Genomic DNA, 57671 nt, shown 5'->3' with positions numbered 1-57671 from the left:
TACTCTGGCTCTGTCTTGTGCCCCCAATTCTATAGGTGAGCCCCAGGCGACAATTTCTTTATCGCCAATATCGACACCCCACCAGCGGGTAGCGCGCCATTTGGCGGCAACATCGTGCGATACCCGTTCATTGCCGAGTAAAAATATTAATGGCTGGCCACTGGAGCCGCCGGTATTAAACCGCTTTAGGTTACCAGCATTGGCGGCTTTTAGCGCGTCGAAGTGCTCTGCGATCAGGGGCTTGGTTAAAAAAGGCAGTTTGGCTAAGTCGGCAACGGTTTTAATATCATCTGCTGTTAGCTGCAGCTCTGCCAACAGGTTACGGTAATACGGCACTTGTTGATAAGCGCCGGCGATAAACTGCTGTAAGCGGCTGTTTTGCTGTTGTTGCAGGGCAGGCAGGGCTAGCCATTGGCTGCGTTCCAGCTCTCGACGGCGGCGCACGGTATCGTGTTTTTTCAGCCATTCCTGTAGCGGAAACACAACGGTGGCTATAAAACGGGTATACAAGCTTGTCATTTGCCAGATTCCTGCTGTTGCATCGCGGCGTGATACTGCTGTGCCAGGCGCTGTTTTACTTCAGGCCAGTAAAAACGCTGGCTGTTACTCAGGCCATTGCTAATAAGCTGCTGGCGCAGGCTGGCATTTTGCAACACTTCGCTGGCCAGCTGGTACATGGCCTGGCTGTCGCCGGCATTAAACAGTAGCGCATCGTGGCGGTGGCGCACTAAATGGCTGATGCCACCAACATTGCTGCTGACCACTGGCACAGCGCAGGCCAGCGCTTCAATAATAGAATTGGGGCTGTTATCTACCAGGCTGCTGTTTAACATGATGTCGGCACTACGATAGAGTTGAGCCATTTGCTCTGCGCTAAGGCGACCGGCAAATTTTACTGCATTTTCTAGTTTAAGCTGCTGCACCTGCTGCTGCAATTGGCTAAGTAACGGGCCGCTGCCCGCAATGGTCAGGGTGGCGTCGGGGTGATCCTGTTTTAGCTGCGCAAAGGCGGTAATACTGGTGGCAACATCGTAGATGGTTTCAAGATTACGGGTAACGATGCAGTGCGGTGAGACAGTAATATCCTGGCTGTTATTGGATTGTGCCGCTGGCGGGCGCGGATAAAATAATTGCTGGTCGAGAATGTTCGGCACTATCGCCAAAGGTACGGCATTGTCAGCCTGTTGATAGCGGTTAAATACTTGCTGTAAGAATACCGATGGCACCACTATCGCGCTGGCGTGGCGCAGCGAAAAGTTAACACTACGCCAACTGCGGGCAAAAAAACTGTCGGCATGACCGCCGCGGTAATTGACGATGACCGGCGTACAGCGTAAATGTGCTAACCAAAGTGCCGGCGCGGCAAATAAGTGCCAGGACCAACCGGAATTGGCCATAATATGCACCACTTGAGCACGGCCACAGGCGCGAAACAAACGGTAGAGATAAGGCACTAAGCGAAACAGTGCGCGCAGGCCCGGTATTTTGCCAACAAACGCTGGTTGGTAGGGCGCATTAACGGCCACCAGTTCTACCTCGGCGCCATCCTGGCGCAGTAGCTCAAGCAATTGCCGGGTTTGGTTTGCCATGCCACCGGCGGGCGGGGCTATTGGGCCTACCAGGCAAATACGCAACTTATGCAGACTAATGCTCATGCTGCAGCCGTTGATATAACGCCACATAGTGGCCAACTGATGCGGCCCAGTTGCGTTCAGTGCGGATAAACTGCAGACCATTGGCGATAATTTTGTCATGGTTGCTGAAATTTTTCAGGATCCTGACGGCTTGTTCAGCCAGGTCGTCAATATTGTCGCGTTGAAACAGCCAGCCGGTTTTGCCGTGTTCAATCAGCTCCAGGTGACCGCCGACGTCGGATGCTAATAACCGCATACCTTGCGCCATGGCCTCTAACGGTTTTAGCGGGGTTACCAGCTCGGTTAGGCGCATGGCTTTGCGCGGATACACCAGTAAGTCGACCAGGCTGTAATACTGCATCACATCGCTGTGTGGCACCCGGCCCGGCATAATAACGGCATCCTTTAAGCCCAGCTGGCTCACCAACTGTTTTAACGCCGCCTCCTGCGGGCCACCGCCAACTAGTAACAGGGTGGCGCTGGGTACTTTTTGCCGGATAAGCGGTAAGGCTTTAATCAGTAAGTCCAGACCTTCGTAAGCGTAAAATGAGCCGAGAAAACCCAGCACCAGTTTGTTTTTTAACTGGTATTGCAGTTCAAGCGGGCTATTTCTCTCACTGATAAGCTGGAATTGCTCCGGGTCAACGGCGTTGGCTACTACGGTAATTTTATCGGCGCTGATCCCGCGGCTAATAAGATCGCGGCGCAGGCCTTCACAAATAGTGGTAATGGCGTTGGCTTTTTTGGCGACATAGGTTTCCAGCGCGCGTGTCAGGCGGTAGCGCACGTCGCCTTCTTCACAGCTGCCGTGATCTACGGCGGCGTCTTCCCAGAAAGCGCGGATTTCATACACGAGTGGAATGCCGGCTTTTTTGGCCGCCCATAGCGCAGCCAAACCGTTAAGCGCCGGAGAATGCGCATGCAGGATATCGGGCTGTTCCAGCTTAATAAGTTGTAGCAGGCGCTTTTTTAGCGCCAGCACCACGGCTAGCTCTTTTAGTACCGGCAAACGCCAAAACCAGCTTTGGTAGGCTTTGGTGCGATAAAAACTAAAGCCCTCAGCCGTTTGACTGTCATTTTCGCTATTGGGGTGCTTGGGGCTGGTAACATGGCAGGTGTGGTAGCCAAGCACGCGCTGCTGTTGCAAAATAGCACGGGAGCGGAAGGTATAGCCGCTGTGTAAGGGCAATGAATGATCGAAAATATGTAGAATCTTCATTGGCTGTTGCGTTCCAAAAAGGCGGCAAACATCAGTAAGGTCCATAGCGGAGCGCTGTTGTCTTTTAAGCCGCGCTTATGATCGTCAATCAGTTGTTTTACTTCGGCCATATTAAAAAAGCCGCTATTTACCATCACCTCTGACAATAACTTGTCCTGAAGTTTCTGCTGTAGTGGGCCGCGAAACCACTGTGCCAACGGCACGGCAAAACCCATTTTTTTGCGGTACAACACATCATCCGGCAAATGGGGTTGCAGTACTTTTTTCAGGGTAAATTTACCAATACCGTTTTGCAGGTTGGCAAACGAATGCGCCGGGAAGGCCCACTCGACTAATTTATGGTCTAGAAATGGTACCCGCACTTCCAGCGAGTGCGCCATCGACGCGCGGTCAACCTTGGTTAGAATGTCGCCCACGAGATAGGTTTTCATATCCAGATATTGGGCAATTTTCATTGGATCCAGGTGCATGACCTTGTCACCGTGACGACGAAATACCTGCAGCGAGTTATAGCCGTTTAAGCGCTGTTTAAAGGTGTTGGAAAACAAGCGCTGACGCTGATCGCTACGTAATATGGCAATAGAGTTATGGTATGCCGCTACGGTATCCAGTGCCAGTGACTGAAAAGTAGTTTTGGCACGCAAAAACCGTGGTGCCCAGTCTAACTTGGGGTATAGCCGGCCCAGTATGCCGAATATGGGCTTACGTATGGCCAGTGGCAGTAAATTGCGAAAACGCTCTTCTTGTTGGTGCAACTTGTAACGGCGATAACCGGCGAATAACTCGTCTGCTCCGTCGCCACTGAGCGCAACAGTAACGTGCTGACGCGCCATCTGACAGACGCGGTAGGTTGGAATAGCCGAGCTGTCGGCATAGGGCTCGTCGTATAAGTCAGCCAGTTTGTCCAGCAGTTCAAAATCGTTTTGACTAACGATGTTTTCATGATGGTTGGTTTGATAACGTGCGGCGACTTCGCGGGCGAAGTCGGTTTCGTTAAACTCCGGGCTGTCAAACCCAATAGAGCAGGTGTTAACAGGGTCGCTTTGCAAACCTGCCATCATGGCGACTACTGCGCTGGAGTCGACACCACCAGATAAGAATGCCCCCAGTGGTACTTCGGCCACCAGACGAATATCGACGGCTTCACGCAGCCGGCTGATAAGCTCATCGCTTAGCTGTTGCTCTGACAAATCTTGTTGCCATTGGGTAGGTAGATCCCAATATTGTTTGGGCTGCGCTAAGCTAGCCTGGCCGTGTTGCAACAATAAGCTGTGGCCGGGCGACAACTTGTAGCTGTGTTGGTAAATAGTATGTGGTTCGGGTATATAACCAAAGCTGAAGTAATCTTCAATGGTGCTGTCGCGCAGTTGTTTATCAAATTGTGGATGATTGCGCAGTACCTTCAGCTCTGAACCAAAAATAAACTCGCCGTTGTCTAGCAAGGAGTAAAATAACGGTTTGATACCTAGCCGGTCGCGTGCGAGAAATAGACACTGACGCTGCTTATCCCAAATGGCAAAGGCAAACATACCCCGCAGGTGGTGCACGCAGTCTTCACCCCACTCCAACCAGGCATTGAGAATGGTTTCAGTGTCTCCATTGGTATTGAACTGATAGCCTTTGTCCAGCAGTTGCTGACGCAGCTGACGGTAATTATAAATTTCACCATTAAATACTATGCAGGCTTGCTGATTGGCACTTTGCATCGGTTGTGGGCTGCCGGCGATATCGATAATGGACAAACGCCGGTGGGCCAGGCCAACGCTGGGCTGGAAGAAATAATCTCCGGCGTCAGGCCCGCGGTGTAATTGGCTGTCATTCATCAATGACAAAATTTGCTGATCAGGTGTCGCCTGACTGTTTAACTGGTAAATTCCTGCAATACCGCACATGGTTAAGTTTGCGTCCTTGTCATTTCATAAAGCTTCCGGTAACGGTTTACCATCGTATCTATACTAAAGTGTTGGTGGCAATGGTTTTTTACTAATTCAGCGTCGGCGCGCAGTAAATCAGGCTGTAACAGATAGTTTTGCATTGCCAGCATTAGTTGTTGGCTATCGTCTGATGGCACCAGATTACGTGACAGTAACACCTGGGGCATTAAATCGCGGTTGCCGCCAACGTCGGTAGCGATAATGGGCGTGCCGGCTGCCATGGCTTCGAGCAAGGTGTTGGAAATGCCTTCAGCTAGTGACGGCAAAACAAAAACACTAAAACGCTGCATAAGTTGCGCAATGTCGTCACGGTTGCCGGTAAATAATACCTGCTGCTCTATGCTAAGTTCGGCAGATAATTGCAGTAATGCCTGACGGCAGGGGCCATCACCCACTATTACCAACGTGCAGCGCTGACGTTGTTGCGGGTGTTGCTGAAGTAATAGCGCAAAAGACCGCAACAATAATGCCTGATTTTTCACCGTGGCCAAGCGGCCAACAGTCGCAAAAATTAACGGTGCCGGTTGTGTAATGGCAGCTGGCAGGCTTAATACCGCCGGGCTGGCTTGGCTAAATTTTTCTATTTGTACACCGTTGCAAATCCGTTCGACCCGGCTGCTGCTAATACCAATAATATTGGTCAGATAGCGCTCAGACTCGGTTGATAAACAAATAAATCGCTGCACAAAATTCTTTAACAGTTGGCGCAATAAGCGGTTTTTTTTATTGCAGCCACCAATATCGTTACTGTCCCAGCCATGTTCGCCGTGTAAGCGCAGTGGTACTTTGCGCCACCAGCCAATAATTTGCAGCTCTAACGTCGCCAGGTTACGGCTGTGTAGCACATCTGGCTGTAGCGTTTTTAACAAGCGGTTTAACCGGCTAAATGTACCCCAGTCATGGCCGGCTTGTTTTTCTAAGCTGTACAAGCTGACATTGTCGGTTTGAATGCGGCGGGCGAATTGTGGATCGTGCCCGGTAAGGCTAACAATACTATGACGAAACTGCTGGGAGGGTAAGTGGTTAATTAAATTAACTACACCATTCTCTAGCCCGCCGGTACTAAAGTGCCATAGCAGGTGCACGATATGTATTGGCGGGTTGTCAGTCTCAGTCATGTTGCGCACTCGAAATGTCGGCATACTGGGTGCTAACGGCGGTTAGTTTTTTTGCGGCTGTCTGCAACAGGCTAATATTTTGCTCGCTGGCGGCACCTTCTAACGACACGGCGAAAACATAAGCGCCAGATTGATCGTCGGTAAGAAAATGCAGTGCCTGACGAACTTTAGTTGCCAGGTTACTGACAGATTTATGCTCGCCAACCTGGTACCAATACATTAGGCTACGCTGCTGATTGGGCAGGCTTTTAAGTTGCAGTATGACACCGTCTTCTACGGCAATGCGTTGTTGAATTTGCCAAAGCTGCTTATCAAACAATAGGTTATCCCAGTTTATTAGTTCGCCCTGTTGCTGTTTGTTGCGATAATAGGCGGCAAAATACTCGATACCGCTGCTGTCTTGCAGGTGGTTTTTAGCCAGACTGTGTTGATAGCTTATACCCCAGTTGCTTTGCTCGACGGCATGGCCGTTAACGGGCAAGGCTAAGGTATTGGCATTGGTTGGCGGAGCGATAATATCTAACGAGAAGCGCACACTCAACGTGGCCACAACCACAACTGCCGCAGCCAGTATTACCCGGGTGTGGCGTGGCAAAACGAAATGCTGGCGCAGATTTTGGCTGAGTTGCAGCGCCGGATCTGAAAAACGGGCGCCAAGCCAGAAGCCCGCCAGTAGCACCACACCAAAAAACAGCCAGCCATACAAATAATGGTCTGCGCCAAAACCAAAGCGCATAGCGGTTTTTTCACCAATGTACACCAGCATAAATGCCCGTACACCGTTGGCAAGAATTGACAACACCGCCATAAAGGCGACAAAACCAATTTGTTTGTACAGTTTATTGAAATGCAAATAAGCAAACAGAGCCGAAATAGCCAGCGAGGCAATTAAGAATCGCAAACCAGAGCAGGCTTCTGCTACTTCAAATAAACCTACTGGCGTAGCCAGATACAACCCCTCGCGGTAAACCGGTACATTGACTAATTGCAGCATGATAACGGTGAGATCGGCTGTAATATTTTGCAACATGGGCGATAATTCATCACCAAAGGGCACCAGGAAAATGAGGTAGGCGATAGCAAATAGATGTTTGCGGCTGTTGTCGTTTCCTAACAGTAGCCAGAGTATGGCTTGTAGTGTCATTACGGCAGCAAGATGCATAAACAGGGCGATATCTGCAGCAAAACCGGCCAGCCACAATAGCTGTAATAGCAATATTGCCACTACCGCCAGCCACAACCAGTTGTCAGATACCGTTGCACATTTTGGCTGATGTTTGCCACGCACAAAAAAGTACAGACTGATAGGAATAATCAGAAAACAATGATTGTAAGTAGCAGAGCTGCTCCAGACCCGTTGCATGTCAAGCCAGGTGGTGCCATACAACCAAACGTAGGCCAGACTAACCAGCAATAACAGTACGGCACTACTGATAGAGCGAAATGGTGTCATATGGCGCTGTCTCCGGAAATAAATTGCGGCAGAGCGGTCAACGTTTGTTGCCAGGTAAAGTTGTCGATTATCCATTGCCGGTTGTCGCAATGTTGCAGCGGCTGTTGCAACAAGGTGATACAGGCCTGGATAAAGTGTTCTGTGCCATCGGCGACTATGGCACCAGGGCTGAGCGGGGCATTTATGCCCTCCATTGCCATAGCACTGCATACTACCGCTTTGTTCATTGACATGGCTTCAAGTACTTTATTCTGAATACCGCGGGCAATAAGCATTGGCGCAACCGCAAAGCGCGCCTTGGCAATATAAGGCCGGATATCGTTAACGCGGCCGCTTACTACCACACCGAGTTGCTGCGCCAGTGCACGTACTTCCGAACTGGGTTTACCGCCGACAATCAAAAAATGCAACTCAGGATAGCGTTGTTTAAGAGATGGCCAGATGTTCTGACAAAACCAACATACCGCGTCCACATTGGCCCAGTAATCCATTGCGCCGGTAAATACGATGTAGTGCGACGGCAGGTTTACGGCGTCGAAGCTGGCAGTTGGACTGAAGAAATCAGTATCAACGCCATTTAACACACTGTGCACACGGTTGTGTAAAGCAGGGCTGACTAAGCAACGAAATGCGCTTGCTTCATCGTCAGAAACAAATAAGCTGGCGTTAAAACGCTGGCACACGCGGGTTTCATATTGTTGCAAAAGCCTGGCTTCACGCTGGTAAAACCAACGTTTAATACCAGTGGATTTGTCGGCATACTGGCGCCATTTATCCGAATCAATATCGACAAAGTCGATAACCCGGATCAGTTGTTGGTAGGTTGTAGTGTCAACATATTGCGCCATCGAAGATGAGTACACCAAGACGTGCTGAATATGCTGCGCCTGCACTGTTTGTTTAACCCAGGAGGCTAATGCCGCATGGTAATAATACGGTAATGTAATGGCGTTGTTGCTGATGAAGCCGCTAAGACCAGCGAGCTTGGCGCGCCATTTGTTTAAATTAATGCAGAAAACCGTCTTACACCATTGACTCAGCGTAGGGATGTATTGTTGATCAAAGGGATCGTCAATAAAGCAACCCAGATGAATATCATACTGCGCACTAAGGGCCTTCATCAGGTTAAACGAGCGGATTTTATCACCCTTATTTGGCGGGTACGGGATGCGGTGCACCAACAATAGCAAGGCCGGTTTAGCGTGGCTCATCCTAAATACCTCGACAGCATTGGCCCTAACCACTGGCTGATGCGAAGCGGCAGTTTTTGCCATAAGCGGATAAACAGCTGGTATTTAGGGTTGTTGGGGCTAAGGTTAGGCAGCTGCTGTGCACGGATTAACGCGTACTGATATGGCAGCTCAACCGATGTCATGCCCCAGTGTTTTTTGTAATTGTAGGCACCAGAATCCAGTTTACTGCGGCCGAAATCATAACGGGTACAGCCTTTATCTGTACTGGCATGGCACATTAGCTGATAGTACATAAAATCGTTACTTTTCAGTGCTTTTGCATCCAGTGTGCCACCGCCGTAGTAGGGCAGTACTTCATTGTTATAATAAAAACTTAACACCGAGGATACCGCTTTGCTGTCTTTGCGTACGGTAAGTATTTCACTGTGCTGTGGAAACACTTGGCGTATTTTACGGAAAAACGCCCGGCTGAACACAGGTGTGCCAAGGTTACGCACGCTTTGTGAATAAGTGTGATAGAAATCGTCGTCGTGCTGGTCCAGGGTGTAATTAAGCGGTTCGTTCAGCGCATGGCGGATAACAGCACGTTGCTTCTTTTTTACATTAGCAAGAATTTGCTCGGCAGTGTTGGCTAGTTCACAGGCAAAATACGCATGCTGCACCCGCGTAATGAGCGAATTGTCCTGCGCAGTTTTATATCGTAGTTCAAGATGCTGAACCTGTAAGCGGGTAGCTAATTTTACGGCTTCTTGTTCTAAAAAACGTCGGACGTCGGTTGCACCAACCGCGCCACCGTAGACACAAAAGGGGGTAGAAACCAGCGCATCGCCAAATAGCCGGCTGCGCACCCGGGCTAACGGCAATACGCCAACGATAATATTGTCTTCTGTAGCATAGAGGTAGTAACACTGATGCCCGGCATCAGCAATAATGTGCTGCCAGCCAGAGAGATGAAAGAAACTGGCGTCGTCATTCGACGTTACAAAGTTATCCCAAGCCACTGCGTGCTCGTCCGTGAGCGACAATGTATTCAGTTGATACATTAAATTCCCTTAACTGTTAGACAAAATACGGCTGATAGACTTCTCTGATACTACGCCATTGGTAGTCTTTTAAAAGACGAACCAACTTAGCTTCCATCTTGTTTAAATTGGTGTAGTGCCTGAACCTGGATTTCAATGGCGCTTGAGCAAAGCGGGGTTGCTGGGGATCTATTTCCCAAGGATGAAAATAAAACATATAGGGTGCATCGCTTTGTTGTAAATAACTGTCGATACACTTTTTGCTTAACCAGTACGGCAGTAAACGAAAGTAACCGCCACCGGCAATTGGCCACTGCTTGCTAGCTTTATTCAGCACAGGCATTGGACATTCAATGATGCCTTCTTTACGCCTATAGGGTTGTTGTGGCCAATCTGGCGTACCGTAAAGATCATGCACCACTGGATAGGTACTGGAACTGTATAGATAACCGGCCTGATGCAAGGCGTCAAAAGCCCATTCGTTTGTTTTACCAATTGAAAAACTCGGAGCCCGGTAACCGGTTACTTCGGCGCCAATAATGTCTTCAAGTAGGGTTTTGGCTTTACGTACATCGCTGGAGAATTCTGCTGCAGTTTGCACCGAGGCTTTAGCATGGGCATAGCCATGACTGGCCACTTCATGTCCTGCGGCGTGAATTTTTCGCACCAATTCCGGGTTACGTTCTGCTACCCAGCCCAGAATAAAAAACGTGGCTTTGGCCTGATGAGTCGCAAACTGTTGTAATATAATTTCAGTATTGCGCGCCACACGCTGTGGTAAATCTTCCCACTGCTGTGGCGAAACCGTAGCATCAAACGCTGCTACGTGAAAATAATCCTCAACATCGACAGTAAGCGCATTGCTTCTGACTGGGGATAACTGCATTGTATTTAACGCCCCTTACCAAACAGCACTATTTCAACAGTACGTACTAATATCATTAAATCCAGCATCAGGCTGCGGTGCTTGATGTAATACAGGTCAAATTTTAGTTTTTCCTGTGCATCTTCAGCAGTAGAGCCGTACGGGTATTTTAGTTGCGCCCAACCAGTTAAACCCGGTTTCACATTGTGGCGTTGATTATAGTATGGAATGTCTTTTGCCAGCTGGTTAACAAATTCTGGCCGTTCTGGCCGGGGGCCAACAAAACCCATTTCACCTGACAACACGTTCATAATTTGCGGTAATTCATCAATGCGATATTTACGAATAATACGGCCAACACGGGTAACACGGTCATCATCGGTAACGGCCCAGCGGGCGCCATTTTTTTCGGCATCTGGCTTCATACTGCGAAATTTTAAGATATAAAACGGCTTACCATCAAAACCAACACGAATTTGGCGGTAGAACACCGAGGTACCGGTTTTTTTGCCGTCTTCGAAATAAATACACAGTGCAGTAACCAGCATGATGGGCCAGGTGACGGCAAGCATTAGCACCGCTAGCACCAAGTTTAGCTTGTAATCGAGACTGGTTTTAAAGCGTTGATTTAAATCCAGACCATTGCCATAAATCACCCAACTTGGGTAAATAAGGTTTACTGCAATTTGTCCGGTCTCACGCTCGATAAAATCTAAAATCTCAATAACATCAATACCGCGCGTTTTACACTTAAATAAGTGTTCTACCGGCAGCATATTGCGCCTTTCATCGCAGGCAATGACCAGTTGGTCAATTTTATTGTCGACAACAAACTGATACAGCTCTGTTTTGTAGTCGAAGTTCTGCAGCTTGTGTTCAGGGATGCCGGCATTTTTATCGCCGTCGATCGTCGTAAAGCCAACGATTTCAAAATTTCGCTTGTCAACATTACGTCGCATTCGGCGTTCAATGATCGATGCGCGCTCACCGGATCCCAGCACTAATACACGTCGCCGGCTAATGCTGGTGATATCGTTGTAATGAAAAAGTGCGCGGAACGACGATACCGATATGGCAGCGATGGCTGAAGCCGCCGCCAAATATAAAGTGCCAATGTGTAATGATGGAAACAGCTGAAATATGACTAGTTCCAGCAAAATAGCGTTAAATAGTAAAGTGATTACTACACGCTTGAGAATACCCTTATGGCATTCACGCAGCTTGCTATCATATAGGCCAACGGATAATGCGCATAGCATTACCGACGCAGCAAACAACGCTGCATTAATTAAGCGGTGTTCGATAGCAACAATGTATAGATAGTGATGAATTGCAAAACTGGCCAGTAAACTGGAGCCTATTAGCAGGCTTAACTCGCCGAGCAATAAGAGCTTGTCTGCAATCGTATTACGTCCGTAACGACTTGCTTTACTCATAACTACGTCCTTGTGCATCTATTGCTTTAACGCTACTGCCGCATCTGAACAGTTCAGATGTACAAACATTAGCCTGCTAATTATACTATTTCTTCAGCAAAACAAAAATTAAATTTTCATTTTTTGCATCACAAGGGTAAATTTTTAAGTTATATTACTAGGGCGTCAGTAAAAGGATAAGCATTATGATGGCAACACCAGCGAAGGGATATTGCGGTTTAACGTTGATTTTAAGCCTGTTTTTTGTCGGTTGCAGCACACCAAAACTGCCTGTTGCAACAGTGCAAAACTCCCTAACCACCTCGGTTGATAATTATCAATATCTGATTGGCCCCAACGACACCGTCGGTATTTTTGTCTGGCGCAACCCTGAGCTATCCGGCAGCTTTATCGTGCGCCCGGATGGCAAAATTTCTACCTCGTTGGTTGAAGACGTGCCGGTAAGTGGCAAAACACCTACCCAGGTTGCGCGGGATATGGAAACCATACTGAGCAAATATATTCGTGATCCGGTGGTTACAATATCGGTAACCAGTTTTGTTGGCTCTTACAGTGAACAGGTTCGGGTTATTGGCGCGGCCACGAATCCTCAGGCCGTTAGCTATCGTCAGTATATGACCTTACTGGACCTGATGATCGCCGTTGGTGGATTAACCGAATTTGCTGACGGAAACGATGCAAAACTGGTGCGTACCAAAGATGGTCAACAAATAACCTATAAAATACGTTTGGATGATTTAATCCGTGAAGGCGAGATATCTGCCAATGTCGATATGTTGCCGGGTGACGTTGTAATTATACCCGAAGCTTGGTTTTAAGCAGCGAAGGTACGCTGATTCAGGTTCATGGAGTGATTGATGAAAGAACTGCAACAAGCGATTGAGCAGGTACAAACCTATATTCAAGGGGTGTGGCTGCGCAGACGCTATATCGTTATTACGGCATGGCTACTTTGCCCATTGGGCTGGGTTTATGTTTACAACATGCCGCCGACCTTTGAAGCTGAAGCTAAATTATACGTTGAAACCAGTACTGTGCTAGAGCCTTTGCTTCGGGGACTTGCGTTAAGAACCAATGCTGACGATGAAATTAAACTCATGGCCAGAACGTTGCTTAGCCGGCCAAATTTGGAAAAAATTGCCCGCGCGACGGATTTAGATTTACAAGCTAAGGATGAAAAATCTTTTGAAACGTTAATTGACTCGCTGCAAAGCGAGGTGAAAATCTCCGCATCAGGCCGTGAAAATATTTACGTGATTGCGTACAGTAATCCGCAACCGCAAATGGCATTAAAGGTAGTTCAGGAGACGCTGAACAGCTTTGTCGAGGGGCGAATAGGCTCTAATCGAACAGATTCACAAACGGCAGAACGTTTTTTAAATGAACAAATTGCCGATTACGAGCGCCGTTTGATAGATGCTGAAATACGCTTATCAGATTTTAAGAAGCACCGTATGAATATGCTGCCGGGAAATCAAAGCGATTATTACAGCCAAATTGGTGATGAGAAACGACGTCTGGAAGAGGCTCAGTTGGTGTTGCGAGAGTTGGAAACACGACTCTCATCTGCCAGAAGCCAGCTTGAAGGTGAAGAACCGGTATTTGGCGTTATGCCATACTCAGGCAGTGTAAACCGCCCCAGTACGCAGTTTGATGGACGCATAAGCAGTATGCAATCACAGTTGGATAACTTACTTATCCGTTACACTGAATTCCACCCCGACGTGTTAGAAACGAAACGGCTTATTGAGCTGTTAGAAAAGCAGCGCGATGATGAATTAAGCGCAATGGCAGCGATGACAGCTGAAAACCCCTCCCAAAGCGCCAATCTTAATCAGAATGCGGTTTATCAGGAACTGCGTATTAGCGTATCGAGGTTGGAGTCTGAAGTGGCATCAACTAAAGTCAGGGTAAATGCGTACCAGCAAAAAGTGACAGAGCTGGAAAGTAAATTGAATTTGATCCCCGAAATTGAAGCAGAATTTACCGGTTTAAACCGCGATTACGATATTACCAAGTCGAAATATGAGGCTTTACTGGCCCGTCGGGAATCAGTAGACCTGTCACGCAAAGCCGATGCGTCTGAACAAGATGTGCAATTTAAAGTGATAGAACCTCCTCGTGTCCCGCTAACGCCATCAGGGCCGAATCGCGGACTATTTTACACGCTGGTGTTGCTGGTAGGTGTAGGGGCCGGTATTTTTATGGCTTTTGGCAGAAGCTTGATATCACCGGTATTAACCAGCGCCTCACAATTGAAAAACCTTACCGAGTTCCCGGTCTTTGGCGTGGTTTCGCATACTGAGAAGCAGGTTATTTTAAAACAAGTAAGATTGCATTTTCTGTATTTTACCTTGTTAAGCGGTGCATTATTGTTGTGCTACGCCGCCTTGTTAAGCAATGAAGTGCTGTTTGGTCGCTCTGCTGAGCTGTTGTTGAGGGTGATCCGGTGAGTATTATTGAAAAAGCCATTAACAAACAAGCAGATACCCAGAGTAGTGCAATGAAAACTTCACTGGAGCGGGCTGCAGAAAAAGATGCGGCGTTGCATGACGCCACGATAGCGGTGTCGCAACCGTCACCAGTTGCAGAGGTAGAGCCTGAGGTTAGAGCGGTGCCGGCGGATGATGTGGAAAATGACACTGAAGTTCCAACCTCTGGGCGCAATAGTGTTACGCTGGATTTGCGGGCGCTGGAGAAAAAGAATTTTGTGTCTCTGTCCAGTGAACGCCGATTAATAAATGAAGAGTATCGGGTGATAAAGCGCAAGCTTATCAACAATGCGTTTGGCGCCTTGGGCGATACGTTAAAACATGGCAATCTAATTTTGGTTAGTAGCTCAAGGCCTGGCGAGGGCAAGACGTTTTCGGCTGTTAACCTGGCACTGAGTATTGCGTTGGAACAAGATAAAACGGTGCTGTTAGTAGACAGTGATGTACTGCGGCCGAATGTCTCTAAAACGCTGAATATACGCCATGATATTGGTTTGACAGATTATTTGCTCTCCAGCGATATTAAGGTATCAGACATTATTCTTAGTACCAATGTTGAGCGGCTGAAAATTATTACCGCTGGTAGGCCACACCATTTGTCTACGGAGTTGCTAGCCAGTGAGCGTATGCTCATGTTGGTAAATGAGTTCGCATCACGCTATCCAGATCGGATTGTTATTTTTGATGCGCCGCCCTTACTTGGCGTAAACGAAACCGCAGTAATGGCATCTATGTGTGGTCAGGCTGTGGTAGTGGTAGAAGAAAATCGTACCAAGCTGGCAGAAATTGAACAAGCTGTAGCGTTATTGCCAAAAGACTTAGCGGTAGGTTTTTTAATTAATAAAGCCCATCGTAATCAGGACAAAGGTTATGGCTATGGTTATTACTATGGCGCCAGCTAATCTTTTTGCTGCACATTGCCGACAATGGCCGTGGGCTAAACTATCGGCGTTACGCCTTATATGGCTGGTCGTAGCGCTGCCAACGTCAATATCAGCCGCTGACATAGAGGTAAAGCCGGTAATTGAAACATCGACTTATGGCTTTTGGTTAAGAGAAGAGCAAACCGGCGGCGGCCTTGATAAGGGAGTTGCCGCATTAGTGTCGCCTTCGCTGGCGGTGAATGTGACAGGAAAAAATCTGTCTTCGGTGTTGTTTTATAAAAATGAGGCTATTTGGTACGACGACTCGCAACGCTCCCATAAGAGCTTAGCCCAGTACAGCTTGAGTAATGTCTTCACCGGCTATGATGGCCGTGTCAGGTTTGGCCTGACAGCTGATTCGCAACACCAGATACGTAATTCCCAGCAAGGGGTGTTTTCCGACATTGTCACCGGCGGCGAAAACCTGGCAAAAACCCGCACGCACGGTGCTACACTTGATTTTGCAACCCGCCGCAATGCCACCGTTAATGCCAGAATTGGTTTAGCTTATTCCGACCTGACATCAGAAGCACCAGAGGCCGATGATGGTTTGGCCGATTTTAATAATAAATTTAAATCGGCGGATATTTTGCTTGGTACCGCTGAACGTCAGTCACCGCTGTTCTGGCAGATAAATGGCAATTATGCAAAAACAGACCGTGATGAGCAGCAAGATTTTGTTAAAAAACGGCTGGATGCCATTGCTGGACTGCCGTTATTGCCGCATTTATCCGTGATCGGTAAGGCCAGCTATGAGCAAACCAATAATTTACAGCAATATGCCAGTGAATTTAGCTCTTACGGTACTGGCTTGGAGTTGCAGTTTGGCCGTAAGTCTCGTATTAATGTGACGCGTAATCGTTCTGAGAGAACAATAGACGGGCCGATTAGGGAAGAGATAATTGAGGAAGAGTATACCGCTACCGAGGTTGTGTTGGCACCAACCCGGCGTACCTCTTTATCTTATGCGTCAGATAAACGCTATTACGGCCGAAGTACAGAGATGAGTGGTGAATATAACCTGCGCTTTTTGACCATGCGCTTGTCGGTAACTGACAGGGTAGAAACGCAATCATTTTTTCAACAAACTACTGAAGATCTAGGTATTTTTGTTTGTCCGGCCGGGGCAGGTGAATTTTCTGATTGCTTTAGACCGCCAACAAATAACTATGAATTAGAAGCAGGGGAGTCATTTCAGCAATGGTTTAACAATGATGTTGAACTGAGTGATGAAATTGTGAAACGTCGGTCTGAAAATTTTAGCATTGGCTATAGTAAAAACCGACTGACGTTAAATTTTCAACTGAGTAACAGCGACGACGAATATGTTGAGTCTGAGCGGTTTAGTGAAAGGAAGACACAATCCTTGCAATCAGTTTGGCGTTTGTCAGAGCAATCTGATTTACTGCTAACGCTAAGAAATTATGAGATAAATTACCGCACAGAGCAGCGTAAAGATCGGAATAAATCATTAGAGATTGGTGTGATAACCCAGCTAAATGAACATTCAGATGTTAGCGCTTCAGTACGTCGTACAAGCCGCAACTCTTCAATCAACAGTTTTGATATAGAAGAAAACCGCGTGTGGTTAACTTATCGCTATAACTTGTAAGTTAACCCGCTAACCCCGGTGCTGGCAGACAACAGCTAATTGTCATCTTTATCGCGGCTCTGTAACAACTGCTGCTGCCGTTTTAATAGCGCGTCCAATTCTTTCGCCATCTTAATTTTTTGCTCCAAAGCACTGTCGAGCACCGCAGATAGCTCATTCAACGTTGCCTGAGACGGCGCTGTGTTTGAATGTTGTTTCGGCACTACGTCCGCTACTGGTGCCTGATTTGCAATTTCTTGCGATAACTCATCTCGTACCGTACGCACATGCTCTGCGGTTATAACAGGGCATTCCTCTAGATAGCCGAACAACAGTACCCGGTCCATGAAGGTATTGATTTTGCGCGGAATACCGCGGCTGTACTGCTGTATAATGCTGTAGCAGTCGTCTTGTAATAGCTCTGCCTGGCCGCCAGCTTGCTGCAAGCGGTATTGTACATAAGCCTTAGTGTCGTCAATTTGAAAGGCGCTTAGGTTGGATGATGCTATAATGCGCTGTCGAAACTGCTCCATGTTTTCTGCCTGTATTATGGCGTTGAGCTCGTTTTGTCCCAATAGGAAACTTTGTAGCAGTGGTTTGCCGTTAAGTTGAAAGTTTGACAACATACGCAGTTCTTCAATCGAATCTAATGGCAGGTTTTGTGCTTCATCTACTAGCAATAGCGCTCTGCGATGCTGGGCGTGTAGCCGCTTAAGATAACTATAAATAGCATCGAGATAACTGGCTTTGGTATATTCTGTTACCACCAGATTAAAACAAGAAGCGATCATTCGAATCAGGTCATCGGGTTCAAGTTTGGACGTGACTATTTGCTTGGCAATAATCTCATCTTGATTAAGTTGACTTAGTAACTGATTGGCAATGGTAGTTTTACCGGTGCCAACATCGCCGGTAATAACAATAAAACCTTCGCCCTGGCTAAGCCCATATTGCAGATACGCTAATGCACGCTTGTGCAACTTACTGGCATAAAACAAGTTCAAGCTAGGCGTTAGCTGAAAAGGCCTTTCCTTTAAGCCGTAGTACTTCTCGTACATGGTATAAATCCTTTTATTTTATGCTAGAGCGAACTACCCAACAGCGGGTATATCAATAATGGGCTAGTTTATACAAAAAATGACTGCAACACGATGTTAGCGTTAAAAAGTGAGCGGTTTTTTTCCACCCCCAAGACGCACTTGGTTGTAAAGGATAAGGTTGTGCTAGCTAAGCTGTTATAAAAGCACTAATTTAACGATTATTGCCTGCAAAATAACCATGCCGTTTAAAAAATGTCCGAACGAGAAAGGCCGTAGAAAAAACTGTTGACACATTTTCAGTGGCACCCTAGAATGCGCCCCGTGTTCAGCGCTAATGAATGTTAGTTAAGAGCATACTGTGTGGGGCTATAGCTCAGCTGGGAGAGCGCTTGCATGGCATGCAAGAGGTCAGCGGTTCGATCCCGCTTAGCTCCACCAAGATTTTACCGTGCGTCCCCTTCGTCTAGAGGCCTAGGACACCGCCCTTTCACGGCGGTAACAGGGGTTCGAATCCCCTAGGGGACGCCAATAAATCTGAATGTTTGATTGAATGAATGTCTTTGCGTCCCCTTCGTCTAGAGGCCTAGGACACCGCCCTTTCACGGCGGTAACAGGGGTTCGAATCCCCTAGGGGACGCCACTTCATCATTCAATGTCTACTGTTACTGTGTCCCCTTCGTCTAGAGGCCTAGGACACCGCCCTTTCACGGCGGTAACAGGGGTTCGAATCCCCTAGGGGACGCCACTTCGCGTCACACACAATATAATCCCAAATCATATATATATCGCACTTCGCTAGCGACGTATGCTGTTACCCGGCATCTAACGCGTCTAACAGCCCGCCGACAAAATCGCTGATCATCGGCTGCGCTTTACTATTCGGATGAATGCCATCTGGCAGCATCAACTCTGCGTTAACTGCGATACTATCCATGAAAAACGGCCATAACGGCACCTGATACTGCTCTGCAAGCTGCGGGTATATTTCTGTAAATTGCTTACTGTAACGTGGTCCATAATTCGGTGGAATGCGTATTTGCATTAACACAGGCACAGCATTATGCTGTTGAATCAGTTTGATAATATCAGCCAGGTTTGATTTTACCATTTCGGTATTAAAGCCGCGCAAACCGTCGTTGCCGCCCAGCTCAATTAATATGGCGTCCGGTTGATGTTGTTGTATTAGTGCTGGTAAGCGGGCTAATCCACCTGCAGTGGTTTCACCACTAATACTGGCGTTGATTAACTGCCACTCTGTCTGTTGTTGCTGTAGCAGGTAGGGCCAGCCTTGGTGCTGTTGCATGCCATAGGCGGCACTGAGACTATCGCCAAGAATGAGTAGTTTTTGGCCATAGCAGGCCTGACTGAAAAATCCGATTAACAGAAATAAGAAAATACGCATAATGAAAACACCTGAAGTTCATATAAAAGCGACCAACCTGGCTAAGAGCGTTAAAGTCAGTGATGGTTCCCTGACTATCTTGCATGACATTAGCCTGACTATCAATCGCGCTGAGACAGTGGCTATTGTAGGCGCGTCTGGTTCAGGAAAATCAACTTTACTAAGTTTGTTGGCGGGCCTTGATACACCAAGTGCAGGCGAAGTATACCTGGCAGGGCATCCGCTGCATGCCTTGTCGGAAGATCAACGCGCAGCCATTCGTGCGGCTGATGTGGGCTTTGTGTTTCAATCATTTTTGTTGTTACCAAGTTTAACCGCGCTGGAAAATGTCACTTTGCCTGCTGAACTGGCGGGCGATAAACAAGCCCGGCAGCGTGGCCTGACACTACTGCAACAAGTAGGCCTGGCCGACAGGGCTGATTTTTATCCGGCGCAATTGTCTGGCGGGGAACAACAACGTGTTGCTATAGCGCGTGCATTCATTACCAACCCCGCAGTTCTGTTTGCTGACGAACCGTCTGCCAATCTGGATGCTGCGACCGGACAAAAAATTGAAGATTTATTGTTTTGCCTGAATGCAGACAAGGGCACCACACTGGTTTTGGTTACACACAATGATGAGCTGGCTCAACGTTGCCAACGGCAGTGTCGTATGCAGGCTGGGCGTTTTGTTGGCGCTGAGGGAGTAATTGCTGATGTGGGCTAGCATTGCCTGGCGTCTGTTTTGGCGTGAACTTAAACGTGGCGAGTTATGGGTTATTGCTTTTGCTTTGTTTCTAGCCGTGGCGTCGGTAATCAGTTTAAGTGGCATTACGCAGGGCGTTAAAAGTGCCTTGATGCAACGCAGTGCTCAGTTTAATGCGGCAGATATAGTGCTGCGTTCTTCTCAGCCGTTTGATGACAGTGTACTTAGCTTGGCGCAGCAATATAATTTGACGACTGCCAGGCAAATGCAGTTTGATTCAATGTTGTTTGCTGCAGACAATATGCAGTTGTCCACTATTAAAGCGGTAAGTGACAGCTATCCGCTGCGCGGAGAATTGATACTAAGAAATTCATCGGATGTTACCAATGGCAATTTAGCAAGCCTGACACGCGGGCATGTTTTTATTGAGGCGCGCTTATTCGATTTGCTCGGTGTTGTGCCAGGGCAACAAATCGAGTTGGGTATGAGCCAGCTTATTGTTGCAGGGGTAATAGTGAATGAACCCGATGCGCCACTTAGTGTATTTGGCGGGGCGCCTCGCGTCATTATGCACCTGGATGATGTGCCAGCCACCCAGATAGTGCAGCCAGGTAGCCGTATTGGTTATCGCTATTTATTTGCTGGCGATAGCGCGCAGTTGAGCCGCTTTGAAACAGATATGACGGCTAGAATGACGCCGCACCAGCGTTGGCAAAAAATGGACGCTGAGTCTGCTATTGGCAGTGCGTTGGAGCGGGCAGAGCGCTTTTTGCTGCTGGCAGGCTTGTTAGGTATTGTGTTGGCCGCCTGTGCTGCTGCAGTGGCTGCTGGGCGCTATAGCCAAAGACATACTCAGTCTGTTGCAGTAATAAAAGCATTGGGGGCAACTACGGCGCAGATCCGGCTGCTTTATGGCAGCCATTTGTTTTTGGTAGTGCTGTTCAGTTTATTGATTGGCGCAGTAGCAGGGCAAGTAGCCATCGAGGCGGCAAATTGGGGAATAGCGCAGTTTTTACCAGACTACCGCGCGCAATTTAGCTGGCGGCCGCTGGGGCTTGGCATACTAACGTGCCTGATCTGTGCCTTATTGTTTGCAGCCAGACCGATGTGGCGCTTGTCTAAAACCGCTGCCATTGACGTTTTAAAGCAACCGGCGCTGTCATTAGGTTTGGATAAACTGCAGTTGATTGCCGGGGCCGCAGCAATATGGAGCCTGATGTGGTTGTTTAGCGGTGAGTTCACTCTCAGCTTAGGCTTGTTTGTGTTGTGTGCACTGTTTGCTGGTTTGCTGATGGCTGTAGCCGCGTTGCTGGTGCGGATGGCAAAGCCTGTAGCGGCAGGCCAAAGCAGTGCCAGACGTTTGGCTCTGGCGAATTTACGTCGTCGATTGTGGGCGAATAGCTTTCAATTGATCACCTTTAGCCTGGCTATTTTTCTGGCGTTGCTACTGTACTTTTTGCGCGCCGAATTAATTGGGCAGTGGCAAAGACAAATACCTGTCGGAGCACCGAATCAATTTTTGGTCAATATTACCGAGCAACAGCGACTCCAATTAGATCAATTTGCCCTGACCCATCAGTTGCAACTGGACAATTACTACCCGGTTGTACGGGGCAGACTAATGTCAATTAACGATGAGCAACTGTTGCAAGAGGCGAGCAAGGAAGATCGCAGCGATCAGCGGGTTGGGGTAGGCCGCGAGCTTAATTTAACGTGGTTGTCTGCGCTGCCGGATAATAATCAGGTTGTCAGTGGTAACTGGTTTGGCGCCGAGGCAACTGGCCAGGTGTCCGTAGAGGCTGAATTAGCTGAGAGGCTGGCACTAATGCTGGGTGATGAGTTGGCTTTCTCCATTGGAGGCCAACAGCTAAGTGCTACGATTAGCAGTATTCGTAAAGTAGATTGGAACAGTCTGCAGCCCAATTTTTACATGATATTGAGCCCAGACTTGCTAGCGAGTTTTCCGGCAACATACATCACGGCATTTTATCTTGATGCCGAGCGCGGTATTGTGCTGAACCAACTGGCACGCTTAATGCCAACGGTAACGGTGATAAGCGTTGATAACATTATTAAGCAGGTTAATGACATTATCGAACAGGTTACTGTCGCATTAAGCTTTATTCTACTGATTATTTGTCTTGCCGCTGTGCTGGTTTTGGTAGCTCAGGTGCAGGCTACATTGGAGCAGCGTGAACAGGAGTTGGCGATATTGCGAACCTTGGGGGCTCAGTATGCATTTTTGCGCAATGCTCTGGTATTGGAGTTTGCGTTATTGGGGCTGATGGCGGGCTCCTTCGCTACCATACTGGCCGAGTTGATGCTGCTTATCGTACAGCAACGCGTATTTAATCTGCCGTTTCAGTTACATTACAACTTATGGTTGTTAGGGCCATTGCTAGGTGTGTTGGTGGTAACTGTATTAGGCTGGTGGCAGTTGAAGCGCTTACTGCGCATCCCTGGCGCAGAGTTGATGCGAAAGGTATTACAAGGGTAGGCAATGCTTTTGTAATAGCGCTAACAGCACTGTGCGGCTAATCAAGCAGTGCAGTTAGCGCCTGCGGAAGTGCTGCATAGTTAAAATGAAAACCTGCCGCCAGCAGTTTCGCTGGCATAACCCGCTGTCCGGTGATCAACAAGTCGGCCATTTCCCCTAACAGTATTTTTAACAGCCATGCCGGCATAGGTAAGATAGCGGGACGATGCAGTACTTTAGCTAACTGTTGCGCAAAAGCGGCATTAGTTACCGGCTCAGGCGCCGTTGCATTTATGGCACCCTGCAAGTCTGATTGATGTAACAACATATCGATGATACGCACCATATCATCGATATGGATCCATGACATATATTGCTTACCATCACCAATAGGGCCGCCCAATCCTGCCTTGAAAGCGGGCAACATTTTTTTCAGCGCGCCGGCCTGTTTGGCCAGCACTATACCGGTGCGTAATAAGCATACGCGTGTTTGTGCGGATTGCGCAGCAAGAGCGTCCTGCTCCCAAATCTGACAAAGTTCTGAGGCAAACTCAGGATAATACTGGTCGAAATGCTCATCAATCACTTGTTGCTGCTGGCGGCCATAAACGCCTATGGCTGAACCGCTGATAAGTACTTTGGGCGGTGTAGCCGCAGCACTTATGGCACTAACTACTTGTTGTGTTAATAGCCAGCGGCTATCACAAAGCTGTCGTTTTTGTGGTGCACTCCAGCGTTTGCCTACTATTGGCTCACCAGCGAGGTTGATAACTGCATCAAGCTGGTTAAAATCAACCTGCTTTAACGATGCCACCAGTTGCACTTTTTGTGCAAGATGTGTGGCTTTGGCAACGCTGCGTGTTAGCACAATAAGTTGATGCTGCAGGTGCCAACGATCAATTAATGCGCTGCCGATTAAACCTGTGCCGCCGGTTATTAGGATATTCATGGGTTAATTCACTTTGACTGGCATCGAACGACAGATAGCACGCTTGTCGTTAAACAAGCGTAAAGTATAGCGCTATTTATTCACCGACAGCGTCAGTGATACCGAGTCAGCAAAACGTAATGCGTAAGGTTTATCAATTTCGACTTCGGCATAGTGCACCGAGGGATGCTCTGCGGCCAAAGCCAGTACATCTGCCGTTAACTTTTCCAGTAGTGAAAAGCGCTGTTGTTCAACAAGTGCAATTATTTTTTTAGTAATAGTGCGGTAGTTCAGTGCTTTATCCATGTCATCACTGTTAGCTGCATCATTGGCGCTGTAATGAATTTTGGCGTTAATCACCACGTCTTGCTTGTTGTTTATTTCGTCATCTTTTATGCCAATATAGGTACGAAGACGCAGGTTTTTTATTTTTATCACTGCAGGGTTGTTTAATTGCATCAGCAAGCTTCCAACTTAAGTTAATGAGTATGACGTTAGTTTACGTTATGGCAGCGCCAGGGGATCAGCCTGTATCTGAGAATACTATTGGACAAATTGCACGGCAAATCGTGCGCCACCGAGCTCGCTGTCATCTAAATGCAGTTCGCCGGAGTAGGACTCTACCAGCTCTGCAACAATGGCTAGTCCAACGCCGTGGCCTTCTTTATAGGTGTCGAGTCGGGTACCACGCTCAAATAGTTGCCGACGCTGTGCTGTGGGCACCCCCGGACCATCATCTTCGATACATAAGCCAAGCGGCCGCTCAGTGACATTCACTTGCACGTGTTGTTTGCAAGCTTTGCAGGCGTTGTCGAGCAGGTTACCCAGAATTTCCATTAAGTCGGTTTCGTCACCACGAAACATGGCGTTTTCGGCACAGTTTACGCTGATTATAATCGTTTTATCGCGATAAATTTTCTGCAGTGCGCTTGTTAGCTTGTCTAATAATGGTCTAATCGCAATTTGCTTTTTCCAGATATCCTGGCCTGAGCTGCTGGCTCGCTTCAACTGATGCTCGATCATGCCGGTAATGCGGTCTAGCTGCTCTTTTAACTCGGGTTGCTGGCTTAATGCTGACGTTTGTAATACCGCAACCGGTGTTTTTAATGCATGAGCTAAATCACTCAGATGATGACGGTAGCGTTGTTTCTGCCGGTTTTGGTTTTGTAATAACAAATTAAGATCTTCTTTTATAATGCTAAGCTCCGCCGGATAACGGCCTACCAATTGATCCTGGCTGCCATCTTCTACCCGACGAATTTCATTATCCAGGCGTGAAAGTGGTTTTGTTGTCCAGTAATACGCCAATAGCATTAACAACAACAGCATAAAGCTAATACCAACAAACCATCTTAGCAGGGTAGCTCGGAAACTCTGTTGCGGCGCAATAAGCCGCTGATCGGTCTGCACCACATGCACACTTAGTGGTCGGGTGTAGTCTTCGGCATCGAACAGCAAAGAAATAGACAGCACCCAGTACTGGGTGCCGTGTTGTTCTACGGCCCGAAATAAATGCTCGCCAGGTGGCAAAATATCGTTTGGTGGAACAAAGTTTTGGTTTAATGAAGAGTCTGATTGCCAAACCAGCTGTTGTTCATGCGTTACATAGGCGCTTAGGCCGGAGTCTGGACGGTAAAAATCTGGTGCCAATGTATTGGATGAGAGTTCAACTTTGTCTTCTGTAACACGGAGTTCGGATAGCATGGCGTACATATGTACTTCAAGCTTCTGCTCGGTACTGGTTAATAGCTGCGTGTAAAATGCACGCTCTATGGCAAAAAATGAACTCGGCAACAGCAACAACATTAAGAACACGCTAATAAGCAGTTGCCGCAGTTTTAATGACAGTGCCATATCAGGCAACAATCATGGTGAAGCGGTAACCACGGCCTCGCAATGTTTCAATCGGTTTAATATCACCGGCAGGGTCAAGCTTTTTCCGCAGCCGTAATACAAACACTTCAATCACGTTGCTGTCCAAATCAAAATCCTGATCATAGATATGCTCAGTCAACTCTGTTTTTGAGATGACTTTGTTTGGGTTGAGCATAAAATATTCCAGCACTTTGTACTCATATGCGGTTAGGCTAATTTCATCTTCACGTACCCAAACTTGCTGGGTACGGCTATTCAGTGCAATAGGGCCGGCAGATAATGTAGGTTCTGGCTGGCCAGCAGCCCTGCGGATTAGCGCATTGCAACGCGCCAGCAACTCTTCAGTATGAAACGGCTTTGTCAGATAGTCGTCGGCGCCGGCATCAAGCCCTTCGACTTTTTCTTGCCAGCTACCTCGCGCGGTGAGCACAATTATTGGTGTTTTTAGTGCTTTTTGCCGCGCTTTACGGATTAAAGATAAACCATCCATTTTCGGCAGACCAATATCAATAATCGCGAGATCATACGGATATTCTGACAACTTAAACCAGCCGTCATCGCCATCTGTTGCCACATCAACACTGAACTGCTGCTGTTGTAATTGTTCTTTAATTTGTTGTGCCAGCAAGTTTTCATCTTCAACAACGAGTAAGCGCATTAATTTCCTTCCCTTTGTACGCGGCCGGTGCGACCGTCAACTAACACTGTAATAACGCGACCATCGGATTGTAGTAACCTGATACGGTAAAACTGTTGTTCTGTCTGAACCTTAACGATTTTACCCGGGTAGCGCTGTTGGGCTAACTGTGCAGCCTGCTCTTTGGTTACCGCAGGTCTTTTCGGTGATGTCATCGCCAGTGCAGCGCTGCTTAATGTTGATGTTAACAACATTACAGTAAGTAACACGAGTACCTTGTGTCGTAGCATGGTTCTCTCCAAAAAATATCAGCAGTACTGTACCGAACTATTAATACAGCGGCAATAAACAAAATTGGTCTATAACCTTAATAGAAAAATCAGATACTTGGCATACATTATTATAGGTATGTTCAGTAGCTTAGTGGCTGTTGTCTTAATTAGCGCTGAATGTTAACGCTAATTAAATTGAGTGAAAAAGTTAATTTAAATTTGCATATGTGAATTAATTGGCTAACTTGATAAGTATTGGCGATATGATATCTCCGATGCTGATTGAGTAGCTTAACTAACGGTGTAATTGCCAATCGCCGATAAGTAGGCTGGAGTATGAGGAGTCTTCAGGGAGCGGAGAATTTTAAAAGGATGATATTATGAAACAATTCGTTATAGCAGCCGGGATCACGTTATTAACATTAACGGCTAACCAATGTTTAGCACAAGCTAAACCGAAAAATGAAATTACTACTGCAAGTGCAGCAGCGCATAGCGTGCAAAAAATAAACATTAACAGTGCCACGCTAGAGCAACTTGATGCAATCCCTGGTTTGGGCCAGAAAAAAGCCCAGGCAGTTTTGGACTATATTGCACAAAACGGCCCAATATCAGATCAGTCTCAGTTAACGCAGGTAAAAGGAATCGGCGATAAACTTGCCGCTAAAATTGGGCCTTATCTTAGCTTCAACTAATTAGACATACCCTTGGCGTTAATCGCCAAGGGCATTCATTTGCTCGTTAGCCCATTGTACAGCCGTATGATAGGCGTCTGGTACTTTATCGCTGGGAAGCTTTAGCTGCTCTATGCTGGTGCTCGCTTCTTGCCATTGGCCTTTTTCGTAATGTTCGATCAATTGCACGTAGTCAGCCAGTACACCTGTACGCTCTACCAACGCATCTTTAATTTCTTTTGCCAGTGGTAATTTGTTCATTACGCTTTCTATCGGCTCATCCAAGATAGCATCCATCAGTGACATCATGCCGGTTAGGAATGCCTTAGCGATATCAACTTTGCCGTGCAGCTGGGCAATCCCTTCAGCAAAACGCGCCCGGGTCATCGACATACGCATTAGCTCGGCTGGTTTGTCACTACTAATTTGTGCGGTGAATAACAATGATAGAAATTTTTTCAGTTCAACTTGGCCTAATACCACCAGGGCCTGTTTGATCGTCTCGATCTCCGCACGTCGTTTAAATACAGCCGAGTTGCTGTAACGCAATAATTTGTAGGATAAATGCACATCTCTTTGAAAAACTTCGGTTATTTTACCTAAGTCAAGATCAGACTTTGATGTTTCATACAGCAGCTCAGCCAACGTCATTTGCGCCGGTGACAAGGCCTTACTTTGCATCATTTCCGGTTTAGAGAAAAAGTAACCCTGGAAATAACTAAAGCCTAAATCCAGTGCCAACTGAAACTCTTCATTGGTTTCAACTTTTTCTGCCAATAATTGGATATGGGGAAACGCGGCAATAGCGGTTTTTATCTCGTTAATGGTATCGGTAGAGGTGGACCGAAAATCAACTTTGATAATATCGATTACCGGATAAAAATGACGCCATACCGGCTGATGAATATAGTCATCAAGAGCTAATATATAGCCTTTTTCTTTTAAATGCTGACATTCAGCCAGTAAGCGTTTGCCAGGTTGTACTGTTTCTAGTATTTCCACCACCACCTGTTCTTTGGGCAGCATGCTGGGATACTTTTTTATCAGTGTATCCAGGGTGAAGTTAATAAAACCGGGTTTGTCGCCGAGAAAATCTTCCAGGCCGAAACTGAATTGGCTGCCTTCAACCATCCGTGATGTTGCTTCGTCACCATCAATATCTGGAAAAGCATTTTCAAGGCCATCCCTGAACAACAGTTCATAAGCATACAAATTTTTGTCACGGTCTAATATAGGTTGGCGAGCTGCATAGAAATACATATCAGGTCGGTCTCAAAATGAAATCTCAAAACAATAATTTAGCAAATAACTACGGCCGGGGGATACAAGTTTCTGCTCTTCCCCCGGCTAAACTGCAAAAAGTATAAAGTGGTCAGCTTTGTTGCAGTTTATTTAGCATTTGCCGGAACAGCTGTTTAACAGGTTCTGCTGGTGCTGTTGATAGATTACTAACAATAATAATACTCAGCGTGCTAACAATTACGCCTGGTACTATTTCGTATACCAGGCTGCTAAGCGCTGCGCCATCGGCTAAAACCGGTGCGTATATCCAGAACAATACTGTGGCAGCACCCGTTATAATACCGCTGAGCGCGCCGGCAAAGGTCATGCGTTGCCAATACAGGCTCAATACCACCAGTGGACCAAATGCTGCGCCAAATCCAGCCCAAGCATTACTTACCAGCGAAAGAATGGAACTGTTGCGGTCATATGCCAGCCCAATCGCCACTAAAGCGACTAATAGCACCGATAACCGACCAATAAATACCAGTTCACGCTGGCTGGCATCACGCTTAACAAAGGCTTTGTAAAAGTCTTCAGTCAATGAGCTGGATGTCACCAGCAATTGTGACGAAATGGTACTCATGATAGCGGCCAAAATTGCTGCCAATAAGAAGCCTGAAATTAATGGATGAAACAGAAATTGTGAAAAGACAATAAAGATGGTTTCCGGATCAGTTAAGGTCATTTTGGTATTGGCAACATAGGCTATACCCACCAGGCCTGTCATAACGGCGCCAATAATGGTAATTAGCATCCAGCTCATGCCGATACGCCGCGCAGCTTTTATATCTTTTACCGAGCGAATAGCCATAAAGCGCACTATGATATGTGGCTGGCCGAAATAGCCAAAACCCCAGGACAATAGCGAAATTATTCCTAGCACTGTAAGTGTCTGGCCGCTACTGGCATCGACAAAGGGGGCAAAAAAATCACTGTTTACTGCGCTCACCTGCGAGTAAACAGAGCTAAATCCTCCCAGATGATCAATAGCCACCAACGGTACCAATATCAAGGCAATAAACATAATACAGCCCTGAACGAAGTCAGTAATGCTGACAGCAGTAAAACCACCAAATAGTGTATAGGCGACGACAACGCCGGCGGTAACATATAACCCCAGCTCGTAGCTTAAGCCGAAAGAACTTTCAAATAACTTACCGCCACCCACCACGCCAGAAGAGGTATAAAGGGTAAAGAAAATAACGATTACCACCGAAGATACCACCCGTAACAAGCGGGTTTTGTCAGCGAAGCGATTTTCAAAGTAATCGGGTAGGGTAATGGAATCATTTGCCACTTCGGTGTACACCCGCAGCCTGGGCGCAACAATTAAGTAGTTAAGCAGAGCACCGACAAGCAAGCCTACCGCTATCCAGGCACTGCTTAAGCCTGAGATATACATCGCTCCTGGCACGCCCAATAGCATCCAGCCGCTCATGTCTGATGCACCGGCGGATAGCGCGGTAACCCAGGGACCCAGTTTGCGGCCGCCCAGCATATAACCGGAAACGTCACTGGTAGAAGTTTTATAGCCATATAAGCCTATGGCCAACATGACAATAAAATACAAAGCTAATGAAATAATTGCGCCTGTTTCCAAAACAGTTTCTCCTTTTACAAGCATCTGAGCTTTGCTTAACACGAGTCTAAGCAAAAATCAGCATAAAAAATAACCTGATACAGGATCAGGTTGACGTTGTTATGCTAACAACTTGTGCCCAGGCTTACCAGCCGTTAGTGTCTGCAGGTGGCAGTAAAGGGTTAAATCGGCACCAATAAAAACTTACTGCGGGTATAGCGGTGTCAGCGCCGCACTAGTTGGCTTATCCGTTTTAGCCAGATGATATTGCTGCCAACTTTGCCATAAGGCTTGGCCTTGCCAGTCTGCATGATTGTTGCTGTACAAGGTGGCGTTCAGATCATGCAACTGCGCTATTAAGCTTGCGTCATTAATTAATGTACAAAACTGTGATATTGACTGGCAACGCTGATCCAATTGTTGATGAGCAAAGCGCAGCAGTTCAGCTTTGGCTGCCGTGGCGTTGTTTTGCTTACAAGCTTGCTTGAGTTTGCTATGGTCGAATTTCACTCTGCTAGCCACCGTATTCAGCGTTTTAGCGGGTACTTTACGCTGCCACAGCAGATAAAAAACACCTAGCGTAGTCAACCAAAGCGCAGTAATTAGACTGGTAAGGTAATTCCATTGCCAGGCAGTTACTGCTTGCTGTGTAAATAAGGTTTGTGCCGCGTTAGTTGATGCAGCGGTTTGCTCAGACCGCGTAGCCGAGTCTGCGCTTTGTGGTGAATTGCCCGCTGCAGCGCTAACTGTAAGGGTGCGGGCCGGTAGCCGGGCATAATCGAGCTGATTGGTCTGGCTGTTCCACCAGGGAATAACCACCTCTGGCAGCTCAAGTTCGCCGGCTTTGTTCGCAATAACGGCGGTAGTAAACACTTTTTGCGCTACCAGCCTGCCACTACGCTGGGCACTTTTGCTCTGAGGCTGCTCTTGGTAAAGCCTTAAACCATCAGGAAAGCCTTGTTGTAGCTCAGGTAACTGGTTGTCCGCCACATCTACCGCTGACAGCGTAATAGTGCGGGTTACCGGCTCTCCTTGTTTTAACTGGGTAATATCAGGGCTCCATTCTTCATTTAATGTCACCAGGCCGGCAATAAGCCAGGTGCCTGGGAATTGTTCCGGAATGGGCTGCACACTAATATCAATAGGTTGGGCCTGCTGTACCACCGTTTTGGTACGAGCAAAATAATTGTACCGCGCACTGTCGCGATCGATCATTTCACCGCTAAACGTCGGTGGGGCGATAGTAAAGTTGCCACTGCGCTGTGGAATAATCGCATAGCGGCGGCTAATAGTGCGATAACGGATACCATTTACCAATTCACTGCCATCGCTGTCCTGGCCCACCTGCACCAGGCTGGCACCTTCTAATGCCGGCTCAGACAACGAGCCGCGTTGTAAATCACCGTTAAAGTAAATAGTAACCTGATAATAACTGAGCTGTTGTACGTACAAGCTTGTTTGCTCGATGCTTGCTTGTAAAAACAATTCAGGGTTGTTGTCGTTTTGCGTTGCTGGTGCTGCCAGCACTTGCAAGTTGATGGGCGCTGTACTTAAGCCATCTACGGTAAAAGCGGGAATGGTGAATTGGCCGGTTTGCTTGGCTAATAGTACAACTTTCCAGCTGGTGCTCTGACTAACCTGGCCATTAAAATCTTGTTTGCTGAAATTGATCGAGGGAACCATAACGGTAAAATCGTGCTCCAGCACGCTAAAATTGATGGCGTCAGCGGCTAATCGGCCATCCGCCCTAACTTCAAGTGTTACCGCTTCGCCTTGTAGCACCGGATTCTTATCCACGCTGGCACTGAGTTGGGTGATAGCCTCCAGTGGCAAGGCCAGCAGAAGTAAAACCAGCAAAACACTTCTTACCATTGTTCATCAACTCCTTTGGGTAAACGCTGCTGTTGGCGTTTTAAATACTCTAAATACATTTTGTTGCGCAACAACAGGGCTGGGTCGTCCTGCACTTTTCGTAGCAAATTATCCAACTGCTGTTGTTCCTCTTCGGTTGCGTTTGGCCAGGCTTCTTGCACGGCCTGAATTTGCTGCTGTTGTTCAGCTTCGTTATCAGTTTCTTGTTGCGGCATAGGTTGCATTTCGGCTTGTTGTTCAGTCTCGGCCTCGGTATCTTGCTGTGCATCTTGTGATTCATTTTGCTGCGGTGCCTGGCCATCTTCATTGTCATCACTGTCGTTGTTTTCGTCGCTTTGCGATGGTTGCTCGGAGTCTTGTTGTTCACCATCCTCGCCTTTTTGCTGTTCGCCTTCTTTTGGCTGCTGGCCTTTTTGCTGTTGGTCTTGTTTTTGCTGTTCTTGTTGTTGCAGCAATTGTTGCATTAAGTTGGCATTATGCTGTGCGGCAGCATCAGCACTGTTAAGCTCAAGCGCCTGTTGATAAGCAGCTAAGGCCTCTTCATAGCGTTGTTGTTGTGCCAGACTATTGCCCAAATTATGCCATGCCGCAGCGTCTGTGCTTTGCGTTGTAGCCAGCCGGTAAGCTTGTTCTGCCGCTTGAAAATCGCCGTTACGATAAGCCGCATTGCCTTGCCACAAGGGGTCATTGAATTTGCGTTTTGCGTCAGCATAATTGCCATTGGCGTAATCTTGTTGTGCCTGTTGCTGCTGGGTTTGCCACAGATCGCGCCATTCAAATGCTTCGGCCGGGCGGGGCAGCAGCATCACCGCTGTTATGGCTAATAAACTGCTGTACTTTCGCTGCAATAGTATTAGGGGCAACAATAACCAGATCAAATAAATCGCATTGTCTTGCCATTGGTCGCCTTGTATTTGCGTTGTGCTGTCAGCCTGATCTAACGCCGATAAGGCCGGTATATTGAGTAGGGCTTGTAATGCCCGGCCACTGCTGTCGGCTTGCTGATACACGCCGCCGCTACGTTTGGCCAGGGTTGCTAACTGAGCTTGTGGTAATTTAGCCAAGACAACCGCACCCCGGGCGTCTTTAAGCAGCTCGTTGTTTTCCAGTTTTATGGGGGCGCCATCAGCCGTGCCAAAGCCTAAAACCGACAATCGATGTGGCCAGCTATTCAGCAAATCTTGTATGTCACGGTAGCTGTTGCTGTCAAAGCCATCGGTAAATACCACAACGTCGCCTCTTAGGTAACCAGCCTGGCGCAGCAGTTTATCGGCTTGCTGCAAAGCGGAAAGTAAATTTGAGCCTTGCACCGGCATAATTTCAGGTTTTAGATCGGGGATCAATAAGGCAATATTGTTGTGATCCGGCGTCAACGGTGAAATAACGAAGGCATCACCGGCAAAGCTCACTAGTGCCAGCTCACCTTCTTTTAATTGCGCAGCAAAATCTAACGCCGCAAAACGTTGTTGTGTCAGTCGATCTGGTGCCATATCGTTTGCGCGCATCGACATCGACATATCTAACACCAATACCGTGGCTTTTTTCAGAGCAAAGGCCGGCTGAGGCAGTTTTTGCCAGCTGGGCCCGGCCAGCGCAACGGTTGTTACCAGCCAACACAGTAACAGTAGGGGCAGCGCCAGAGGTTGCTTCTTAACCAGTAGCTGGCCACCAAGTAAAATGGGTTGTAAATGCGCTGCAATCAGGCTGTGCCACGGGCTTTGTTCCCGACGGTGAAAATATAATAACAGGGCTAATAACAACACTGGCAGGGCTGCCAGCAACCACCAGGGCCGTAAAAAATGCAGGTCAGCCAGCATGTTTTAGTACTCCACGCCAGTTAATGTTACGCGCCGCCAGCACAAAAGATAGCAATAGCGCTAAACCAATAGGCCAGTGCAGCAGGCTGCGCTGTGGGCGGTAGGTAAGATTGTCACGTTCTATCGGTTCCAATTGGTCGATCAGTTGATAAATCTGGTTGAGTTCATTCAGATCACGGGCGCGAAAATAACGGCCGCCGGTATCCTCTGCCAATTGGGTGAGTAAACGTTCGTCCAAGTCTTGTGAAGGATTAACCACGCGCCGGCCAAAAACGCTTTGTTGTATCATTTGATCGGCGCCAACACCGACGGTGTGAATTTTCACGCCGGCAGCTTTAGCCAGTTGTAGCGCTTCAAGCGGTTGGATATTACCTGCCGTGTTGGCACCGTCACTAAGTAGAATAAGCACTTTGTTGGAACTGGCGTAGGTATTTAGCCGTTTTACCGCCAAACCTATAGCTTCGCCAATGGCGGTGCGGGTGCCCACTAAACGCAGTACGCTGTCATCCAGCATTTTTTGCACGGTAACACGGTCAAAGGTAAGAGGTGTTTGTTGATAGGCGGCATCGGCAAATAAAATTAACCCGATACGATCGCCTTGGCGGCGTTGAATAAAATCGCTGACGACACTTTTTACCGCATCCAGGCGAATTATGTTTTGCCCCTTATACTGCATATCGGCGATTTCCATCGAGCCAGATAAATCTAATGCCAGCATCAGATCTCGGCCCTGTTGCGGTAGGGTAATAGGCTCGCCCAGCCAGCGCGGTTGCATAGCACCAAGAACCAGCAACAGCCAGATTGCCAGCGCTAATAGTGAATGTAAGCTAAAACGGTTATGTCCGGGTTGTTGCCGGTCATGACTTAGTTTGGCCAATGCCGGTAGTGTCAGCGCCGCGTCAGATTGAGCCTGGCGCTTTATTCTGAATAATAACGGCGCCAGAACAACCAGGGCTAGCCAGGGATAACCAAAATCAAGCATGGTGCAGCCCCTCGGGGTGTTGTTGCGACTGAGGTGCCGGCGCTTCGCCCCGATAAGCGGTTAACCAGGCTTTGGCAAATTGATACAACAACTCGTTGCCTGCTGTGTCTTGTTGTGCTTGATATAATAAGCGGCTTAAGTCAGGTAGTGGCAGTTGATGTTGCTGCGCCAACCAGTCTTGCCAGGCTGCACCGCTTAGGTTTAATGCGGTATGTGTTGGCTGATAATGTCGTAACACCCGTTTAAGTAGTTGGTTAATCTGTGATGCGGCATCTGGCTGCAGTGAGATAAGCTCCAACAGTTTTAATGCTTCGCGCTTTGCCGCCAGATGACGCCAGCGCCAATAATAGCTCAGTGCCAGATATAACAAGCCGGCTAACGATAATACCAGCACAAACCACCACACAGGGGCCAAAGCAAAATTTGATACCAATGCTGGTTCACTGATGTCGGCCAGTTGCTCCAGCGCTGATTGCGTCTCAGCCATACCACTTTCTCTCCAGTTGGCTTAATACCGGTTCGGCAGCACTTACTGGCAACCATTTACACCCTAACTGACTGATATGTAGTTGTAATTGTTGCTGAAACGCATGTTGCTGGTTGGCATAGCGTTGTTTAAGTGCCTGACTGCCTAGTTCAAGATAGCCGGTGTTGGCGCCATCACTTACGGCGGCCAGCCCCTTGCTGGTTTCAGGTAGCATCAGATCCAGCGGATCGGTGATGGCACAACAGGTAACCTCGTTGTGCTGTCGAATCGCGCGAATATGACGCAAACCATGTTGATTAAAATCGGTAAAGTCAGACAAGATGTAAACCATGCTGCCAGGCCGCACCAGGCGACGCAGCTGACTTAATGCTTCATTTATGTTTAAGCCGCGCGAGCTGTCGGTATTTTCGTGTACTGCGGTTAGGGCATGAAAATAGCGTAATACACCATGGCTTCTGCTCTGTGGCTTTAGTTCAACGTGTTGTTGCTGGCTAAAAACCAGGCCACCCAATTTATCGCCACGCTGCTTGACATGCCAGGCAATTAACGCCGCTAAGTGCGCTGCCTGAACGGATTTAAACAACAATGTTGAGCCAAAACGCATGCTGTTGCCCAAGTCTGTCAGGATAAACACCGGCCGTTCTTTTTCTTCACGGAACAATTTGGTATGCACTTTACCGGTGCGGGCTGTGACGCGCCAATCGATGGTACGCACGTCATCACCACTTTGGTAATGACGCACTTCATCAAACTCCATACCGCGGCCTTTGCTTTTTGCTAAGTAAGTACCGGCAAGCTTGCTTTGAATCGCCATTCCCGGCGTTAAATCAAGCACTTTGGTATAGCGTTGATACCATAATAATTCGCTCAAACCGGGCGCCGTGCCATTGGTGCCATTTTGATCCAGCCATTGCTGAGCAGACAACAGGACACTCATATCAGGCCGACGGTACCAGGCGCAATATTTCACTCAGTACATCGTCAGTACTGATACCCTCGGCCTCTGCAGCGTAAGTGAGGATCAGGCGATGGCGCAGTGCGTTGTGAAATACCGCCTGCACATCGTCCGGCGTAACAAAGTCACGACCCGCCAGCCAGGCTTTAGCCCGCGCGCAGCGTTCTACGGCAATAGTAGCGCGAGGGCTGGCACCATAACCAATCCAGCTGGCCAGTTTATCGCTATACGCTTTGGCATTACGCGTCGCCATGATCAGTTGCACAATATAGTGTTCCAGGCTTTCTGCCATGTGCAGTTGTAAAATGGCTTTGCGGGCGGCAAAAATATCAGCCTGGCTAATCGGTGTTACGCTGGCATGGGTACCGGCCAACGCTTCGCCGCGGGTGAGTTTTAAAATTTGCAGCTCGGTGGCAGCGTCAGGGTAATCAACTTTTAAATGTAATAAAAAGCGGTCTAACTGGGCTTCTGGCAGCGGGTAAGTACCTTCTTGCTCCAGTGGGTTTTGTGTTGCCATAACCAGAAACAGTTCCGGCAACGGATAGGTATTACGGCCCACTGTAACCTGTTTTTCGGCCATGGCTTCTAGTAGCGCAGACTGAACTTTAGCGGGGGCGCGGTTAATTTCGTCGGCCAAAATAATATGATGAAACAATGGGCCGCTTTGAAACTCAAATTGGCCCGTTTCGGGACGATAAATATCGGTACCGGTGAGGTCTGCCGGTAGTAAGTCCGGCGTAAACTGTATGCGATGAAATTGGCCTTCTACACCGTGGGCTAGCGCATTGACGGCGCGGGTTTTTGCCAAACCTGGCGGCCCCTCAACCAGTAAATGACCATTAGCCAGCAATGCCAGCAATATACCTTCAGTAAGTTCAGATTGGCCCAGTACCTGGCTGTCGAGGTAGGCTTTTAAGCCGGAAAACGCATTCACCATAATGTTATCTGTCTTAATTAGTTGGATTTATTGGTTGTTTTGTCGCCATTGGCCACTAAAACGGGCTAGGCTAAGACGTTATAACCTATATAAGGTTCCGTTTGCATTAAAACAAGTGTTTTAATTTTCAGCGACTGTCGTTACAATCGATGTTATCCGCACAGGTCAGACCTGTAAATTTAAGATAAAAAGGAACACTATGAGCGCGCCAATTAATCTTACTACCCGCAGTGGCGATCGTATTGCTATCGTCTCTGGTTTGCGCACCCCCTTTGCCAAACAAGCCACTGAGTTTCACGGTGTCTCAGCGCTGGATTTAGGCAAGCTGGTGGTGAACGAGTTACTGATCAGAAGCGAACTGGATGCCAAATTAATAGAGCAGGTTGTTTACGGTCAGGTTGTACAAATGCCGGAAGCGCCAAATATTGCCCGCGAAATTGTGCTGGGTACCGGCATGAATGTGCATACCGATGCCTATAGTGTTACCCGGGCCTGTGCTACCAGTTTTCAATCAGTGGTAAGCGTAGCTGAGTCAATGATGGCCGGTATTACGCAGATTGGTGTCGCCGGTGGTGCGGATTCCAGCTCAGTACTGCCAATTGGCGTGAGTAAAAAACTGGCTCGAGCGCTGGTTGATTTAAATAAAGCCCGTACTTTTGGCCAAAAGCTGGCCATTTTCCGCCGTTTGGGCATAAAAGATTTGTTGCCGGTACCGCCCGCGGTGGCCGAGTTTAGCACCGGCTTGTCTATGGGCGACACTGCCGAGCAGATGGCAAAAACACACGCTATCAGTCGCGCCGACCAAGACGCCCTGGCACACCGCTCTCACTCCCTGGCAACGCAAGCCTGGCAAAGTGGTGTGATGAAACACGAAGTTATGACGGCGCATGTCGAGCCGTATTCCCGCTTTTTAGACATGGACAATAATATTCGTCAGGACTCGAAACTGGAGTCTTATGCCAAGTTAAAACCGGTTTTCGATCGGGTGCATGGCAGTGTTACTGCTGCCAATGCTACACCGCTTACCGATGGCGCCTCAGCCGTATTGATGATGACTGAAAGCCGCGCCAAAGCACTGGGTTACCAGGTGCTCGGTTATATTCGTAGTTATGCCTTTGCCGCTATTGATGTCTACGACGACATGTTAATGGGGCCGTCTTATGCCACGCCGATTGCGCTGGACCGTGCGGGTATGTCGTTAAACGATTTAACGCTGATTGAAATGCATGAAGCCTTTGCGGCGCAAACGCTGGCGAACGTAAAGATGTTTGCCAGCAAGAAGTTTGCCGCCGAAAAGCTGGGTCGCAGCAGTGCTATTGGTGACATTGATATGAGCAAGTTTAATGTGCAAGGTGGTTCGTTAGCGTATGGACATCCATTTGCTGCTACCGGCACCCGCTTAATCGTGCAGACACTGAACGAATTAAAGCGCCGTGGTGGCGGTATAGGTTTAACCACGGCTTGTGCGGCGGGTGGTTTAGGCGCCGCAATGATAGTGGAGACAGAATAATGACAACAACTAACAGTTTTAGCCTGCAAATTCGCGATGATCTTATTGGCGTTATCACTATGGATATTGCCGGCGAGTCGATGAACGTATTAAAAGCTGCGTTTGCGGATGAAATAAGTAGCTTGTTAAGCGAAATAAAAGCTAACAGCCAGTTAAAGGGCCTTGTGTTTATCAGTGGCAAACCAGACTCCTTTATTGCCGGTGCGGATATTTCAATGCTCGACAATTGCAACAGCGCTGAAGAAGCTGAGGCTATCGGTCGCATGGGCCAGCAAATGTTTTCGCAATTGGAGCAGCTGAACATACCGCTGGTGGCAGCAATTCACGGCCCTTGCCTGGGCGGTGGCTTGGAGCTGGCGTTGGCCTGTCATGCCCGCGTGGCGACATCAGATACCAAAACCGTGTTGGGTTTACCGGAAGTGCAGCTAGGTTTATTACCCGGCAGTGGCGGTACGCAGCGTTTGCCGCGCTTGGTGGGCTTACAAAAAGCACTGGATATGATACTTACCGGCAAGCAGTTGCGCGCTACGCAGGCTAAAAAGGCCGGCTTGGTAGATGAGGTGGTGGCGCAGAGTATTTTGTTAGACGCGGCAGTAAAGCGTGCGCTTAAAGGCAAGCCACAGCGTGAGCAGCCAAGGCTTAACTTTATGGGTAAAGTTCTGGAGCGCACTTCTTTTGGCCGAAATATTGTATTTAACCAAGCACGTAAGCAGACGTTAAAGAAAACCCAGGGTAATTATCCTGCACCACTAAAAATTCTCGATGTGATTAAAACGGGCGTTGATAGTGGAATGCAGGCTGGCCTGGATGCCGAAGCTAAAGCGTTCGGTCAACTGTGTATGACTAAAGAATCTGCCGCACTGCGCAGTTTGTTTTTTGCCACTACGCAAATGAAAAAAGAAACCGGTGCCGGTGATACTAAACCAAATAAAGTACGCAAAGCGGCGGTTCTTGGCGGTGGTTTAATGGGCGGTGGTATTGCCAACGTTACTGCGACCAAAGCGGGTATTCCTGTTCGGATCAAAGACATCAACGAGCAGGGGATCAGTAATGCACTGAAATACAGCTACTCACTGCTGCAAAAAAAGTTTAAGCGCCGTTTTATTTCCAAAGCCGAGATGCAAAAGCAATTACTGTTAATGACTGGCAGTACTGACTATAGCGGCTTTCATGATGCCGATATTGTTGTAGAAGCCGTATTTGAAGACCTAAGCTTGAAGCAGCAGATGGTTGCAGATATCGAGCAGCATTGCGGTGAAAATACAATTTTTGCCAGTAACACCAGCTCGTTACCAATAGGGCAGATCGCGGCAAAAGCGGCAAGACCAGAAAATGTAATTGGTTTACATTATTTTTCACCCGTCGACAAAATGCCGTTAGTGGAGGTTATTTCACACGCCGGCACCTCTGCGCAAACTATCGCAACCACCGTAGCCTTTGCTCGCAAGCAAGGTAAAACGCCAATTGTGGTAAAAGATTGTGCCGGTTTTTATGTAAACCGTATTTTGGCGCTGTATATGAATGAAGCTGCCAGTATTTTGTTAGAGGGCGAGCCGGTAGAGAAAATTGATCAAGCCTTGGTTAAGTTTGGCTTCCCGGTAGGACCTGTAACACTGCTTGACGAGGTAGGAATCGATGTCGGCGCCAAGATATCACCCATATTAACCAGCGAACTGGGTGAGCGTTTTGCCGCACCGGCTGCTTTTGACAAGTTATTGGCTGACGGACGTAAGGGCAAAAAGGTAGAAAAAGGCTTTTACCTGTATGGTAACGCGGCGAAAAAAGGCAAAAAACAGGTTGATGACAGCGTGTATACCGTGTTGGGTGTAACCTGTGCTCCACGACTAAACAGTGATGAAATAAGCAGTCGTTGTGTGGTGCAAATGTTGAACGAAGCGGTAAGAGCGTTAGATGAGGGCATTATTGCGTCTGCCCGCGATGGTGATATTGGCGCCATTTTTGGCATTGGTTTCCCTCCATTTTTGGGAGGACCATTTCGTTATATCGACCAGCTAGGCGCAGCAACATTAGTCGCACAACTACGCAATCTGGAAAGTCGTTTTGGTAGCCGCTTTACGCCAGCACCGTTGTTGGTTTCGATGGCCGAGCAACAACAACGCTTTTATCCGTAAATTCTTTACGCCTGTGAAGCGGTAAAATTCAACTAAAGCTTAACAATAATTCATATTACAGGCCGGTATAATTACCGGCCTGTAGTTTGATTGTTATTATCGTGGAGGACATTCGGTGTTAGTGTTACCCGTATTGTGGCTGCTTACAGCTGCTGGTATTTATATTGCGGCACTTCGCAGTGGTATGACTGCGCTAAAATGGGCTTTCGCTGCTATCTTTACCGGCCCGTTACTCTTACCCTTGTTTAATAGCCATAAACGCTTAGTGCTGAACAAAGCACATGGCCGAAATACGGTGTTATTCCGGCCGTAATTACTGGCTACGTTGTAGCAGCGTTTTAAGCTGGTCAATGATATCGCTTATTTGGCTACGTTGTGTTGCTTTGGGTAGTGATACCGCAAATAGCTCCCGCGTCATCACCGGCGCATCTTTAATCAGCATTAAGCTGTTATCGGCCAGTAATAGCTTTACCATGGTTTCTGGCAGATAAGCTGACCCTCCGCATTGCTGCATCAGTTCCAATGCAATACGGGCGCTGCCAGTGCGCAGATAAGGCGGTGGTAGCTCTGGGAAGTGACGGGCATGCTGCATTGCGAAGGCAGTGCCCCAGTCAACCAGAATATATCGCCGCTGCATGGCCTCAGCGACATGGTGTTCAGCCAGTGTCGTCACCGGCAATAATTTGATATCCCCCAGCTTGTCTACCTGCATTTCATCTACTTTGGGCGCATCAAACAGTACCGCCAGGTCCAGATGCCGTTCCAGTACTTGGCGGGCTATCTGATCTTTACCCATCGACTCAGCGCGCCATGACAAATCAGGCAGATGTTGCTGAATATGAATAAAGCTCTGAAGCAGAAAGGCCTCCCACACGTTGGCCGTAGACGCTATAGACAATTGCAAGGCTTGCTCGGCACTTACCGCGACATCCTGCTTAGCCCGTTGCAGCGCTGTTAGCATGGCCTCAGCATGGGGTAACAGGCGCTCGCCAGCTGCTGTCAGTTGTATGTTATTGCGATAACGGCTAAACAGGTTAACACCAAGTTGTTGTTCGAGTTGACGAATGCGAAAGCTGACAGCGGATTGGGTCAAGTAAAGGTTTTCAGCTGCTTTACCAAAATGTCTGGTACGTTGAACTTCGATAAAGGTTTTAAGCAGTTCGGTATCCAAATCAAATCCTTCATTAATTTTATGGTGTCGATAAAAAATATTTGTTTTACGACTGGAATTTTGTTAACCATACTCCGCACAGTTTAAACAGGCTAGCTTGATATTCAACGAGATTAGAGGAAAAAAGTGATGCAGCAAAGTTTTGTCGCTAACCGTCGCTTTTTCGATGACGGTAACTTCCCTCGAGGATTTACGCGGTCTGGGCGTTTTACTCTGGCAGAAGGCAATATGCTGGAGAAACATGGGGTGGCAATGCAGGAGCTGGAGCAGGGTAGTCGTGCGCCGGTGAATGATGAAGAAAAACGCTTTATATCAGTGTGCAAAGGTGAACAACCGGCCACAACGGCGTTTGAGAAGATTTGGCTGAAATATAAACAACGCCTGGCAGAGAAACGTAAGTTTCATACCGTGTTTGGTAAAAAACGCATCGCCGATGGCAGTGAAGATTTTTCATACGTCGAGACTGACTCAGACTAGCCCGAAAGCCCCTTGATGGGGCTTTTCTGTATCTGCAGCTAGCTCAAAACGGCAGCGCTGTGGGTTTTGCTGCGCTGTATTTTCTGCAAGCGTAAGAAGTCGGCAAAGTCGGTAGCGGATAACGGTTTACTGTAGTAGTAACCCTGAATGACTTCACAACGTAGCTTACGCAGCATATCCAGTTGTTCGGCTTGCTCAACGCCTTCGGCAACCACTGTCAAGCTAAGGTTGTGAGCAATAGTCACAATAGTATCGACCATGTTTCTGCCGCGCGCAGTATTCATATCATCAATAAACGCTTTATCAATTTTCAGTGTATTTAACGGAAACTGCTTTAAGTACGCCAGTGAAGAGTAGCCGGTGCCGAAATCGTCCATCGCCAGGTGAATGCCACGAGCCCGCAGCTTTTTCATGGTTTCAATAGCCTGCGGCGGTGATTGCATTACCGTCCCTTCAGTAATTTCCAATTCAAGATGATAAGAGGGTAACTCGGTCTGTTGCAGAATATCGTCTATTTGTTCACATAAAAATGGCAGGCTAAACTGGCGCGATGACAGGTTTACCGCCACCCGGCCATGAAATAAGTTTTGATCTAACCAGGTTTTAACGTCGCGACAAGCCTGGCGTAATACGACCTCACCAATTTCAATAATTTGGCCGGTTTCTTCTGCCACCGGAATAAAGCTGGCGGGGCTTATCAGGCCTCCCTTGGGGGTGATAAAGCGCACCAGCGCTTCCATGCCCACTAAGGTACCGCTGATGATGTCCATCTTGGGTTGATAGTACACGCTAAAATAGTTTTCTTTCAGACCATGGCGGATCAGGTTTTCAACCTGTAATCGCTTAACGGCCAGTTTATTCATTGAATCGTTAAAAAACAGGTAACGGTTGGCGCCCTGGCTTTTGGCATGATACATGGCGGTATCGGCGTTGCGCAGCAGGGCTTGCGGATCATTGCCATCATCGGGAAACATGACGATGCCAATACTGCTGGTTATAGCCAGTTCGTGCTGGTTAACCATAATAGGTTGGTTGATCAGCGCAAGCAGTTCCTTTGCCAATGACGTAATAAAATGTAAATCGTTGGTCTGATCCAGCAACAACGCAAACTCATCTCCACCCAGCCGGTAAAGCCGATCGCGGTATTGCGGATAGTTACTCAGGCGCACTGCCAGCTTACACAATAGGTTGTCGCCTAACTCATGGCCTAGCGAGTCATTAATTTTTTTAAAATTATCTAAATCAAAAACCAATAGCGCATGTTGGGTATTTTCATCAACAAATTGTGCCAGCTTTTGCATAAATACCGCACGGTTAGGCAAGCCGGTTAGGGTATCACTGCTGGCCAGACGGCTGAGTTCGGCTTCTTTGGCTTTACGTTCGGTAATGTCTGAAAAAACGGCGACGTACTGATTAATCACGCCATGATCATCTTTAATAACGTCAAAAGTCAGCTCGGCCTGGTAAATATCGCCAGATTGCCGTTGTTCACGTATTTCACCGCTCCAACTACCCTGGCGCAGTATGGTATGGCGAATTTCGTGCATAAAACGACTGGGGTACATAGTCAGTTCAAAGCGCTGCTGCAGCACTTGTTCACGCGTCTTACCGGTAATATGGCTAAACGATGGGTTAACTTCAATAATATTGAAATCGATGTCACAAATGACCACGGCGTCCGAGATGTTTTTTAAACAACGGGCAAACAACTGAAGTTGCTCTTCGGTCTGTTTTAGCTGATTGATGTTTTTCAGCGTGCCGGTCATGCGGCTGGGTTTGCCATCTGCGGTAAACTCGACCGTTTTGCCACGGTCTAGCACCCAGGTCCAGCTCTGATCTGCCGTTCTTAATCGATATGTTGCCTCAAAATGCGCAGTTCTACCGCACAAATGCAGTTGCAACTGCTCGCAGACACGGTCGATATCTTGTGGATGAATTTGCTGCTTGTTGGGCGGCACATCCTGGGTATCTGGTTGCAACGCAACCGGGTGCAGCCATGAACTGGAACGGTACAACTGACCGCTGCTAATATTCCAGTCCCACAGTTCATCGCCGCTGCCCCATAACGATAAACGCAACCGCTCTTCACTGCTTTCTAACTTGGCCTGATAGCGGCGCATTTTTAAAATACTGACATGCCCCAACACCAATGCACCAAAAGAGAACAGCAGCACCGTACTGATCAAGTATGGCTGAAAGCTGTCCCATGCTATAGCTTGCACGCCAAAGGATAAAAAGCTAAGCAGTAATACACTGATAAATTGAGTTTTTTTAGATTTTACTAACACTTATAATGGCTAGTCAGAAAAAAGAAAGCTTACGTTATATAACTTTACCGACACTGTCAAAAGCAATTTAGGCTTGCGCCAGCAACTGCTTCAAGCTGGCGGCATCGCTAAACCGCAAATGGCTGTGTTCTGGCTTACCATCAGTTGCCAGAAAAATCGCATCATAACTGGGTAGCAACAGTTGCTGAAGAAACACAATAAATTGCTGCAGTGACAACGCGGATAGCGCCTGTGCAATTTGTTCATTAAGGTTAAACTGATGATCTTCCTGGCCCAGAGCCAGCCAGTACCGTTTCGCCCTGGCGCCAAGGCTATTGTCCCGCTCATTAAGTTGTGACAGCAATCCTTGTTTTAGCTCGTCAAACTCGTCTGGCGTTAACGCTTCGGTATCGCTTAAGAAGGCACGGAAAAACATGACTGTCGCTTGATACAACTGCTCACAGTGGGTGCTTGGCGATTGCACATAGAAGGCGATGCCCGGCAACGTATTAATAGGCACATAACCTGTGCCAACCAGGTAGCCTAATTGTTGTTCAGTACGCAGCTGATGGAAATACTCCGGTGACATCACATGATTTGCCAGCATAAACAGCGCCATATCTTGCGGCTGGGCTTGCTGTGCCGGTAAATAGATTACCAGCGCATGGTCGTTATGCTCAACGTTAACCGGCAACCACACCGGGCCCTGACCTTGCAATTTGAACGATGGGTTAGCTAAGCGTTGGCCTGTACTGTGCAGCGTAGCCTGCCATTGCTGCAACGAATCGGTTAATTGCCTTGCTGCTGTAGCGGGCCAGTTGCCCAGTAACAGGCTCTCGACATGCACTTGTTGCAGCAGCTGTTGATCAAACTCAACAAATTGATTAAAGCTAAGTTGATCCAGCGCATCGGCCAATTGCTCAATCTCCGGGTTGCTGGGTTGTAACAGCGCAGAAAGCTGGCTAAATAGACGGGCAACAGGTTTATTTTTGCTGCTGTTGCGCCAATGACGGCTAAGTTGGCGTTTTAACTCATCAAAGCGGGATTCATAAAACTGCTGATTGTGCATTTGCTGCAGTATTTGTTGCAACAATAACAATTGATTTGCCGCCAGTCCGCTGGTGTGAATAGCAATGCCCTGACGATGCACGTGCAGATGGTACATTAAGCCTATGGTAGTAGCGGCATAAAACTGCTGATTGATGTTGTCATGAAACATTTCCACCCACAGCCGTGTCGCCGCCATTTGCCAGCAGCCCAATACGCTAGCGGGCAGGCTTAGTTGAACAAAAATATGGCCTTTGGGGGTGTTAAAATCAGCGTCGGCTTTATGCCAGACACTAAGCCCGGGAGCCTGGTGCACAGCAACGGGGATTGGCATGTGTTCGCTGACGGGCAGCAGGCTAAGCTCACCGCTAAGGTAAGGGTTAACATCCGGTAGATAAATGGCGGCTTGTGGTGCGGCACGGTTTAAGCGTTGTAGCAATGACTCTGGCAGTCGCTCAATGCTGTAGGGGGTATCATACCAACGCGCTTGTCGGTCGGTATGCACATCAGGTGCAATTAACATCAAGCGCATATTGGCCGTGGTAAAAAAGCTAAGGATCTGCTGGTACAGTTCTTCAGATGGCAGTTCCATGCGGTAGTCGCCAAAAATAACATCAGATGCCGGATAGTGCTGCATACTAACCGACAGATGATTCGCCGTTTGTAACGCGGTGGACGGTTCCTGATATAAAAACCCCCACTGTAATAATTTTTGTCGCTCTGCAAACAAGGCAGTAGGAAAAGCCTGCTGCTTTAACATAGCCAAGGTGCTAAATAAGGCGTGTAAAATAGTATCTCGCTCAAGCAAGCCCTGCTCTGTTAGTTCAAATGCTACCGTAAAATCTTTATAGTTGCTGCCATCTATGCCTCCGCCTGCGCTAAGTTGGTTCACCAGTCGCAACTGCTTTAAATAGCTTAACAGTGAGCCTGGACCCTCATCGCCGAGTAAGTGGGCAATAAAGCTGATAAGCTTGTAACGATACCAGCGCTGGATATCAGGTAGCGCAAAGCTAACGACTAATTTTTGTGTATGGCGGTGAGGCTGTATATTCAATTGAATGGATTGGTGTTCAGGTAAGTACAGGGCTGCCTCAAGTGGAGGTTTGGCAGCTAAATGGCTCGGCAAAGCTTGAAAATACCGTTCAGCTACATGGCATTGCTGCGCTAATGGCAGCGATGATACTAACGTTAGCGTCATGCGGCTGGCACTGTACTGTTGCTGGAAAAAATCGCGAAGCGCTTGTTGCAATGTGCCTGCATCACTGTCTGATAGCGTGCTGAGGTTACCCACCGAAAATTTTGCAAACGGATGTGCCGGATTAATCGTTTCTTTGTGTACCTGATAAATGCGTCTGCCGTCATCTTTTAACTTCAAAGAAAACTCGGCTTCTATGGCATGGCGTTCTTTTTCTACATACTCAGCGCTAAACAGCGGCTGGATAAACATGTCGGCAAAACGTTGCAAGCCGTCGGCGAAAAAACCAGTATCAATATCAAAGAAAAAGCTGCTGTGCTCGGTGCCGGTCCAAGCGTTATGACTGCCGCCATGGTGATTAATAAACTGCTGGTAATCGCCGGCTTGGGGATAATTGGCGGAGCCAAGAAACAACATATGCTCAAGGAAGTGCGCTAAGCCCTCGCGATCGGAGGGATCGTCAAAATGACCCACATTTACCGTTAGCGCTGCCGCACTTTTTTCAACGTCATCCTGCTGAACTAATATTACCGACAAACCGTTGCTCAACTGCAGATACTGGTATTGGCGTTTGTCGTTAGGGCTTTGCAAAAGCTGACTATTTTCCAAAAGTTATCCTTAATTAGCCGTATATCGTCTGGCGCTAAACAGGCTGAGCATAGCGATAAGTAATAAACAGCTTATGTGTTATGCGTTATTGGCAGTTACTCTTGATGACAACTTTCATTATCATAGCGCACTATTTTTACCTGGCTTATTGTTATTTGTTGAAGTCAGTACACAGGACTTACTAAGCAGTATGGTGTTCAATTAATGGTTAATCTCGTTATTATGCGTCATGGTGAAGCTGAGCCGATGTCTGCTCAGGACTGCCAACGCCAACTTACTGTAAGAGGTCAACATGACGTCAGCCAGATGGCGCTATGGCTACAACATCACTATGCAGCTTTTGATTGGATATGGGCAAGTCCGTATATGCGTACCAGACAAACTGCTGAACTAATGTTAGCCAAGCAAGCTGCGTTTAGCCAGCTGGAAATTATCCCAGACTTGGTGCCCGATGGCGATGCTAAGCTGTTTAGAAGCTATTTTGATGCCCGTATCAGCGAAAAACCTGATGCAAGGGTACTGCTGGTGTCGCATATGCCATTGGTAAGTTTTTTGGTAGAGGCTTTCACCGTGGTGGGGCAGGCGCCGGTGTTTAGTCCGGCACAGCTGGCATGTATTGATTATAAACCGCTGCAGGGTGGGCGGTTGTTAGAAAAGCTATCACCTCAAGAGCTGGCATTGCTAAGCTTTTAATTGGCAATTTTAAGTACCAATAGCAGCGCGCCGTGTTTACCCCAGCTTTTAGGCGCCGTGTGAAATGCTCTTACATTTGGGTGTTGGATTAACCAGTTAGGTACTTTTTTTGCCAATATGCCTAAGCCTTTACCATGCACAACACAGGCACAATTAAATTGCTGTTTATCACAGTATGCCAGTAACCCTGCCAGCTCAGTTTTAGCTTGTTGGGCGGTTAAACCATGTAAGTCTAATACAACCTGCGGTTGAAACTCGCCGCGCCGCAAACGGCCGGGTAAATGAGGATCATCACCCTGTTGTACCCAGCTTAACGTGCTGCTGTCCGCAACATAGCCTTCAAATTCATCGGAGAACCAGAACAAATTTTCATCAAGCTGTTTGCTTGAGACGTCTGTACGTCTTTTTTTCTTGCGAGGGGCGACAACTGGCGGTATCTTGTCCTGCGCGATCGGGCGGGCGCCCGTTATCGACTGGCGAAACAGTTGGCTGTCTTCAGCACTGATGCTGGTTGATGCTACACTAACTTTCTTTTGCATGACGCAAGTCTACGCAAACTGATCGGTTATTACAAAAAGAGCTTAAATCTATCATGTCTGATACTGGCGAATTGTTGTTTACCCCTGAACTGATAAGCGATGCTGTCGCTGAACTTATCACCGTGCATGATTGGTTGCGTTTTGCTGTGAGCAAAATGAATCAGGCTGATGTCTATCTGGGCCATGGCACAGATAATCCGTGGGATGAAGCGGCTAACCTGCTGGCTTTTGTACTGCATATGCCAGTGTTCACCGACGAAAAATTGTTTGCTACCCGGTTAACCTGTGCCGAACGTCAGCGCTATATCGCCTTGTTGCAACAGCGCATTGAGTTGCGCATACCGTCAGCCTACTTAAGCCGCCAGGCCTATTTTGCCGGCTTACCGTTTTATGTTGATGAACGGGTACTGGTGCCGCGTTCACCAATTGCTGAGTTAATTGCCGATAAGTTTATCCGCCAGCTGCACGGCAACACCCCGGCACATATTTTAGATTTATGCACGGGTTCTGGCTGTATCGCTATCGCTTGTGCTTATGCTTTTGCCGAGGCTCAGGTTGATGCTGTAGATATTAGCCCCGACGCATTGGAAGTGGCACAAATGAATATTGAGCATCATGGCTTGGAGCACAGGGTGTTTCCAATTTTATCTGATGGCTATGACGCGTTAACCGGCATGCAATATGACTTAATTGTTACTAATCCACCTTATGTTGACGCTGACGACATGGCTGATTTACCCGATGAATACCGCCACGAGCCGGAGCTAGGCCTGGCCTCTGGTGTGGATGGGCTGGCGTTAACGCGGCGTATATTACGTGAAGCCGCCGCGCATTTATCTGACAGCGGGGTACTGGTATGCGAAGTTGGCAACAGTATGGTGCAGTTGCAGCACGACTTTCCCGACGTGGAATTTGACTGGCTTGAGTTTAGCCACGGCGGTTTAGGCGTGTTTGCTATCAGTAAGGCTGAGCTGGAGCGCTGCCAGCATTTATTTAAAGATGCATTATGTTAAGGAGTGGCTATGGCTGGTAACAGTATCGGGCAATTGTTTAAGGTGACCACGTTTGGCGAAAGCCACGGTGTTGCTATTGGTGGTATTGTTGATGGTTGTCCGCCGGGTATGGCATTAACGGCCGAGGATTTACAGCTAGATTTAGACCGGCGCAAACCTGGCACCTCCCGCTATACCACGGCGCGGCGTGAAGAAGACGCGGTAAAAATTCTGTCCGGCGTGTTCGAAGATACCACTACCGGCGCTAGTATTGGTTTGTTGATAGAAAATACCGATCAGCGCTCACAAGATTATTCCAATATTAAAGAGCAATTCAGACCCGGCCATGCCGACTACACCTATTGGCATAAGTACGGTATCCGCGATTACAGAGGCGGCGGCCGTTCGTCGGCGCGCGAAACAGCTGTAAGAGTAGCGGCTGGCGCTATTGCAAAAAAATACCTGCGTGAACAATGCGGTATAGAAATTCGAGGCTACTTAGCCCAACTTGGGCCGGTAAAGGCCGAGTTAGTCAGTTGGCACGAAGTACAGAATAATGCATTTTTCTGCCCGGATCCGGCCAAGCTTGATGCATTAGATGAGTACATGCGGCAATTAAAAAAAGACGGTGACTCGGTGGGTGCCCGCGTCAATGTGGTGGCCAGCAATATGCCGGTAGGTTGGGGTGAGCCGGTGTTTGACCGTTTAGATGCCGATATTGCCCACGCAATGATGAGCATTAACGCGGTAAAAGCGATAGAAGTGGGCGACGGCTTTGCTGTGGTGGAGCAACGCGGTTCTACCCACCGTGATGAGTTAACGCCGCAAGGCTTTAGCGCGAATCATGCCGGTGGTGTGCTCGGTGGTATTTCGTCTGGTCAGGATTTGCTGGTGAGTATCGCACTTAAACCGACCTCAAGCATTAGCATCCCGGGTAAAAGTATCAATACCCGCGGTGAAGTAGTGGATGTAGTGACCAAAGGCCGGCACGACCCCTGTGTCGGTATTCGCGCGGTACCCATTGCTGAAGCCATGCTGGCGATTGTGTTAATGGACCATTACCTACGCCATCGTGCGCAAAACATGCACGTGCAGGTAAGCACGCCGGACATTGCCCGCAACAGCAGAGATTAACCCACCGTATGCTCAGTATCTCCGCCCGGCCAGCCTTAGTGCTGGCTTATTTTACTTATTTTGGTGTACTGGGCATCTTTGTGCCTTATTTTGCCCTGTTTCTCGATGGCCGGGGGTTAAATTCGGCTGATATCGGCTTACTGTTAGCTATTGTTACCGCCAGCCGGATTGTAGGGCCATCGGTGTGGGCTCTGGTTGCCGATCGCAGTGGTAAACCGTTAACGGTAATGCGGGTCGGGGCGCTGTTGGCGGCTATTGGTTGGCTTAGCAGTTTTGCCGACTATGGTTTTTGGCCATTGCTGGCGGGTTTTGCCCTGTTTAGCTTTTTCTGGACCGCTATTTTACCGCAGTTAGAAGTGTCGGCTTTTGCATTTTTAAATGACGACACGCAAGCCTACAGCCGCATTCGTACCGCCGGTAGTGTCGGTTATATAGTGTTGGTCATACTCGGTGGTTGGCTGTTTGAGCGCTATGGCAGCGAGTTTTTACCGTTATCAGCGCTGCTATTTTTGTTGTTGTTAATCGCCAGCTTATTTATGTTGCCCAAAGTCAGTGTTAGCACTGAACTGAGCAGTGAAGCCGTGTCGTTTAGTACCTTGCTTAAAAACAGCGTGTTGCTGCGGTTTATGTTGGCGGCGCTGTTATTGCAAATCAGCTTTGCGCCATTTTATGGTTTTTTTACGCTGTATAGTCGTGACTTGGGCTATAGCGGAAGTCAAACCGGCATATTTATTGGTTTGTCGATAGCGGCAGAAATTTTGGCTTTTTATTTTGCCGGCAGCCTGATGCGTAACCGCAGTTATCGGCTGTTATTGGGGATCTGCTACGGCGTGACCGTGTTACGCTGGTATCTACTCGCCTCGGTGGCAGACAATGTATGGTGGCTGTGTTTTAGTATGCTACTGCATGCTGGTAGTTTTGCTATCGCCCACAGCTGTGCCATGCAATTTATTCAACAATTTTTTCCAAAAAAACTGCGTAGTCGTGGCCAGGCGTTGTACGCCGGCGTAATTTTTGGTGGCGGGGGCGCGCTGGGGGCCTATTTTTCTGGCTTACTATGGCAGGACGGCGCCGGTGCCAGTACAACCTTTTATGTGGCCGCAGTTATCGCCTTGGCAGCCACGGTATTGGCATTAACATTACCCGGGCGTAAGCCGGCTAGCGCGGATCTTGTTACCTAAAGGTTTTATTCAGCTCAAGCCCACTCACACGGCGCTTACCTGGAAATTGCCTTAACACTGGGCAAGTTAGGGTTAAGGCTTTACAATAGCCGCGATTTTTTGGCGGTTAAAAGGTGTGGTATGGCGAATTTGTTTCGGCTGGGGCTAATTATTAATCCGCTGGCTGGCCTGGGCGGCAGTGTGGGCTTAAAAGGCTCAGACGGTCAGGCTTTACAGGCCTTAGCACTTGGCGCCACACCACAAGCTATGAACCGCGCCACAACCGCGTTAACTGAGCTGCTAAGCCAGCGCGATAAGTTTACCGTGCTTACCGTAGCCGGTGATATGGGCCAAAGCGTTTGTGAAGCCTTAGGTTTGCATTATCAGCTGGTGTATTCGCCGCAAGTTTGGCCCTCTACTGCAGCAGATACTGAGGCCGCAGCCGTGTTGTTAGCAGAGCAGGGTGTCGATATTTTGCTGTTTGCCGGCGGTGACGGTACCGCACGTAATATCTGTGCTGCCGTGGGTGAGCGTACCACCGTACTGGGTATTCCGGCCGGGGTGAAAATTCACTCTGGTGTCTATGCTATCTCACCACAGGCCGCAGGTAAGTTGGTTGCGACCCTGATTGCCGGTGAATTGGTATCACTTAGCGAAGCGGCTGTGATGGATATTGACGAGCAGGCATTTCGCGCCGGTGTTGTAAAGGCGCGCCGGTTTGGCGCAATGCGTATTCCGGCGCAGCTGCGTTATGTGCAAAGCGTTAAAATGGGCGGCCGTGAGTCTGAAGAGCTGGTGCTGGCCGATTTAGCCGCTTATGTTGCCGCGCAGCTGGAAGATAATGTGCGCTATGTTATGGGCTCGGGCTCTACGGTAGCCGCGGTGATGGCAGAGCTGGGCCTGGATAACACGTTATTGGGCGTTGATGTTATCGAAAACGGCCAGCTTATCGCCAAAGATGTGACAGCCAAGCAGTTACTTGCTTTGGTACAGGATTATCCCAGTAAGCTTATCATCACCTTAATCGGTGGCCAGGGCCATGTGTTTGGCCGCGGCAACCAGCAGCTTTCACCCGACGTAATACGCGCTATCGGCCGTGACAATATGTTACTTATTGCCAGCAAGGCTAAGCTGACACAACTGGACGGCCGGCCGCTGCTAGCCGATACCGGTGATGCTTTGCTGGATAAACAACTTACCGGTTTAATCAATATACTTACCGGCTACAACGACTATGTTATGTACCGTTTAGGTTACGAGGATGAAAGTTAATATGACAGCAGTATCAGCACCGGAGCATTTTATCGACGCGGCCGCCGAGTTATTTGATGCCTTAGTACCGCTGGCCAGTGATGACGAGCTATTTGCTTCGGGTTATCTGCGCGGCCATTTTGATTTAGCGGTTGGCACCTTACAGGTTGCCGCTCAGCCATTCTCTAAGGCCGAGGTGATCAAGCAGGTTAATACCTCGCTAGCCCAAGCCATTGCCAATGGCGAGTTGACTGAGCAGGACCAACAGCATGTAAACACTATTTGGCAACGGCTGCAGCAACTGAGTAGCTAAGCTGGCAAGACATCAGTGTGCTTTTTTGCTAGCATAAGCGCACTTTTAACCTGAAGCATTGGCTTCGTTAGCATAAGTGGAACTCATGTCAGATAAATATACAACGCTTGAACAGCACGCCAGCTATGGTATTGGTTTACAAATGGGCCAACAATTGGCCGACAACCCGTTTGACGGTTTAGACATCGACGCGGTAGCGGCTGGTGTTATCGCTGCGTTTACTGAGCAAGCGCCAGAAGTGAGCGACGAGCAAATCCGTGCCGCCTTTGGTGTAATAAGCGAGCGCATGCAAGCCGAACAAGCTGAGAAAGCCGAATTATTAGCCGGTGCCGGTGAGGCCTTCCTGGCCGAAAACGCCAAGCGCCCGGAAGTTACCGTAACCGCATCGGGCTTACAGTATGAAGTGTTGGTTGCCGCAGAAGGCGAAAAGCCTACACGTGAATCTACTGTACGCACGCACTACCACGGTACCTTAATTGATGGCACCGTATTTGACAGCTCGTATCAACGTGGCGAGCCGGCAGAATTCCCGGTATCAGGCGTTATCGCCGGTTGGACAGAAGCGCTGCAATTGATGGCGCCAGGTGGCAAACTGCGGTTATATATTCCGCATAACCTGGCCTATGGCGAGCGCGGCGCTGGCAATGCTATTGCACCGTTCAGCACGCTAGTGTTTGATGTAGAGCTGTTAGCTATTCTGTAATAGCTATACTGTTCCTTGCACAAGGCCCTGCATTGCAGGGCTTTGTTGTTTTTAGTCGCAGTTAAGCCATTTAGCTAATTAACACTGCGACCAATTTGCCGCAAACAGCTTAAGGTGAGCCATATGTACCACATTCGTTCTTATCAACCCGGTGAAGAGCCGCTGCTGCGCGAGCTGTTTTATAACACGGTGCACAATGTTAACCAGCGCGACTACACGCCAGAGCAGCGTAATGCCTGGGCGCCAGTAAAGTATGATGAAAACGCCTGGGCTATGCGCATGCTTGAAAGTGAGCCCTTTGTTGCGCTGGATAACGACACTATCGTTGGTTTTGCTGATGTGCAAAATGATGGCTATATCGATTTTTTCTTTTGCCACCATACCTATCAGGGTAAAGGCGTAGGCAAAGCACTGATGAAGCACCTGCTAAAAGCCGGCAAGCGCTATGGCGTCACACGCTTTTACGCCAATGTTAGCCTGACTGCTAAACCGTTTTTCGAGCATTATGGTTTTGTCGTGCTAACCGAGCAGCAAAAAGAAGTGCGCGGTGTGGTGCTAACTAACTTTTTGATGGAAAAGCGTTAAGGTATACGTTGTTCTTAATAGTTGTCATGCTAAGCAAAGCTCCAAAAGACAATGCTGTGACTAAATTATGGTGCAGTATGAATGACATAACCTTTACAGCGACAGGTTATCGATACTTAATTGCCGGTTGATTATTGAACACCCGCGTTGGAGGCAAAAAGAATCATGACAAACGTATTGTTTATCTGTAGCCGAAATCAGTGGCGTAGCCCCACAGCTGAAACTGTTTGGCGCAGACATCCAGATATCAATGTCCGCTCTGCAGGTACAAGCCCTAATGCCCGCAAGACGGTAGGTACTGCAGATATCCATTGGGCTGATATCATTTTGGTGATGGAACAAAAGCATAAAAATAGGTTAGCTGCTGAATTTAGTCGTCTTTTAGATGATAAGCCCATTCATGTATTGGATATCCCAGACGACTACAAATACATGGACTCTGAGCTGGTGGATATTTTGCAGGAGTCGGTCGCCGCTTGTCTTGGTGCTTAATACTGTGTTGCTGTCGGCTAAATGTCGGGTACATTGCGTACCTGACAGAAGATAAAATAACTCATGCTGCTGGTTCAGGAGCACAGGAGCAACTTAATGATTTTAAAACAACTGCGTCTTAGCCGACACATCTCTCAAGAACAATTAGCGCAAATGTCCGGGCTTAATGTTCGCACCATTCAGCGCATTGAGAGCGGTCACAATGCCAGTGTCGAATCGTTAAAATGTCTCGCTGCTGCTCTTGATGTCGATGTAACTACACTGAACCAGGAGACATTTATGATGGATAAACACAACGATGATTGGCAAAGACTACCGCTATTTTTAAAAATATGGTTTTGGTTAAACCTGTTACAAGTGCGGCCAGAACGCAATACAGCAAAGCGGGCAGAAATTATGTCGCATTGTGCTGGTTTTATTTTTTGCTGCTTTGGGCTGGTAAATGAAGCAGCTTTAGCCGGTGGCCTTATCATGCTCGCAGTAGCCTATTTTTACTCAATGCTAAAGTGGCAAGGCGACAAATACGGCATCTGGTATGAGCCTGAGGCCTAAGCCAGCGCGTCAACGAAGTAACAAACGGCTGTTCGCAAACACGAAACCAATGTAGTTGCGGCAAAACAACGTTTGACATTAGCCCGTCAGGTTGTAAAAATGCGCAAGTTGTAAAATTTATGTTTAGAAAAGGCGCTTTTTATAAACAAGGTGGCAGGATGCAAGACCAGCAATTCAATGGCGTAGTTCTGGAAGATAAATGGGGTAAAACCTATCTATGCAGCAGTTGTTTGCTCGCCAGAGCGGATTTAGGTGACGATTGTATACCAGATGTCAGAGATAGAGAGTTTGGCCGCTATTTTCTGCAAGATCTTGAACCGTCTGGTAATTTACGCCAGCTGTGGATAGACATGTATCAGCATGCTAAACCCTGGGTGCACGACTTATCTAAGTTTAACGATTTCCAGCTGCGCGATGCGCTGTTGCAAATGTTTGCCTTGGATGAAATGCGCATTTGGCAACTCAGCGACGGCTGGGGCCAGCCACCAAAAGGTAACGGCATAGGCGACGGCGGTTTAGTTCCAGCCAGCGGCAGCAGCGCAGGCCCGGCACCGGTGGCTAAAACCGCCAAACCCAAAGGCGGTGGTGTGGCAACAGATGCGCCAGTAGCGGCTAAGGCAGCTTCGCATGAGGCGAAGAGCCCACCAGCAGCTAAGACACCTGCCAGCTCACCGCAGAGTTTGGAAGATTGCGAAGCTTTGCTGAAAAAGGCTGCTGACGATTTAGCCATCAATGGTTATGTGCCTAAATACTCAGATGCTGAGCTACGCACTATGGCTGCGGCGGGAACAGTACCAAATGACCGTTTCCTGGTGCGATTTAGTCCATCCGCAGAGTCTGTCGACAAGCCGATTGCTCACATGCGCCAATCTGGTCGCCATCCTTTATGGATGTCGACTTTTGATATGATTGAGCGGGCTGATACTGATCCTGCCCTAATAGCTGATGTTTTTGGCACTGAATATAGCCCTGACAAAGAGTACACCTTGTATATTATCGATCGCGGTGAAAACTATCAGATTGACGGTTCAGATACGTTTGTACCTACCTTTAATAATATTGCGAGCAAACTCAAAAATGAATTTTCTGGTGACATTGAACCTGAGATTATCGATAACGTAATGACACCAGAATACGCAGAGGATTTTAGGGAGCATTGGTCAGGTTTCACTCAAGATCTTAAGAATAATGGCAAGAAACCATGGATGTGTTACGACACTGACGAAGCTGAAAACTTCGCAGTTAAACATATTGATGATGTTAACGAGCAAGAAAAATTCGTAGCGCGACAAAAGATACTTTCTGAAATCGGTGCATGGGATATATTTACCGGTGATGGTCTCACTGAACGATACAGTAAAAAAGGTACGCCGGGTGCATTGGAAGTACTAGAAATTCAGCATAAGCCGGAGTCATTTAGAGAGCTCGAGGCCCGTAATTCCGTGAAAGCTATAAAACTATCGGGGAAATAATCGACATTATGAGAGACATTAATCTTTTAAATACTGATTCAGCCAAAGCTTCATTTAGGCATCTGGTTGAAGAAGCCTTGGATGATACAGGCAACAAACTGGTTCGGTATTTTTCCAATGATAAGTTACTGGTAATTTATCGAATCAGCAAAGGCAAAATTGACGACACAGAAAACCAGTCTGAACTCCCTCTAACGTCATTGTCTTGGCTGAAAGAAACTATTGTAAATGGCTTTTGGCGCTTGCCGTCAGCGGGTGGATTACCAAAAGATAAGCATAGCGTTTCAGCAACTTTTAATGGTGAGGAAATTTTGTTAGGCCGGAGTATGAACGCGGGGGATTATGGTAGAACTGGATTCAAGATAGTGAACAAAAGTCGAAAGTCACACATTATGCCATCTCGTCCACAAGAGTTTCAGATATCAGACGAACAGGTCGAAAAGGTGTTACTACCGTTAATTGACCGATTGGGTGTCAGTTAGTGTGGGGTTTTGTAAGCAATAAATCCAATTAATACTAAGCATATTGTGAGCTATAACGCACTACAAATGTCGGTAGACAAAGTGAACACATTCCTGAGAAAAAGGGGTCGGAG

52 protein-coding genes and 4 tRNA genes (1 of these 56 running past the window's edge) are annotated in these 57671 nt (G+C 47.9%); 27 read left to right on the top strand and 29 right to left on the bottom strand.

The features are described 5' to 3' along the window. The 10 genes in view from I4W93_RS08965 to I4W93_RS08920 are tightly spaced (at most 16 nt apart) and all read right to left on the bottom strand, a layout consistent with a single transcriptional unit that may run on beyond the window. Positions 1-519: the 5' portion of a phenylacetate--CoA ligase family protein gene (locus tag I4W93_RS08965; RefSeq protein ID WP_205311260.1), read on the bottom strand. Its footprint begins 840 nt before the window's first position; the window shows 519 of its 1359 coding nt (coding positions 1-519); the start codon lies at positions 517-519; its stop codon lies off the left edge, out of view. Next, the gene (locus I4W93_RS08960; RefSeq protein ID WP_205311261.1) at positions 516-1655 is read right to left on the bottom strand and encodes a glycosyltransferase family 4 protein; all 1140 of its coding nucleotides are present in this window, start codon (positions 1653-1655) and stop codon (positions 516-518) included. The genes I4W93_RS08965 and I4W93_RS08960 overlap by 4 nt, the downstream gene beginning before the upstream one ends. Next, positions 1645-2853: a TIGR04063 family PEP-CTERM/XrtA system glycosyltransferase gene (locus I4W93_RS08955; RefSeq protein WP_205311262.1), complete on the bottom strand. Its 1209-nt coding sequence runs from the start codon at positions 2851-2853 to the stop codon at positions 1645-1647. Before I4W93_RS08955 ends, I4W93_RS08960 begins: the two co-directional genes overlap by 11 nt. Next, positions 2850-4745: an XrtA/PEP-CTERM system amidotransferase gene (locus I4W93_RS08950; RefSeq protein ID WP_205311263.1), complete on the bottom strand. Its 1896-nt coding sequence runs from the start codon at positions 4743-4745 to the stop codon at positions 2850-2852. Before I4W93_RS08950 ends, I4W93_RS08955 begins: the two co-directional genes overlap by 4 nt. A gap of 2 nt (positions 4746-4747) precedes the next feature. Continuing rightward, positions 4748-5905, bottom strand: a complete 1158-nt coding sequence (locus I4W93_RS08945) for a TIGR03088 family PEP-CTERM/XrtA system glycosyltransferase (protein WP_205311264.1) — start codon at positions 5903-5905, stop codon at positions 4748-4750. Continuing rightward, positions 5898-7358 (bottom strand): exosortase A, encoded by a 1461-nt coding sequence (xrtA, locus tag I4W93_RS08940; protein ID WP_205311265.1) that lies wholly within the window; start codon positions 7356-7358, stop codon positions 5898-5900. Before xrtA ends, I4W93_RS08945 begins: the two co-directional genes overlap by 8 nt. Continuing rightward, positions 7355-8569, bottom strand: a complete 1215-nt coding sequence (locus I4W93_RS08935) for a TIGR03087 family PEP-CTERM/XrtA system glycosyltransferase (protein ID WP_205311266.1) — start codon at positions 8567-8569, stop codon at positions 7355-7357. Before I4W93_RS08935 ends, xrtA begins: the two co-directional genes overlap by 4 nt. After that, positions 8566-9594 carry a FemAB family XrtA/PEP-CTERM system-associated protein gene (locus I4W93_RS08930; protein ID WP_205311267.1) on the bottom strand — a complete coding sequence of 343 codons (1029 nt, stop codon included), beginning with the start codon at positions 9592-9594 and terminating at the stop codon, positions 8566-8568. The genes I4W93_RS08935 and I4W93_RS08930 overlap by 4 nt, the downstream gene beginning before the upstream one ends. A gap of 16 nt (positions 9595-9610) precedes the next feature. Then, a complete protein-coding gene (locus I4W93_RS08925) occupies positions 9611-10459 on the bottom strand; it encodes an XrtA system polysaccharide deacetylase (RefSeq protein WP_205311268.1) in 849 nt (282 codons plus the stop codon). Positions 10460-10464: 5 nt separating this feature from the next. Then, positions 10465-11874 carry a TIGR03013 family XrtA/PEP-CTERM system glycosyltransferase gene (locus I4W93_RS08920; protein ID WP_205311269.1) on the bottom strand — a complete coding sequence of 470 codons (1410 nt, stop codon included), beginning with the start codon at positions 11872-11874 and terminating at the stop codon, positions 10465-10467. 185 nt (positions 11875-12059) lie between these two features. Here I4W93_RS08920 and I4W93_RS08915 point away from each other — a divergent pair, with 185 nt between their 5' ends. Genes I4W93_RS08915 through I4W93_RS08900 form a run of 4 tightly spaced genes read left to right on the top strand, consistent with a single transcriptional unit; the run spans position 12060 to position 16901 of the window. Then, entirely contained in the window at positions 12060-12692 is a 633-nt protein-coding gene (locus I4W93_RS08915) for an XrtA/PEP-CTERM system exopolysaccharide export protein (protein ID WP_205311270.1), read from the top strand. Positions 12693-12731: 39 nt separating this feature from the next. Next, positions 12732-14327 (top strand): XrtA system polysaccharide chain length determinant, encoded by a 1596-nt coding sequence (locus I4W93_RS08910; protein ID WP_205311271.1) that lies wholly within the window; start codon positions 12732-12734, stop codon positions 14325-14327. Further along, on the top strand, positions 14324-15268 hold the full coding sequence (locus I4W93_RS08905; protein WP_224673349.1) for an XrtA-associated tyrosine autokinase: 945 nt from the start codon (positions 14324-14326) through the stop codon (positions 15266-15268). The genes I4W93_RS08910 and I4W93_RS08905 overlap by 4 nt, the downstream gene beginning before the upstream one ends. Continuing rightward, a complete protein-coding gene (locus tag I4W93_RS08900) occupies positions 15237-16901 on the top strand; it encodes a TIGR03016 family PEP-CTERM system-associated outer membrane protein (RefSeq protein WP_205311272.1) in 1665 nt (554 codons plus the stop codon). Before I4W93_RS08905 ends, I4W93_RS08900 begins: the two co-directional genes overlap by 32 nt. Positions 16902-16936: 35 nt before the next feature. Here the strand turns inward: I4W93_RS08900 and I4W93_RS08895 are convergent, their stop codons facing one another. Continuing rightward, complete coding sequence (locus I4W93_RS08895) at positions 16937-17938, bottom strand: ExeA family protein (protein ID WP_205311273.1); 1002 nt, start codon at positions 17936-17938, stop codon at positions 16937-16939. A 344-nt stretch (positions 17939-18282) separates the two neighbouring features. On the opposite strand from I4W93_RS08895, the gene I4W93_RS08890 reads away from it, so the two are divergent. From I4W93_RS08890 to I4W93_RS08875, 4 genes are all read left to right on the top strand, one after another. Beyond that, positions 18283-18358 (top strand) — tRNA-Ala (locus I4W93_RS08890). A 14-nt stretch (positions 18359-18372) separates the two neighbouring features. Then, positions 18373-18448 (top strand) — tRNA-Glu (locus I4W93_RS08885). Positions 18449-18484: 36 nt separating this feature from the next. Beyond that, positions 18485-18560: transfer RNA gene (locus I4W93_RS08880), tRNA-Glu, on the top strand. A 29-nt stretch (positions 18561-18589) separates the two neighbouring features. Continuing rightward, positions 18590-18665: transfer RNA gene (locus I4W93_RS08875), tRNA-Glu, on the top strand. A 66-nt stretch (positions 18666-18731) separates the two neighbouring features. On the opposite strand, the gene I4W93_RS08870 is transcribed toward I4W93_RS08875, so the two are convergent. Then, positions 18732-19322, bottom strand: a complete 591-nt coding sequence (locus I4W93_RS08870; protein ID WP_205313656.1) for an arylesterase — start codon at positions 19320-19322, stop codon at positions 18732-18734. A 1-nt stretch (position 19323) separates the two neighbouring features. On the opposite strand from I4W93_RS08870, the gene I4W93_RS08865 reads away from it, so the two are divergent. Continuing rightward, positions 19324-20028, top strand: coding sequence for an ABC transporter ATP-binding protein (locus I4W93_RS08865; protein ID WP_205313657.1), 705 nt, complete (start codon positions 19324-19326; stop codon positions 20026-20028). After that, the gene (locus I4W93_RS08860) at positions 20018-22504 is read left to right on the top strand and encodes an ABC transporter permease (RefSeq protein ID WP_205313658.1); all 2487 of its coding nucleotides are present in this window, start codon (positions 20018-20020) and stop codon (positions 22502-22504) included. Before I4W93_RS08865 ends, I4W93_RS08860 begins: the two co-directional genes overlap by 11 nt. Before the next feature lie 37 nt (positions 22505-22541). Here the strand turns inward: I4W93_RS08860 and I4W93_RS08855 are convergent, their stop codons facing one another. The 5 genes from I4W93_RS08855 to I4W93_RS08835 form a co-directional block, all read right to left on the bottom strand. Beyond that, positions 22542-23432, bottom strand: coding sequence for a TIGR01777 family oxidoreductase (locus I4W93_RS08855; RefSeq protein WP_205313659.1), 891 nt, complete (start codon positions 23430-23432; stop codon positions 22542-22544). A gap of 72 nt (positions 23433-23504) precedes the next feature. Next, complete coding sequence (gene folX / locus I4W93_RS08850; RefSeq protein WP_205313660.1) at positions 23505-23870, bottom strand: dihydroneopterin triphosphate 2'-epimerase; 366 nt, start codon at positions 23868-23870, stop codon at positions 23505-23507. 84 nt (positions 23871-23954) lie between these two features. Then, entirely contained in the window at positions 23955-25265 is a 1311-nt protein-coding gene (locus I4W93_RS08845; RefSeq protein WP_205313661.1) for an ATP-binding protein, read from the bottom strand. A gap of 1 nt (position 25266) precedes the next feature. Further along, positions 25267-25944, bottom strand: coding sequence for a response regulator transcription factor (locus tag I4W93_RS08840; protein WP_205313662.1), 678 nt, complete (start codon positions 25942-25944; stop codon positions 25267-25269). Then, complete coding sequence (locus I4W93_RS08835; protein ID WP_205313663.1) at positions 25944-26213, bottom strand: PepSY domain-containing protein; 270 nt, start codon at positions 26211-26213, stop codon at positions 25944-25946. Before I4W93_RS08835 ends, I4W93_RS08840 begins: the two co-directional genes overlap by 1 nt. Before the next feature lie 362 nt (positions 26214-26575). Between I4W93_RS08835 and I4W93_RS08830 the strand changes: the two genes are divergently transcribed. Beyond that, positions 26576-26890, top strand: a complete 315-nt coding sequence (locus I4W93_RS08830) for a ComEA family DNA-binding protein (protein WP_205313664.1) — start codon at positions 26576-26578, stop codon at positions 26888-26890. A gap of 18 nt (positions 26891-26908) precedes the next feature. On the opposite strand, the gene I4W93_RS08825 is transcribed toward I4W93_RS08830, so the two are convergent. The 8 genes from I4W93_RS08825 to I4W93_RS08790 form a co-directional block, all read right to left on the bottom strand. After that, entirely contained in the window at positions 26909-28129 is a 1221-nt protein-coding gene (locus tag I4W93_RS08825; protein ID WP_205313665.1) for an EAL and HDOD domain-containing protein, read from the bottom strand. Between the two features lie 112 nt (positions 28130-28241). Further along, positions 28242-29777 (bottom strand): sodium/proline symporter PutP, encoded by a 1536-nt coding sequence (gene putP / locus I4W93_RS08820; protein WP_205313666.1) that lies wholly within the window; start codon positions 29775-29777, stop codon positions 28242-28244. A gap of 159 nt (positions 29778-29936) precedes the next feature. After that, positions 29937-31604, bottom strand: coding sequence for a BatD family protein (locus tag I4W93_RS08815; protein WP_205313667.1), 1668 nt, complete (start codon positions 31602-31604; stop codon positions 29937-29939). Next, positions 31598-33421 (bottom strand): VWA domain-containing protein, encoded by a 1824-nt coding sequence (locus tag I4W93_RS08810; RefSeq protein ID WP_205313668.1) that lies wholly within the window; start codon positions 33419-33421, stop codon positions 31598-31600. Before I4W93_RS08810 ends, I4W93_RS08815 begins: the two co-directional genes overlap by 7 nt. Next, a complete protein-coding gene (locus tag I4W93_RS08805) occupies positions 33411-34403 on the bottom strand; it encodes a vWA domain-containing protein (protein ID WP_205313669.1) in 993 nt (330 codons plus the stop codon). Before I4W93_RS08805 ends, I4W93_RS08810 begins: the two co-directional genes overlap by 11 nt. Then, complete coding sequence (locus I4W93_RS08800; protein WP_205313670.1) at positions 34396-34890, bottom strand: DUF4381 domain-containing protein; 495 nt, start codon at positions 34888-34890, stop codon at positions 34396-34398. Before I4W93_RS08800 ends, I4W93_RS08805 begins: the two co-directional genes overlap by 8 nt. Continuing rightward, positions 34883-35827, bottom strand: coding sequence for a DUF58 domain-containing protein (locus I4W93_RS08795; RefSeq protein ID WP_205313671.1), 945 nt, complete (start codon positions 35825-35827; stop codon positions 34883-34885). The genes I4W93_RS08800 and I4W93_RS08795 overlap by 8 nt, the downstream gene beginning before the upstream one ends. A 1-nt stretch (position 35828) precedes the next feature. Then, on the bottom strand, positions 35829-36782 hold the full coding sequence (locus tag I4W93_RS08790; RefSeq protein WP_205313672.1) for an AAA family ATPase: 954 nt from the start codon (positions 36780-36782) through the stop codon (positions 35829-35831). A gap of 199 nt (positions 36783-36981) precedes the next feature. Between I4W93_RS08790 and fadI the strand changes: the two genes are divergently transcribed. The 3 genes from fadI (at position 36982) to I4W93_RS08775 (ending at position 40737) form a co-directional block, all read left to right on the top strand. Further along, positions 36982-38292, top strand: a complete 1311-nt coding sequence (gene fadI, locus I4W93_RS08785; RefSeq protein ID WP_205313673.1) for an acetyl-CoA C-acyltransferase FadI — start codon at positions 36982-36984, stop codon at positions 38290-38292. Continuing rightward, positions 38292-40424: a fatty acid oxidation complex subunit alpha FadJ gene (gene fadJ / locus I4W93_RS08780; RefSeq protein ID WP_205313674.1), complete on the top strand. Its 2133-nt coding sequence runs from the start codon at positions 38292-38294 to the stop codon at positions 40422-40424. The genes fadI and fadJ overlap by 1 nt, the downstream gene beginning before the upstream one ends. A gap of 115 nt (positions 40425-40539) precedes the next feature. Continuing rightward, positions 40540-40737 carry a hypothetical protein gene (locus I4W93_RS08775; RefSeq protein WP_205313675.1) on the top strand — a complete coding sequence of 66 codons (198 nt, stop codon included), beginning with the start codon at positions 40540-40542 and terminating at the stop codon, positions 40735-40737. Here I4W93_RS08775 and hdfR read toward each other — a convergent pair whose 3' ends face one another. Beyond that, a complete protein-coding gene (gene hdfR, locus I4W93_RS08770; RefSeq protein WP_205313676.1) occupies positions 40738-41595 on the bottom strand; it encodes an HTH-type transcriptional regulator HdfR in 858 nt (285 codons plus the stop codon). Between the two features lie 129 nt (positions 41596-41724). Between hdfR and I4W93_RS08765 the strand changes: the two genes are divergently transcribed. Continuing rightward, entirely contained in the window at positions 41725-42072 is a 348-nt protein-coding gene (locus I4W93_RS08765; protein WP_205313677.1) for a MaoP family protein, read from the top strand. 38 nt (positions 42073-42110) lie between these two features. On the opposite strand, the gene I4W93_RS08760 is transcribed toward I4W93_RS08765, so the two are convergent. Both I4W93_RS08760 and I4W93_RS08755 read right to left on the bottom strand, forming a co-directional pair. Then, positions 42111-44360: a putative bifunctional diguanylate cyclase/phosphodiesterase gene (locus I4W93_RS08760; protein ID WP_205313678.1), complete on the bottom strand. Its 2250-nt coding sequence runs from the start codon at positions 44358-44360 to the stop codon at positions 42111-42113. Between the two features lie 67 nt (positions 44361-44427). Beyond that, complete coding sequence (locus I4W93_RS08755) at positions 44428-47190, bottom strand: insulinase family protein (protein ID WP_205313679.1); 2763 nt, start codon at positions 47188-47190, stop codon at positions 44428-44430. A 204-nt stretch (positions 47191-47394) separates the two neighbouring features. On the opposite strand from I4W93_RS08755, the gene sixA reads away from it, so the two are divergent. Beyond that, positions 47395-47883, top strand: coding sequence for a phosphohistidine phosphatase SixA (sixA, locus tag I4W93_RS08750; RefSeq protein WP_205313680.1), 489 nt, complete (start codon positions 47395-47397; stop codon positions 47881-47883). On the opposite strand, the gene smrB is transcribed toward sixA, so the two are convergent. Continuing rightward, complete coding sequence (smrB, locus tag I4W93_RS08745) at positions 47880-48422, bottom strand: endonuclease SmrB (RefSeq protein ID WP_205313681.1); 543 nt, start codon at positions 48420-48422, stop codon at positions 47880-47882. The two genes, sixA and smrB, sit on opposite strands and share 4 nt — an antisense overlap. 53 nt (positions 48423-48475) lie before the next feature. On the opposite strand from smrB, the gene prmB reads away from it, so the two are divergent. From prmB to I4W93_RS08690, 11 genes are all read left to right on the top strand, one after another. Further along, positions 48476-49435: a 50S ribosomal protein L3 N(5)-glutamine methyltransferase gene (prmB, locus tag I4W93_RS08740; protein WP_205313682.1), complete on the top strand. Its 960-nt coding sequence runs from the start codon at positions 48476-48478 to the stop codon at positions 49433-49435. A 9-nt stretch (positions 49436-49444) separates the two neighbouring features. Beyond that, entirely contained in the window at positions 49445-50548 is a 1104-nt protein-coding gene (gene aroC, locus I4W93_RS08735) for a chorismate synthase (RefSeq protein ID WP_205313683.1), read from the top strand. Positions 50549-50556: 8 nt separating this feature from the next. Then, a complete protein-coding gene (locus I4W93_RS08730) occupies positions 50557-51729 on the top strand; it encodes an MFS transporter (protein WP_205313684.1) in 1173 nt (390 codons plus the stop codon). 120 nt (positions 51730-51849) lie between these two features. Then, complete coding sequence (locus tag I4W93_RS08725) at positions 51850-52980, top strand: ATP-NAD kinase family protein (RefSeq protein ID WP_205313685.1); 1131 nt, start codon at positions 51850-51852, stop codon at positions 52978-52980. 1 nt (position 52981) lies between these two features. Beyond that, positions 52982-53272, top strand: coding sequence for a YfcL family protein (locus I4W93_RS08720; protein ID WP_205313686.1), 291 nt, complete (start codon positions 52982-52984; stop codon positions 53270-53272). 85 nt (positions 53273-53357) lie between these two features. Then, positions 53358-53975, top strand: a complete 618-nt coding sequence (gene bamJ, locus I4W93_RS08715; protein ID WP_205313687.1) for a BamJ family beta-barrel-assembly machinery protein — start codon at positions 53358-53360, stop codon at positions 53973-53975. Between the two features lie 123 nt (positions 53976-54098). After that, on the top strand, positions 54099-54560 hold the full coding sequence (locus tag I4W93_RS08710; protein WP_205313688.1) for a GNAT family N-acetyltransferase: 462 nt from the start codon (positions 54099-54101) through the stop codon (positions 54558-54560). Positions 54561-54725: 165 nt separating this feature from the next. Beyond that, positions 54726-55052, top strand: a complete 327-nt coding sequence (locus tag I4W93_RS08705) for a low molecular weight protein tyrosine phosphatase family protein (protein ID WP_205313689.1) — start codon at positions 54726-54728, stop codon at positions 55050-55052. A 96-nt stretch (positions 55053-55148) separates the two neighbouring features. Further along, entirely contained in the window at positions 55149-55604 is a 456-nt protein-coding gene (locus I4W93_RS08700; RefSeq protein ID WP_205313690.1) for a helix-turn-helix domain-containing protein, read from the top strand. Positions 55605-55762: 158 nt separating this feature from the next. Continuing rightward, a complete protein-coding gene (locus I4W93_RS08695) occupies positions 55763-57076 on the top strand; it encodes a hypothetical protein (RefSeq protein ID WP_205313691.1) in 1314 nt (437 codons plus the stop codon). Positions 57077-57084: 8 nt separating this feature from the next. Beyond that, positions 57085-57558: a hypothetical protein gene (locus I4W93_RS08690; RefSeq protein WP_205313692.1), complete on the top strand. Its 474-nt coding sequence runs from the start codon at positions 57085-57087 to the stop codon at positions 57556-57558. Positions 57559-57671: the final 113 nt, after the last annotated feature.

It is taken from the genome of Rheinheimera maricola (genome assembly GCF_016918075.2).
GTDB classification, from domain to species: Bacteria; Pseudomonadota; Gammaproteobacteria; order Enterobacterales; family Alteromonadaceae; genus Alishewanella; species Alishewanella maricola_A.
The sequence above is the reverse complement of the archived record's forward strand: the minus strand, read 5'-3'. Positions and strand labels throughout refer to the sequence as shown.

Coding starts and splice junctions, on each gene's coding strand:
- I4W93_RS08830 (WP_205313664.1), top strand. CDS start 26,576: ATGAAACAATTCGTTATAGCAGCCGGGATCACGTTATTAACATTAACG.
- I4W93_RS08925 (WP_205311268.1), bottom strand. CDS start 10,459: ATGCAGTTATCCCCAGTCAGAAGCAATGCGCTTACTGTCGATGTTGAG.
- I4W93_RS08900 (WP_205311272.1), top strand. CDS start 15,237: ATGGCTATGGTTATTACTATGGCGCCAGCTAATCTTTTTGCTGCACAT.
- I4W93_RS08845 (WP_205313661.1), bottom strand. CDS start 25,265: ATGGCACTGTCATTAAAACTGCGGCAACTGCTTATTAGCGTGTTCTTA.
- I4W93_RS08690 (WP_205313692.1), top strand. CDS start 57,085: ATGAGAGACATTAATCTTTTAAATACTGATTCAGCCAAAGCTTCATTT.
- I4W93_RS08910 (WP_205311271.1), top strand. CDS start 12,732: ATGAAAGAACTGCAACAAGCGATTGAGCAGGTACAAACCTATATTCAA.
- xrtA (WP_205311265.1), bottom strand. CDS start 7,358: ATGACACCATTTCGCTCTATCAGTAGTGCCGTACTGTTATTGCTGGTT.
- I4W93_RS08935 (WP_205311266.1), bottom strand. CDS start 8,569: ATGAGCCACGCTAAACCGGCCTTGCTATTGTTGGTGCACCGCATCCCG.
- I4W93_RS08800 (WP_205313670.1), bottom strand. CDS start 34,890: ATGGCTGAGACGCAATCAGCGCTGGAGCAACTGGCCGACATCAGTGAA.
- prmB (WP_205313682.1), top strand. CDS start 48,476: ATGTCTGATACTGGCGAATTGTTGTTTACCCCTGAACTGATAAGCGAT.
- I4W93_RS08700 (WP_205313690.1), top strand. CDS start 55,149: ATGATTTTAAAACAACTGCGTCTTAGCCGACACATCTCTCAAGAACAA.
- I4W93_RS08915 (WP_205311270.1), top strand. CDS start 12,060: ATGATGGCAACACCAGCGAAGGGATATTGCGGTTTAACGTTGATTTTA.
- I4W93_RS08860 (WP_205313658.1), top strand. CDS start 20,018: ATGTGGGCTAGCATTGCCTGGCGTCTGTTTTGGCGTGAACTTAAACGT.
- I4W93_RS08865 (WP_205313657.1), top strand. CDS start 19,324: ATGAAAACACCTGAAGTTCATATAAAAGCGACCAACCTGGCTAAGAGC.
- smrB (WP_205313681.1), bottom strand. CDS start 48,422: ATGCAAAAGAAAGTTAGTGTAGCATCAACCAGCATCAGTGCTGAAGAC.
- I4W93_RS08815 (WP_205313667.1), bottom strand. CDS start 31,604: ATGGTAAGAAGTGTTTTGCTGGTTTTACTTCTGCTGGCCTTGCCACTG.
- I4W93_RS08790 (WP_205313672.1), bottom strand. CDS start 36,782: ATGGTGAATGCGTTTTCCGGCTTAAAAGCCTACCTCGACAGCCAGGTA.
- I4W93_RS08855 (WP_205313659.1), bottom strand. CDS start 23,432: ATGAATATCCTAATAACCGGCGGCACAGGTTTAATCGGCAGCGCATTA.
- I4W93_RS08955 (WP_205311262.1), bottom strand. CDS start 2,853: ATGAAGATTCTACATATTTTCGATCATTCATTGCCCTTACACAGCGGC.
- I4W93_RS08805 (WP_205313669.1), bottom strand. CDS start 34,403: ATGCTTGATTTTGGTTATCCCTGGCTAGCCCTGGTTGTTCTGGCGCCG.
- folX (WP_205313660.1), bottom strand. CDS start 23,870: ATGCAATTAAACAACCCTGCAGTGATAAAAATAAAAAACCTGCGTCTT.
- I4W93_RS08950 (WP_205311263.1), bottom strand. CDS start 4,745: ATGTGCGGTATTGCAGGAATTTACCAGTTAAACAGTCAGGCGACACCT.
- I4W93_RS08960 (WP_205311261.1), bottom strand. CDS start 1,655: ATGAGCATTAGTCTGCATAAGTTGCGTATTTGCCTGGTAGGCCCAATA.
- I4W93_RS08920 (WP_205311269.1), bottom strand. CDS start 11,874: ATGAGTAAAGCAAGTCGTTACGGACGTAATACGATTGCAGACAAGCTC.
- I4W93_RS08825 (WP_205313665.1), bottom strand. CDS start 28,129: ATGTATTTCTATGCAGCTCGCCAACCTATATTAGACCGTGACAAAAAT.
- I4W93_RS08765 (WP_205313677.1), top strand. CDS start 41,725: ATGCAGCAAAGTTTTGTCGCTAACCGTCGCTTTTTCGATGACGGTAAC.
- I4W93_RS08930 (WP_205311267.1), bottom strand. CDS start 9,594: ATGTATCAACTGAATACATTGTCGCTCACGGACGAGCACGCAGTGGCT.
- sixA (WP_205313680.1), top strand. CDS start 47,395: ATGGTTAATCTCGTTATTATGCGTCATGGTGAAGCTGAGCCGATGTCT.
- aroC (WP_205313683.1), top strand. CDS start 49,445: ATGGCTGGTAACAGTATCGGGCAATTGTTTAAGGTGACCACGTTTGGC.
- I4W93_RS08730 (WP_205313684.1), top strand. CDS start 50,557: ATGCTCAGTATCTCCGCCCGGCCAGCCTTAGTGCTGGCTTATTTTACT.
- I4W93_RS08835 (WP_205313663.1), bottom strand. CDS start 26,213: ATGCTACGACACAAGGTACTCGTGTTACTTACTGTAATGTTGTTAACA.
- I4W93_RS08895 (WP_205311273.1), bottom strand. CDS start 17,938: ATGTACGAGAAGTACTACGGCTTAAAGGAAAGGCCTTTTCAGCTAACG.
- I4W93_RS08695 (WP_205313691.1), top strand. CDS start 55,763: ATGCAAGACCAGCAATTCAATGGCGTAGTTCTGGAAGATAAATGGGGT.
- fadJ (WP_205313674.1), top strand. CDS start 38,292: ATGACAACAACTAACAGTTTTAGCCTGCAAATTCGCGATGATCTTATT.
- I4W93_RS08870 (WP_205313656.1), bottom strand. CDS start 19,322: ATGCGTATTTTCTTATTTCTGTTAATCGGATTTTTCAGTCAGGCCTGC.
- I4W93_RS08710 (WP_205313688.1), top strand. CDS start 54,099: ATGTACCACATTCGTTCTTATCAACCCGGTGAAGAGCCGCTGCTGCGC.
- I4W93_RS08705 (WP_205313689.1), top strand. CDS start 54,726: ATGACAAACGTATTGTTTATCTGTAGCCGAAATCAGTGGCGTAGCCCC.
- I4W93_RS08725 (WP_205313685.1), top strand. CDS start 51,850: ATGGCGAATTTGTTTCGGCTGGGGCTAATTATTAATCCGCTGGCTGGC.
- I4W93_RS08795 (WP_205313671.1), bottom strand. CDS start 35,827: ATGAGTGTCCTGTTGTCTGCTCAGCAATGGCTGGATCAAAATGGCACC.
- bamJ (WP_205313687.1), top strand. CDS start 53,358: ATGTCAGATAAATATACAACGCTTGAACAGCACGCCAGCTATGGTATT.
- I4W93_RS08720 (WP_205313686.1), top strand. CDS start 52,982: ATGACAGCAGTATCAGCACCGGAGCATTTTATCGACGCGGCCGCCGAG.
- I4W93_RS08810 (WP_205313668.1), bottom strand. CDS start 33,421: ATGCTGGCTGACCTGCATTTTTTACGGCCCTGGTGGTTGCTGGCAGCC.
- I4W93_RS08945 (WP_205311264.1), bottom strand. CDS start 5,905: ATGACTGAGACTGACAACCCGCCAATACATATCGTGCACCTGCTATGG.
- putP (WP_205313666.1), bottom strand. CDS start 29,777: ATGCTTGTAAAAGGAGAAACTGTTTTGGAAACAGGCGCAATTATTTCA.
- I4W93_RS08840 (WP_205313662.1), bottom strand. CDS start 25,944: ATGCGCTTACTCGTTGTTGAAGATGAAAACTTGCTGGCACAACAAATT.
- fadI (WP_205313673.1), top strand. CDS start 36,982: ATGAGCGCGCCAATTAATCTTACTACCCGCAGTGGCGATCGTATTGCT.